This is a genomic window from Cellulomonas edaphi, from assembly GCF_030362815.1.
GTDB classification, from domain to species: domain Bacteria; phylum Actinomycetota; class Actinomycetes; order Actinomycetales; family Cellulomonadaceae; genus Cellulomonas; species Cellulomonas edaphi.
Genome location: NZ_JAUCGR010000001.1, coordinates 1,065,471 through 1,123,141, shown reverse-complemented (window position 1 = coordinate 1,123,141; position 57,671 = coordinate 1,065,471). Strand labels below are relative to the sequence as shown.

Annotated in this window: 49 protein-coding genes and 1 tRNA gene (1 of these 50 only partly in view); 21 read left to right on the top strand and 29 right to left on the bottom strand. The window is 73.0% G+C overall.

Annotated elements, in window-relative coordinates; all coding sequences use genetic code 11:
• Positions 1–80, bottom strand: partial view of a toxic anion resistance protein gene (locus QRT05_RS05255; protein WP_289445890.1) — the start only. The gene continues 1,147 nt to the left of window position 1, outside the view; 80 of the gene's 1,227 nt are visible here — the first part of the coding sequence; its start codon is at positions 78–80; the stop codon falls past the left edge of the window.
• 236 nt (positions 81–316) lie between these two features.
• On the opposite strand from QRT05_RS05255, the gene QRT05_RS05250 reads away from it, so the two are divergent.
• From QRT05_RS05250 to QRT05_RS05235, 4 genes are all read left to right on the top strand, one after another.
• Positions 317–892, top strand: a complete 576-nt coding sequence (locus tag QRT05_RS05250) for a TerD family protein (RefSeq protein ID WP_289445889.1) — start codon at positions 317–319, stop codon at positions 890–892.
• A 35-nt stretch (positions 893–927) separates the two neighbouring features.
• A complete protein-coding gene (locus QRT05_RS05245; RefSeq protein ID WP_289445888.1) occupies positions 928–1,506 on the top strand; it encodes a TerD family protein in 579 nt (192 codons plus the stop codon).
• 70 nt (positions 1,507–1,576) lie between these two features.
• Positions 1,577–2,668, top strand: a complete 1,092-nt coding sequence (locus QRT05_RS05240) for a DUF475 domain-containing protein (protein WP_289445887.1) — start codon at positions 1,577–1,579, stop codon at positions 2,666–2,668.
• A 51-nt stretch (positions 2,669–2,719) separates the two neighbouring features.
• Positions 2,720–3,298: a TerD family protein gene (locus tag QRT05_RS05235; RefSeq protein WP_289445886.1), complete on the top strand. Its 579-nt coding sequence runs from the start codon at positions 2,720–2,722 to the stop codon at positions 3,296–3,298.
• A 66-nt stretch (positions 3,299–3,364) separates the two neighbouring features.
• Here the strand turns inward: QRT05_RS05235 and QRT05_RS05230 are convergent, their stop codons facing one another.
• Positions 3,365–3,772: an FKBP-type peptidyl-prolyl cis-trans isomerase gene (locus tag QRT05_RS05230; protein ID WP_289445885.1), complete on the bottom strand. Its 408-nt coding sequence runs from the start codon at positions 3,770–3,772 to the stop codon at positions 3,365–3,367.
• 115 nt (positions 3,773–3,887) lie between these two features.
• Between QRT05_RS05230 and QRT05_RS05225 the strand changes: the two genes are divergently transcribed.
• The 3 genes from QRT05_RS05225 to QRT05_RS05215 are packed head-to-tail and all read left to right on the top strand — an operon-like array spanning position 3,888 to position 5,713.
• Positions 3,888–4,751 carry an alpha/beta fold hydrolase gene (locus QRT05_RS05225; protein ID WP_289445884.1) on the top strand — a complete coding sequence of 288 codons (864 nt, stop codon included), beginning with the start codon at positions 3,888–3,890 and terminating at the stop codon, positions 4,749–4,751.
• Positions 4,752–4,776: 25 nt separating this feature from the next.
• Positions 4,777–5,307 carry a TetR-like C-terminal domain-containing protein gene (locus QRT05_RS05220; RefSeq protein ID WP_289445883.1) on the top strand — a complete coding sequence of 177 codons (531 nt, stop codon included), beginning with the start codon at positions 4,777–4,779 and terminating at the stop codon, positions 5,305–5,307.
• Positions 5,308–5,347: 40 nt separating this feature from the next.
• Positions 5,348–5,713 (top strand): VOC family protein, encoded by a 366-nt coding sequence (locus tag QRT05_RS05215; protein WP_289445882.1) that lies wholly within the window; start codon positions 5,348–5,350, stop codon positions 5,711–5,713.
• Positions 5,714–5,737: 24 nt separating this feature from the next.
• On the opposite strand, the gene QRT05_RS05210 is transcribed toward QRT05_RS05215, so the two are convergent.
• A complete protein-coding gene (locus QRT05_RS05210) occupies positions 5,738–6,721 on the bottom strand; it encodes an acetylxylan esterase (RefSeq protein ID WP_289445881.1) in 984 nt (327 codons plus the stop codon).
• Positions 6,722–6,802: 81 nt separating this feature from the next.
• Complete coding sequence (locus QRT05_RS05205) at positions 6,803–7,639, bottom strand: Bax inhibitor-1/YccA family protein (protein ID WP_289445880.1); 837 nt, start codon at positions 7,637–7,639, stop codon at positions 6,803–6,805.
• Between the two features lie 189 nt (positions 7,640–7,828).
• Between QRT05_RS05205 and QRT05_RS05200 the strand changes: the two genes are divergently transcribed.
• Entirely contained in the window at positions 7,829–8,785 is a 957-nt protein-coding gene (locus QRT05_RS05200; RefSeq protein WP_289445879.1) for an ABC transporter ATP-binding protein, read from the top strand.
• Positions 8,782–9,639 carry an ABC transporter permease gene (locus QRT05_RS05195; RefSeq protein WP_289445878.1) on the top strand — a complete coding sequence of 286 codons (858 nt, stop codon included), beginning with the start codon at positions 8,782–8,784 and terminating at the stop codon, positions 9,637–9,639. Before QRT05_RS05200 ends, QRT05_RS05195 begins: the two co-directional genes overlap by 4 nt.
• Before the next feature lie 59 nt (positions 9,640–9,698).
• On the opposite strand, the gene QRT05_RS05190 is transcribed toward QRT05_RS05195, so the two are convergent.
• On the bottom strand, positions 9,699–10,937 hold the full coding sequence (locus QRT05_RS05190; protein ID WP_289445877.1) for an MFS transporter: 1,239 nt from the start codon (positions 10,935–10,937) through the stop codon (positions 9,699–9,701).
• Between the two features lie 44 nt (positions 10,938–10,981).
• Between QRT05_RS05190 and QRT05_RS05185 the strand changes: the two genes are divergently transcribed.
• Both QRT05_RS05185 and QRT05_RS05180 read left to right on the top strand, forming a co-directional pair.
• Positions 10,982–11,431 (top strand): MarR family winged helix-turn-helix transcriptional regulator, encoded by a 450-nt coding sequence (locus QRT05_RS05185; protein ID WP_289445876.1) that lies wholly within the window; start codon positions 10,982–10,984, stop codon positions 11,429–11,431.
• Between the two features lie 14 nt (positions 11,432–11,445).
• Positions 11,446–12,306, top strand: a complete 861-nt coding sequence (locus QRT05_RS05180; RefSeq protein ID WP_289445875.1) for a siderophore-interacting protein — start codon at positions 11,446–11,448, stop codon at positions 12,304–12,306.
• A gap of 17 nt (positions 12,307–12,323) precedes the next feature.
• Here the strand turns inward: QRT05_RS05180 and QRT05_RS05175 are convergent, their stop codons facing one another.
• From QRT05_RS05175 to eno, 8 genes are all read right to left on the bottom strand, one after another.
• Positions 12,324–13,526 carry an MFS transporter gene (locus QRT05_RS05175; RefSeq protein WP_289445874.1) on the bottom strand — a complete coding sequence of 401 codons (1,203 nt, stop codon included), beginning with the start codon at positions 13,524–13,526 and terminating at the stop codon, positions 12,324–12,326.
• Positions 13,527–13,653: 127 nt separating this feature from the next.
• Positions 13,654–13,727, bottom strand: a tRNA-Leu gene (locus QRT05_RS05170).
• A 55-nt stretch (positions 13,728–13,782) separates the two neighbouring features.
• Positions 13,783–15,399 (bottom strand): methyl-accepting chemotaxis protein, encoded by a 1,617-nt coding sequence (locus tag QRT05_RS05165; protein ID WP_289445873.1) that lies wholly within the window; start codon positions 15,397–15,399, stop codon positions 13,783–13,785.
• A 118-nt stretch (positions 15,400–15,517) separates the two neighbouring features.
• Positions 15,518–16,990, bottom strand: coding sequence for an NAD(P)/FAD-dependent oxidoreductase (locus tag QRT05_RS05160; RefSeq protein WP_289445872.1), 1,473 nt, complete (start codon positions 16,988–16,990; stop codon positions 15,518–15,520).
• Positions 16,991–17,288: 298 nt separating this feature from the next.
• A complete protein-coding gene (locus tag QRT05_RS05155) occupies positions 17,289–18,242 on the bottom strand; it encodes a Ppx/GppA phosphatase family protein (RefSeq protein WP_289445871.1) in 954 nt (317 codons plus the stop codon).
• A gap of 46 nt (positions 18,243–18,288) precedes the next feature.
• On the bottom strand, positions 18,289–18,792 hold the full coding sequence (locus QRT05_RS05150; RefSeq protein ID WP_289445870.1) for a DUF501 domain-containing protein: 504 nt from the start codon (positions 18,790–18,792) through the stop codon (positions 18,289–18,291).
• 36 nt (positions 18,793–18,828) lie between these two features.
• The gene (locus QRT05_RS05145) at positions 18,829–19,338 is read right to left on the bottom strand and encodes an FtsB family cell division protein (protein WP_289445869.1); all 510 of its coding nucleotides are present in this window, start codon (positions 19,336–19,338) and stop codon (positions 18,829–18,831) included.
• Between the two features lie 307 nt (positions 19,339–19,645).
• Positions 19,646–20,926 (bottom strand): phosphopyruvate hydratase, encoded by a 1,281-nt coding sequence (gene eno, locus QRT05_RS05140; RefSeq protein ID WP_289445868.1) that lies wholly within the window; start codon positions 20,924–20,926, stop codon positions 19,646–19,648.
• Positions 20,927–21,219: 293 nt separating this feature from the next.
• Here eno and QRT05_RS05135 point away from each other — a divergent pair, with 293 nt between their 5' ends.
• From QRT05_RS05135 to QRT05_RS05125, 3 genes are read left to right on the top strand one after another with little or no spacing between them, the layout of a single operon-like run.
• Complete coding sequence (locus tag QRT05_RS05135; RefSeq protein WP_289445867.1) at positions 21,220–21,762, top strand: RNA polymerase sigma factor; 543 nt, start codon at positions 21,220–21,222, stop codon at positions 21,760–21,762.
• Entirely contained in the window at positions 21,759–22,103 is a 345-nt protein-coding gene (locus QRT05_RS05130) for a hypothetical protein (RefSeq protein WP_289445866.1), read from the top strand. Before QRT05_RS05135 ends, QRT05_RS05130 begins: the two co-directional genes overlap by 4 nt.
• Positions 22,100–23,128, top strand: a complete 1,029-nt coding sequence (locus QRT05_RS05125; protein ID WP_289445865.1) for a hypothetical protein — start codon at positions 22,100–22,102, stop codon at positions 23,126–23,128. The genes QRT05_RS05130 and QRT05_RS05125 overlap by 4 nt, the downstream gene beginning before the upstream one ends.
• Positions 23,129–23,147: 19 nt before the next feature.
• Here QRT05_RS05125 and pntB read toward each other — a convergent pair whose 3' ends face one another.
• The 5 genes from pntB to mfd form a co-directional block, all read right to left on the bottom strand.
• Positions 23,148–24,533 carry a Re/Si-specific NAD(P)(+) transhydrogenase subunit beta gene (gene pntB / locus QRT05_RS05120; RefSeq protein WP_289445864.1) on the bottom strand — a complete coding sequence of 462 codons (1,386 nt, stop codon included), beginning with the start codon at positions 24,531–24,533 and terminating at the stop codon, positions 23,148–23,150.
• Complete coding sequence (locus QRT05_RS05115) at positions 24,530–26,068, bottom strand: Re/Si-specific NAD(P)(+) transhydrogenase subunit alpha (RefSeq protein WP_289445863.1); 1,539 nt, start codon at positions 26,066–26,068, stop codon at positions 24,530–24,532. The genes pntB and QRT05_RS05115 overlap by 4 nt, the downstream gene beginning before the upstream one ends.
• Positions 26,069–26,163: 95 nt before the next feature.
• A complete protein-coding gene (locus QRT05_RS05110) occupies positions 26,164–26,799 on the bottom strand; it encodes a MazG family protein (RefSeq protein ID WP_289445862.1) in 636 nt (211 codons plus the stop codon).
• Positions 26,800–26,837: 38 nt separating this feature from the next.
• Positions 26,838–27,356 carry a hypothetical protein gene (locus tag QRT05_RS05105; RefSeq protein ID WP_289445861.1) on the bottom strand — a complete coding sequence of 173 codons (519 nt, stop codon included), beginning with the start codon at positions 27,354–27,356 and terminating at the stop codon, positions 26,838–26,840.
• 62 nt (positions 27,357–27,418) lie between these two features.
• A complete protein-coding gene (gene mfd, locus QRT05_RS05100; RefSeq protein WP_289445860.1) occupies positions 27,419–30,991 on the bottom strand; it encodes a transcription-repair coupling factor in 3,573 nt (1,190 codons plus the stop codon).
• 205 nt (positions 30,992–31,196) lie between these two features.
• On the opposite strand from mfd, the gene QRT05_RS05095 reads away from it, so the two are divergent.
• On the top strand, positions 31,197–33,203 hold the full coding sequence (locus tag QRT05_RS05095) for an acyltransferase family protein (RefSeq protein WP_289445859.1): 2,007 nt from the start codon (positions 31,197–31,199) through the stop codon (positions 33,201–33,203).
• Between the two features lie 3 nt (positions 33,204–33,206).
• Here QRT05_RS05095 and QRT05_RS05090 read toward each other — a convergent pair whose 3' ends face one another.
• The 6 genes from QRT05_RS05090 to QRT05_RS05065 form a co-directional block, all read right to left on the bottom strand.
• Positions 33,207–33,662: an adenylyltransferase/cytidyltransferase family protein gene (locus QRT05_RS05090; RefSeq protein WP_289445858.1), complete on the bottom strand. Its 456-nt coding sequence runs from the start codon at positions 33,660–33,662 to the stop codon at positions 33,207–33,209.
• A 121-nt stretch (positions 33,663–33,783) separates the two neighbouring features.
• Positions 33,784–35,721, bottom strand: a complete 1,938-nt coding sequence (locus tag QRT05_RS05085) for a polysaccharide biosynthesis tyrosine autokinase (RefSeq protein WP_289445857.1) — start codon at positions 35,719–35,721, stop codon at positions 33,784–33,786.
• Positions 35,687–37,036, bottom strand: coding sequence for a hypothetical protein (locus QRT05_RS05080; protein ID WP_289445856.1), 1,350 nt, complete (start codon positions 37,034–37,036; stop codon positions 35,687–35,689). The genes QRT05_RS05085 and QRT05_RS05080 overlap by 35 nt, the downstream gene beginning before the upstream one ends.
• Before the next feature lie 134 nt (positions 37,037–37,170).
• Positions 37,171–41,622, bottom strand: coding sequence for a PKD domain-containing protein (locus tag QRT05_RS05075; protein ID WP_289445855.1), 4,452 nt, complete (start codon positions 41,620–41,622; stop codon positions 37,171–37,173).
• A 157-nt stretch (positions 41,623–41,779) separates the two neighbouring features.
• Positions 41,780–42,484, bottom strand: a complete 705-nt coding sequence (locus tag QRT05_RS05070; RefSeq protein WP_289445854.1) for a hypothetical protein — start codon at positions 42,482–42,484, stop codon at positions 41,780–41,782.
• Between the two features lie 124 nt (positions 42,485–42,608).
• The gene (locus QRT05_RS05065; RefSeq protein WP_289445853.1) at positions 42,609–43,610 is read right to left on the bottom strand and encodes an acyltransferase family protein; all 1,002 of its coding nucleotides are present in this window, start codon (positions 43,608–43,610) and stop codon (positions 42,609–42,611) included.
• A 341-nt stretch (positions 43,611–43,951) separates the two neighbouring features.
• Here QRT05_RS05065 and QRT05_RS05060 point away from each other — a divergent pair, with 341 nt between their 5' ends.
• The 3 genes from QRT05_RS05060 to QRT05_RS05050 are packed head-to-tail and all read left to right on the top strand — an operon-like array spanning position 43,952 to position 47,684.
• Complete coding sequence (locus QRT05_RS05060; protein WP_289445852.1) at positions 43,952–45,025, top strand: polysaccharide pyruvyl transferase family protein; 1,074 nt, start codon at positions 43,952–43,954, stop codon at positions 45,023–45,025.
• On the top strand, positions 45,022–46,230 hold the full coding sequence (locus QRT05_RS05055; RefSeq protein ID WP_289445851.1) for a Coenzyme F420 hydrogenase/dehydrogenase, beta subunit C-terminal domain: 1,209 nt from the start codon (positions 45,022–45,024) through the stop codon (positions 46,228–46,230). The genes QRT05_RS05060 and QRT05_RS05055 overlap by 4 nt, the downstream gene beginning before the upstream one ends.
• Positions 46,227–47,684 carry a lipopolysaccharide biosynthesis protein gene (locus QRT05_RS05050; RefSeq protein ID WP_289445850.1) on the top strand — a complete coding sequence of 486 codons (1,458 nt, stop codon included), beginning with the start codon at positions 46,227–46,229 and terminating at the stop codon, positions 47,682–47,684. The genes QRT05_RS05055 and QRT05_RS05050 overlap by 4 nt, the downstream gene beginning before the upstream one ends.
• Here QRT05_RS05050 and QRT05_RS05045 read toward each other — a convergent pair.
• A complete protein-coding gene (locus QRT05_RS05045; protein WP_289445849.1) occupies positions 47,664–48,638 on the bottom strand; it encodes a glycosyltransferase in 975 nt (324 codons plus the stop codon). The two genes, QRT05_RS05050 and QRT05_RS05045, sit on opposite strands and share 21 nt — an antisense overlap.
• Entirely contained in the window at positions 48,635–49,669 is a 1,035-nt protein-coding gene (locus QRT05_RS05040; RefSeq protein WP_289445848.1) for a glycosyltransferase, read from the bottom strand. The genes QRT05_RS05045 and QRT05_RS05040 overlap by 4 nt, the downstream gene beginning before the upstream one ends.
• Positions 49,670–49,810: 141 nt before the next feature.
• Here QRT05_RS05040 and QRT05_RS05035 point away from each other — a divergent pair, with 141 nt between their 5' ends.
• Positions 49,811–50,728, top strand: a complete 918-nt coding sequence (locus tag QRT05_RS05035) for a glycosyltransferase family 2 protein (protein WP_289445847.1) — start codon at positions 49,811–49,813, stop codon at positions 50,726–50,728.
• Positions 50,725–51,858 carry a glycosyltransferase family 4 protein gene (locus tag QRT05_RS05030; RefSeq protein WP_289445846.1) on the top strand — a complete coding sequence of 378 codons (1,134 nt, stop codon included), beginning with the start codon at positions 50,725–50,727 and terminating at the stop codon, positions 51,856–51,858. Before QRT05_RS05035 ends, QRT05_RS05030 begins: the two co-directional genes overlap by 4 nt.
• A gap of 75 nt (positions 51,859–51,933) precedes the next feature.
• Here the strand turns inward: QRT05_RS05030 and QRT05_RS05025 are convergent, their stop codons facing one another.
• The 3 genes from QRT05_RS05025 to QRT05_RS05015 form a co-directional block, all read right to left on the bottom strand.
• Positions 51,934–53,415, bottom strand: a complete 1,482-nt coding sequence (locus QRT05_RS05025; RefSeq protein WP_289445845.1) for a right-handed parallel beta-helix repeat-containing protein — start codon at positions 53,413–53,415, stop codon at positions 51,934–51,936.
• A 253-nt stretch (positions 53,416–53,668) separates the two neighbouring features.
• Positions 53,669–54,451: a CDP-alcohol phosphatidyltransferase family protein gene (locus QRT05_RS05020; RefSeq protein WP_289445844.1), complete on the bottom strand. Its 783-nt coding sequence runs from the start codon at positions 54,449–54,451 to the stop codon at positions 53,669–53,671.
• Positions 54,448–55,650, bottom strand: a complete 1,203-nt coding sequence (locus QRT05_RS05015; RefSeq protein WP_289445843.1) for a DUF1972 domain-containing protein — start codon at positions 55,648–55,650, stop codon at positions 54,448–54,450. The genes QRT05_RS05020 and QRT05_RS05015 overlap by 4 nt, the downstream gene beginning before the upstream one ends.
• Positions 55,651–56,012: 362 nt before the next feature.
• Between QRT05_RS05015 and QRT05_RS05010 the strand changes: the two genes are divergently transcribed.
• Positions 56,013–57,671, top strand: a 1,659-nt coding sequence (locus tag QRT05_RS05010) for a PKD domain-containing protein (protein ID WP_289445842.1), incomplete at its 3' end; no start/stop codon positions are given.

Here is a 57,671-nt window from a genome sequence, read left to right as displayed (position 1 = left end):
GTCAGCACCAGCCCGCCGGCGGGCGCGGGAGCGGCCGCGGGAGTGGCGGTCGGCGTGGCACCGAGGTCGAGCTCGGACATCTGAGGCCTCCTGGAACGGGGGTGTGACGCGGCAGCGCGTCGGGGTCCACCGTCGATGCTAGAGCCACGCGCGCTCGCCGGGGCGCGAAGCCTCCAACTCGGTGCACGCTCTGAGCGAAGTCGGCGCACGAAGTCGGCCGGGGATGAATACGGTGGGGTCAGCACCACGCGCGTGCCCGACCGGCCGCGCCCCGATGACGGGGGACGAGCCCCTGTCGCAGAGTCCAGGAGGACACATGAGCGTCAGCCTCTCCAAGGGTGGGAACGTCAGCCTCACCAAGGCGGCCCCCGGCCTGACTTCCGTCGTCGTCGGCCTCGGATGGGACCTGCGCACCACGACGGGCGCCGACTTCGACCTCGACGCCTCGGCGCTGCTGCTCGACGCGGGCGGCAAGGTGCCCACCGACCAGCACTTCGTGTTCTTCAACAACCTCAAGAGCCCCGAGGGCTCGGTCGAGCACCTGGGCGACAACCTCACGGGCGAGGGCGAGGGCGACGACGAGCAGGTCAAGGTGGATCTGACCGCGGTCCCGGCCGACGTCGACAAGGTGGTCTTCCCCGTCTCGATCTACGACGCCGACGCGCGTGGGCAGAGCTTCGGCCAGGTGCGCAACGCGTTCATCCGCGTGGTCAACGGCGACGGCAGCGGCGAGATCGCCCGCTACGACCTGTCGGAGGACGCGTCGACCGAGACCGCCATGGTGTTCGGCGAGCTGTACCGCAACGGCGGCGAGTGGAAGTTCCGTGCCGTGGGGCAGGGGTACGCGTCCGGTCTGGCGGGCATCGCCCGCGACTTCGGCGTCACCCTCTGATCCGCCGACCCACGCATCGCACGGAAGGACACATCGTGAGCATCACGCTGGCCAAGGGCGGCAACGTCTCGCTGAGCAAGGAGGCGCCCAACCTCACGGCCGTGCTGGTCGGGCTGGGCTGGGACGCCCGCACGACGAGCGGGCAGGACTTCGACCTCGACGCGAGCGCGCTGCTGCTGGGTGCGAGCGGCAAGGTGCTGTCGGACGCCCACTTCGTCTTCTACAACAACCTCGCGTCTCCCGACGGGACCGTCGAGCACACGGGCGACAACCGGACCGGTGAGGGCGAGGGCGACGACGAGTCGGTCAAGCTGAACCTGGCCGGCATGGCGGCGGACGTCGACCGGATCGTGTTCCCCGTGTCCATCCACGACGCCGACGCTCGCCACCAGAGCTTCGGCCAGGTGCGCAACGCGTTCATCCGCATCGTCAACCAGGCCGACGGCCAGGAGATCGCGCGCTACGACCTCACGGAGGACGCCTCTACCGAGACCGCCATGATCTTCGGCGAGGTGTACCGGTACGGCGCGGAGTGGAAGTTCCGCGCGGTCGGCCAGGGCTACGACACCGGCCTGCTCGGCATCGTGCGGGACTTCGGCGTCAACGTGGGCTGAGGCGGCTTCCGCCTAGAATCCGCAGGTCGCCGTCCTGGCGCCGCACCCATCCACACGGAACGAGACTCGGTTGCTTCGCATCTTCGGCTGGTCGATCGTCGTGACGATCGCCTCGCTCATCGTCGCCTTCGTCTACGGCGGCTGGGAGGCCTTCGCCCTCTGCCTGATCCTCGGCGTGCTCGAGGTCTCGCTGTCGTTCGACAACGCGGTGGTCAACGCCACCGTGCTGCAGCGGATGAGCAACTTCTGGCAGCAGATCTTCCTCACCATCGGCGTCATCATCGCCGTGTTCGGCATGCGCCTGGTGTTCCCGCTGCTGATCGTCGGCATCACGGCCGACCTCGGACCGGTCGAGGCGCTCAACCTCGCGATGGAGAAGGGCGACCCGGAGACGCCCGGCACCTACGGGTACCTGCTCAACCAGGCGCACCCGCAGATCGCGGCGTTCGGCGGGATGTTCCTGCTCATGCTGTTCCTCAACTACATCTTCGAGGAGCGGGAGATCACCTGGCTGACCTGGCTCGAGCGCCCGCTGGCCAAGATCGGCAAGCTCGACCAGCTGTCCGTGGTCATCTCCGGCGTCGCGCTCGTGCTCGCCGCCGAGCTGCTCGCCGACGACCCGGCCGTCGTCATGGTCGCCGGGGTGCTCGGCATGATCACCTACATTGCGGTCAACGGCCTGGGGACCCTGTTCGAGGGTGCGGGCGCCGACGAGCAGGACGCGAGCACCGAGGTCGGCACGGCGACGAGCGGTCCGAGCGAGGCGGCCAAGGCGACCGGCAAGGCCGCGTTCTTCCTCTTTCTCTACCTCGAGGTGCTCGACGCGTCGTTCTCGTTCGACGGCGTGGTCGGCGCGTTCGCCATCACCGCCGACCCGATCATCATCGCCCTCGGCCTGGGCTTCATCGGCGCGATGTTCGTCCGCTCGATCACGGTCTTCCTGGTGCGCAAGGGCACGCTGCAGGAGTACGTCTACCTGGAGCACGGTGCGCACTGGGCCATCGGCGCGCTCGCCGTGATCCTGCTGGTCAGCATCGGGGTGCACGTCGACGAGGTCATCACCGGCCTCGTGGGCGTCGCGTTCATCGGCGCGGCGTTCCTGTCGTCCCTCGCGCGCAACCGTCGGCACGCCGACGAGGACCACCTCATCCACGTCGGCTGACGCCGGCACCCTGCGCACCGACAGACGCGCACCGACGAAAGGGCACCACGCATGTCGATCAGCCTGAGCAAGGGTCAGTCCGTCTCGCTGCAGAAGTCCGACGGCGGCGGCCTCAGCCGCGTCCGCATGGGGCTGGGCTGGGACGCGCAGAAGGTCAAGGGCCTGTTCGGCAAGGTCAAGGAGAAGTCGGTCGACCTCGACGCCTCGGCGCTGCTGTTCGACGCGTCGGGCCAGCTCGTCGACCAGGTGTGGTTCAGCCAGCTGCGCAGCAAGGACGGCGCGCTCCAGCACCTCGGCGACAACCTCACGGGCCGCGGCGACGGCGACGACGAGTCGATCGTCGTGGACCTGGGTGCGGTGAACCCCGCCGTCACGCAGCTGGTGTTCGTCGTCAACAGCTACTCGGGCCAGTCGTTCAGCGCGATCGAGAACGCCTTCTGCCGGCTCATCGACTCGAGCAACGAGCAGGAGGTGGCGCGCTACGACCTGTCGGGCTCGGGGGCGCACACCGCGCAGATCATGGCGAAGGTCTCGCGCAGCGGCTCCGGGTGGAGCATGACGGCGCTCGGCGTGAAGACCAACGGCCGGACCATCAAGGACATGCTCCCCGCGGTCTCGCAGGTCCTGTAGTCCTCCGGACGACCAGAGGCGCGGCCCCCGTCACCGGGGACCGCGCCTCTGCTGCCTCAGGTGTCGTCAGGCGCTGGTTCCCACGATGTCCACGACGAAGACGAGCGTGTCGCCGCCACGGATGCCGGCCTGCGGCACGCCGCGGTCGCCGTAGCCCAGGTGCGAGGGGATGGACAGCAGGACGCGCGAGCCGACCTGCTGGCCCACGAGGCCCTCGTCCCAGCCGGCGATGACAGCGCCGACGCCGATGGGGAAGCTGATGGACTCGCCGCGGTCGTACGAGTTGTCGAACACCCCGCCGTTCCAGGACTGGCCCAGGTAGTGCACCTCGATGTTGTCGCCGGCCTCGACCAGGTCGCCGTCGCCGCGGGACAGCACCACGACCTCGAGCTCGCCGGACGGCGCGTCGGCGGGGAACGCCAGCGTGGGCTTCTGGCCGTAGGAACCCGAGATCTCGGGCAGGGCAGCGGACATGCGGACGTCTCCTCGGTTCGACTCGTGGCACCGGTGCGGTGCGGCACCCATCGTGCCTCACCCGACCGACAGGCGCGCTCTTGCCATCTGTGGCTAATGGCATTAGCTTTGCGCCATGACCACACCCCATCGCCTCCCGCGCCCCGAGGGCCGCGTCGCGTACACCGTCGACGGACCGGACTCGGCCCCCCTCGTCCTCCTCGTCCCCGGCATGGGCGACCTGCGCTCCACCTGGCGCGACCTGACACCCGCGCTGCTCGACGCCGGATACCGCGTCGCCGTCACCGACCTGCGCGGCCACGGCGACAGCGACACCACGTTCCGCACGCACGGCGACGAGGCGACCGCATCCGACGTCGTCGCGCTGCTCGAGCACCTCGGCGGACCGGCCGTCCTGGTCGGCCACTCGATGGGCGCGGGGGCGGTGACGCTGGTCGCCGCCGAACGCCCCGACCTCGTGGCCGGCCTGGTGCTCAGCGGGCCGTTCCTGCGTGACCCGGAGCTCAGCCGCACCAGCCGCGCCATCATCCGTGCGTCGTACCCGGTCCTGTTCGCCCGACCGTGGGGCGCGCGGGTGTGGGCCGGCTACTACCGCAAGACGCTCAACCGCGGACGCACCTCCCCCTGGCTCGACGAGCACGTCGCCGACCTGCGGGAACGCCTGGCGGACCCCGCCCACCTGCGCCAGTTCCGGATGCTGTGCCGGCAGCTCACGCACGCGCCCGTCGCGGCCCGGGTCGGCGATGTCCGCGCACCCGCCCTCGCGTTCGTCGGCACGGTCGACCCCGACTTCCACGACCCCGTCGCAGAGGGCGCCTGGATCGGCGAGGCCATCGGGGCCGAGGTCGTCATGGTGCCGGACGCCGCGCACTACCCGCACCACCAGGCCGCGGACGTCGTCGTCCCGCGCACGCTGCACTTCCTCGCAGCGACGCCGCGCGACGCGGCGGGCTCGTGGCTCCCGGGCGACCGTGCCTAGGGCGGGCCTGGACCGCGCTGCCGTCGTGCGCCTCGGTCTCGAGGTCGTCGACGCCGACGGGTGGCCCGGCCTGACGCTCGCCGCCGTCGCCGGCCGCGCGGGGGTCGCCGTGCCGAGCCTGTACAAGCACGTGGCTGGGCTGCCGGGGCTCCGTCTCGACGTCGCGCGCGCCTGCGTCGAGCAGCTCACCGCGGCCCTCGTCGCGGGGCGCGGCGAGGCGACCGGCGCGCGCGCACTGCGCGCCATGGCCGGCGCGACCCGCGGCTTCGCCCTGGCCCACCCGGGTCGGTACCTGGCCACGCAGGGCGGCTGGGCCCGCGACCCCGAGGCGGACGAGGTACGCCGCGCGGGTGCGGCGACCGTCCAGCTGCTGCTCGAGGCGGTGAGCCAGATGCGGGTCCCCGTCGACCGGCGCATCGACGCGGTCCGCTCGGTGCGCGCGGCGGTGCACGGCTTCGCCGTGCTGGAGCTCGACGGCGGGTTCGGGATGCCGGAGGACGTCGAGGCCAGCTTCGCCTACCTGGTGGACCATCTCGTGGCAGGTCTCGAGCGATAGACCCTGCCCCGGCGCCTCGCCCACTGGCAGGATCGGCGGCATGGAACGCGTGCTCGGCATCGGCGGCTACTTCGTCCGCACCCCGGACCCGACCGCGCTGGCGACCTGGTACCGCGAGTGCCTGGGCCTCGACCTCGACGAGCACGGGCTGTGGCACCAGGAGGCCGGGCCCACCGTCTTCGCGACGTTCGCGGCCGACTCCGACTACTTCGGTTCCCGCTCGCAGCAGACGATGCTCAACTTCCGGGTCCGGGACCTCGACGCGATGCTCGCGCAGCTGCGCGAGCGGGGCGCCGAGGTCGCCGACGAGGTCCAGGACATGGACGGCGTGGGCCGCTTCGGGTGGGTCACCGACCCCGCCGGCAACCGCATCGAGCTCTGGCAGGACGCCTCGTCCGACAGCTGACCGCCGCCGGACGGCGGGCTGGGGTCAACCCAGCAGGTCCCGCATCCAGCGCAGCTGGCGGTCCACCTGGAACCCCTGGCCGCCCTCGTGGCGGTTGTGCGCGTAGACCTCGATCTGCGTGGCCGGCCGCGTGGTCAGGCCCGCGTAGTGGTTGTAGGCGGCGTAGACCGTCGACGGCGGGCAGGTCTCGTCGCGCAGCGCGACCGAGAACAGCGCCGGAGCGCTGGCGCGTCGCGCGAAGTGCACGGCGTCGAGGTAGGACATCGTGCGGAAGACCACGTCCTCCTGGTCGCGGTGCACCGCGAGGTACTGCGTCAGCTCGTTGTGCGGCATGGCGTCGCTGATGGCGACCGCGCGCCGGTAGTGGCACAGGAACGGCACGTCCGGCATCACCGCGACGACGTCGTCGACGAGCCCCGCCACCGCGAGCGCGAGCCCGCCGCCCTGGCTGATGCCGGCCACCGCGACCCGCGCGCCGTCGACGCCGGGGAGTGCGCGCACGGCGTCGACCGCACGCACGGCGTCGGTGATCAGGCGGCGGTAGTAGTGGTCGGCGGGGTCGAGGACGCCGCGCGTCATGACGCCCGGCGCGGCCGGGCCCGAGCCCACGGGATCGGGCGTATGACCGCCGGTGCCCCACGTCGAACCCTGCCCGCGCGTGTCCATGAGCAGGTGCACGTACCCCGCGGCGGCCCACGCCAGGTGCTCGTGCGCGAACCCGCGCCCACCCCCGTAGCCCAGGTACTCGACGACGGCCGGCAGCGCCCCGTCGACGCCCGCGGGGCGGGTGAGCCACGCCTTGATCGGGTGCCCGCCGAAGCCCGCGAAGGTCACGTCGTACGCCTCGACGAGCGACAGGCCCGTGTCCACGGGCTCGACGGCGAGCGCCAGGTCGTGACTGCGGGCCTCGGTGAGCGTGCCGGCCCAGAAGTCGTCGAAGTCGTCGGGCTCGTCGAGCTCGGGCAGGTAGCGCTCGAGCTCGGGCAGGGGCAGGTCGAACAGGGCCATGGTCGACGAACGTACCCGTGCGGCGGGCGAAGAGCACGAAGGGCCCGCCCGGACACCCGGGCGGGCCCTTCGTGCGGAGGATCAGTTGCGGCTGAGCATCGCGAACAGGCGCAGGAACTCCAGGTAGAGCCACACGAGTGTGACGATGAGGCCGAACGCGGCCGACCACGCGAACTTGGCCGGGGCGCCCTTCTCCACGCCGCGCTTGATCGAGTCGAAGTCCATGATCAGGCAGGCCGCCGCCAGGCCCACGGCGAAGAGGCCCGCGAGCAGACCCCACACGCCGTTGCGCAGCGGACCGAAGCCGTCGCTGCTCATGAAGAACGACAGGACGAGGTTGAGCAGCGAGAACACCACATAGCCGACCAGCGAGATCAGCACCCACTTGGTGAACTTCGGCGTCACACGGACCTTGCCGGACCGGAACAGGAACAGGGCTGCCGCGAACGTCGCGATGGTCGCGACGACGGCCTGGAGCACGATCGGCTGCGCGGTGCCGTCCACGGTGCCCGGCACGGCCCAGTTCTGGAACAGGTAGCTGATGCCGCCGACGAACACGCCCTCGGCGACCGTGTACGCGATGATCAGCGCGGGGCTGGGCTCGCGCCGGAACGCGTTGACCATGCCGAGCACCAGCCCGGCGATCGCGCCCACCCAGTAGAGCCACGGCAGCTGCGGGGTCACGGCCCACGACCCGGCGGCGACGACGACGAGCAGCGCGAGCAGCCCGCCGGTCTTCATGATCACGTCGTCGTACGTCAGGCGACCGGTCTGGCGCGCGGTGGCGCTCGGCGAGCCGTACATCTTCTCGAGCGTCACCGCGTCGATCGTCGACTCGGGCGCGGCGGTGGTGCCGTTGCCCTTGCGCGCGCTCGGGTCCTGGAAGACGGGGCTGTTGTTGAACACGGGGTTGGCCACGGGACGCTCCTGGTGTCTCGGCCTGGTCGATACCTCTCACCGTAGCGAACGCTCGACCCCGCCCGTCGGTTCCCCTTCGTCCTTTCGGACGAGACCCTGAGACGAAGGTCGGGGGAATACCCGAGAGACTCCGCCCCGACCTGCCCTCTAGGGTCGGAGCGTGATGTCACCGACGCGAGGACAAGAACGATGATCGAGGCACAGGGCCTGACCAAGCGATACGGCGAGAAGGTGGCCGTGGACGGCATCTCCTTCACCGTCCAGCCGGGCAAGGTCACCGGCTTCCTCGGCCCCAACGGGGCCGGCAAGTCCACCACGATGCGCATGATCATGGGCCTGGACCGGCCCACGAAGGGCACCGTCACCGTGAACGGGGCCGCGTACGCCTCCTTCCGCTCGCCGCTCACCGAGGTGGGCGCCCTGCTGGAGGCCAAGGCGGTCCACACCGGGCGCAGCGCCCGCAACCACCTGCGCGCGCTCGCCGCGACGCACGGCATCCCGAACAAGCGGGTCGACGAGGTCATCGAGATGACCGGCCTGACCGCCGTGGCCAAGCGCCGCGTCGGCGGGTTCTCCCTGGGCATGGGGCAGCGCCTCGGCATCGCGTCCGCCCTGCTGGGCGACCCGCGCACGCTCATCCTCGACGAGCCGGTCAACGGCCTCGACCCCGAGGGCGTGCTGTGGGTGCGCAACCTGGTCAAGTTCCTGGCCAGCGAGGGACGCACCATCTTCCTGTCCTCGCACCTCATGACCGAGATGGCGCTCACGGCCGACCACCTCATCGTCATCGGGCGCGGGCACATCATCGCCGACGGACCGGTCGACCAGATCATCGCGCAGGGCACCAAGGCGACGGTCCGGGTGCGCAGCCCGCACGCGGACCAGCTCGCGGCGGCGCTCGTGGGCCCGGACGTCGTCGTGACGACCAAGGAGCCCGGCCTGCTCGAGGTGTTCGGCTCCACCGCCGAGCAGATCGGCGACGCGGCCGCCGCCGCGCGCCTCACCCTGCACGAGCTCACGCCGCTCAGCGGCTCGCTCGAGGAGGCGTACATGTCCCTGACGGCCGACGAGGTGGAGTACCGCTCCGACTCGCCGGTCCCGGGCTCGGAACCCGCGCCCGGCCTCACCGAGGAGGTTGCTCGATGAGCACCGTCACCGCACCCGCCCCGACGCAGGCCAAGCCGGTCGCCAAAGCGCACCTCTCGTTCCCGCACCTGCTGCGGTCCGAGTGGATCAAGTTCTGGACCGTGCGCTCGACGGCCTGGTCCCTGTCCATCTTCTTCGTCGTCACGGTCGCGCTCATCGTGCTCATCAGCCTGGCGCTGAAGAACGCGGGCGTGGGTGACGGTCCTCCGGGGCCGGTCGAAGACCGCGTGCTCGGGCCCTACACGGTCGCGGCACAGCTCGGCCAGATCGCCCTCGTGGTGCTCGCGGCGCTGGCGATCACGGGCGAGTACAGCACCGGCATGATCCGGTCGAGCCTCACGGCCGCTCCCCGGCGCACGCCCGTGATCTGGGCGAAGTTCCTCGTGCTGGGCGGGGTCTTCTTCGTGGTGGCGCTCGCCGCGAACCTCCTCGGCGCGGTGCTGCAGCAGGCGTTCTTCAGCGACGACCTCAAGCTGGACCTGGGCGACCCGCAGATCCAGCGGGCACTGTTCGGCACGGTGCTGTACACGACCACGATCGCGCTCCTGTCGTTCGCCCTCGGAGCGCTCGTGCGGCACTCGGCGGCGGCTATCGCGATCGTGCTCGGCGCCCTGCTCGTCCTGCCGCTGCTCTTCCAGATCCCGTGGAAGCCCCTGCAGGAGATCCAGCCGTTCCTGCCCGGGGTCGCCGGCAGCAACATCACGCAGACCGACGCGCAGGTCGAGGCCGGCTGGGACTCGTTCCCGCCCGGGGTCGCCCACCTGACGGCCTGGGAGGGCTACGCCGTGCTGCTGGCGTACCTCGCCGTGGTCCTGGTGGGGGCGCTGGTCCGCATCAAGAAGTCCGACGCCTGACCGAACGCCCGAAGGCCCGCCCCCGTGTCCGTGGGGGCGGGCCTTCGTCGTGCCGGCGGTCAGACCAGCTCGAGCGCCTCCTCGGCGCTGCCCTCTGCGGCCGCGGCGGCCTTGTCCCACCGCGACCACAGGACCCGCTCCCCCACCGTCCGGGCCATCCTGTGGCCCAGGGCGAGGAAGGTGAGGACGCCGACCGCGAGCACCGCGATGCCCACCCAGAACGGGGCGGCCGGGCCCACGTGCTCGGCCAGCAGGCCCGCGACCACCGGCGCCGGGGCGGCGAATCCCCAGCGGACGAGGTTGAACGCGCCGGTGGTCACGCGGCGGTCGGGGTCGCCCGTGGCCAGCGCCAGGTCGGTGAGGTTGGCGTTGGCGACGCCCATGCAGACGCCGGCCGCGACCAGGAACACGATGGTCTGCGGTGTGCTGTGCGAGGTGGCCAGCCCGAACAGCGTGCCGAACAGCACGACGATCGCGAAGCCGACCGTCTGCACGGCGCCGAACCGGTGCGCCAGGCGGTGACCCACGACCAGGATGCCGAAGGCGAGGCCGACGCCCCAGCCCGTGAACACCAGGCCAAGCTGCACCACGCCGAGCCCCAGGAAGACGGGGGTGTACCCCAGCACGATGAAGAAGACGAAGTTGTACGTGCCCGTGATCACGCACAGCGCGACGAACGCCGGCTTGGAGAACGTGCGGAAGATGGTGCCCAGCCGCAGCGGCGCGGGCATGACCTCCGGGTCCTTCAGGCGGGTGACGGACACGGCGAGGGCGACGACCATGAACAGGCCGCAGAGCAGGAACGGCACGCGCCAGCTGATCTTGCCCAGCAGACCGCCGATCAGGGGGCCGATCGCGAAGCCGAGGCCCACGCACGTCTCGAACAGCTCGACTGCCCATGCCCGGTCGTTGGCGAGCGAGACCAGCAGCACCATGGCGGTCGCGAAGAACATGGCGTTGCCGAGCCCCCACAGGCCGCGCAGCGCGGCGAGGCTGCCGATGCTCGTGGTGAAGGCCGCGGCGGTCGCCGCGACGGCCACCACGCTCACGCCCGTCGCGAGGATCTTCTTGTAGCCGAACTTCCCGGTCAGCATCACGGCCGGGATCATCCCGATCGCCATGACGGCGATGTAGGCCGTGAACAGTAGCTCGATCTGCCACGTGGTGGCGCCGAGGTCTGCGCCGATGGCCGGGAGGATCGGGTCGACGATCGCGATGCCGGCGATCGCGAAGAAGGCGGTGACGGCGGTCGCGTAGATCGCCGTCCTGTTCGGTTCGTTGCGAGCAGCCACGAGCATCCTTTATCTGTATCGTGCAGGTATTATCTCTGTATGCTACACCCATGACGGAGAACAGGTCGGCCGACGACGTCGAGCTCCAGGTGGCACTGCTCCTGCGGCTCGCTGACCACAACCGGCGCAGCAACCCCGGGCTCGACGGCACCCTCGAGCGTTCGGCGTACCTGGCCCTGCGGCACCTCGCGGCCACGGGCCCCTCGGGCATCAACGACATCGCCGACCATCTGCGGCTGGACGCCTCGACGGTGACGCGCCAGGTGCTCGCGATGGAGGCGGCCGGGCTGGTCACGCGCTCGCGCGACGAGCACGACGGTCGGCGCGCGATCATCACGGCGACCCCCGACGGGCACGCCGCGCTGGCGAGCACGCGCGAGGCGAGGGCCTCGGTGTACGACGAGCTGCTCGCCGACTGGTCCTCGCAGGACCGCAGCGACCTCGCTGACCTGCTCGGACGCCTCAACGACGCCCTCGACGCCCGACGGCGGGACCGCTGACCTAGGGTTCCCCCATGACCGTCGTCGCGCCCGCCCGTTCGCGCCCGTCGCCCGTGCTGGGCCATGTGCTGCGCGCCGAGCGCCTCACCCCGGGGCTCGTGCGTATCGTCGTCGGCGGACCCGGGATGGCGCTCTTCGCCCCGTCGCCGCACGCCGACTCCTACGTCAAGCTGGTCTTCCTCCCCGCCGGTGAGCGCCCTCTGCAGCCGGACGGGCGGCTGGACATCGAGGCCGTGCGCGCCGCGCTCCCCGAGGGCGCCGCGCCCCGGCAGCGCGCGTACACGGTGCGGGCGTTCGACCCGGCCGCGCACGAGCTGACGATCGACCTCGTGGTGCACGGCGACGCGGGCCTCGCCGGGCCGTGGGCCGCCTCGGTCGTGGGAGGCGAGGAGGTCGTCGTCATGGGGCCGGGCGGCGCCTGGTCGCCGTCGCCCGACATGGACCACCATCTGCTGGTCGGTGACGCGAGCGCGCTGCCGGCCGTCGCGGTCGCGCTCGAGCGCCTCCCCGCCGACGCGCGGGGCGTAGCCATCCTCGAGGTGGGGTCCGCTGACGAGGAGCTCGCCCTGCACGCCCCCGCCGGTATCGAGGTGCGGTGGGTGCACACGCGCCCGGGCGCTCCCGGCGACGCGCTCGTCGAGGCGGCGACGGCGTGGCCCTGGCCGGACGGGAGCGTCGGCGTGTTCGTGCACGGCGAGGCGGGTGCCGTCCGCGCGCTGCGCAGCTACCTGCGCGTCGAGCGCGAGGTGCCGCGCGACCACCTGTCGATCTCGGGCTACTGGCGTCGCGGGGTGGACGACGAGGGCTGGCGGGCGGGCAAGCGCGAGTGGACCGCCTCGATCGAGTCGGCCGAGCGGGCCGCCGGCCTCGACTGACCGCTGCCTGGGTGCTCTCAGTGCGAGACGGGAGCCGCGGGCGAGCTCCGGAGCGCGGCGGGCGCCCCCAGGACGACGAGCGCCGCGGCGAGGGCCGCACCGGCGCCGTAGGCCCAGGCCGGGGTGGCGGCGTCGAGCACCACGCCCATGACGACGAACGCGACGGCCTCCCCCGCGTTCACCGCCGTGCTGACCCACGTGTGCGCCTCCATGCGGACGTCCTCGTCGGTGAGGACGTCCGCGACCAGGTAGCCCGACACCATCGCGGGCGCCAGGGCGAGCCCCGCGAGCACGAGCCCCAGCGCGAGCAGGACGACGGGCGGCAGCACCGCGAGCAGCGCGCACGCCACGGCCATCGCGACGGCCAGCCCGACGAGCCGCGCGGGGGCAGGCAGCCGCCAGTCGCGCGCGCCGTAGGTCAGTCCGCCGATGCCGCTGCCGAGCGCCAGAGCCGCGAGCAGGATGCCTGCCAGCGTGGTGTCGGGCGCCACCTGCGCGGGAACCACCACGCTCACGCTCCCCACGACGACGCCGGTCGCCGCCGTCACGACCAGCACGGGGACGAATCCGCGCACGCGCAGCACCTGCGGCCGCCGGGCTGCCCGCACGGGGGCGGGGCGCCGCGTGCGGGCGCCTGGCGGCGCCGTGGACCTGCTGGTCATGAGGAAGCAGCCCACCAAGGCGAGGACCGCCGACGCGACGAGTCCGGCCGCTGGCACGGTCGCCGCCATGACGAGGCCGGCGACGACGGGACCGAGCGTGAACACGATCTCCTCGCTCACCGCGTCGAGGCTGTACGCCCGCTGGATCTGGGCGGGATCGGCGACGAGCAACCGCCAACGCATCCGCATCGCCGCCCCGACCGGGGGCGCCGACAGGCCCGTGAGCGCCGCGAGCACGACGAGCAGCACATCCGGAGCGCCCCACGCGGTGCTGGCGACGAGTGCGGCGACGCCGACCGCGTAGCCGAGGGACAGGAGCCGCAACCCGGTCCGCTGCCCGACGCGGTCCACGTACCGAGCGCGGAACGGCGCGGCGACGACGTTCGCCATGCCGAGCGCTCCGCTCGCCAGTCCGGCGACCGCGTACGAGCCGGTGGCATCGGCGACGAGGACGACGCTGCTGAGCGTCACCATGGCGAGCGAGGTGCGCCCCAGCGCCGACGGGACGAACACGCGCATCGCACCGGGTGTCGTGAGGATCGCGCGGTAGCTCGTCACGTCTGCGTGCCGAGCGTCGTGGCCACCGTGGCCGGACGGCGCCCCGCGGCCCGCGGCCGCTCCCTACCGTCCGACATGTGTCGCAGGGTACGCGGGTCACGCCCCGGCTCGGCGCGAGGCGGGCGCGTGCCCCCGCCGGGACTCGAACCCGGACTGAGCCGGGTTTAAGCCGGCCGCCTCTGCCGATTGGGCTACGGGGGCCCGACGCCACATCCTGCCAGGCGGGCGGCTCACGGGCCGCCGCCAGGGCCATGAGCTACATCGAGAAGGCAGCCACCGAGGCCTCGAGCCGCGACGCGGTCGCGCTCAGGTCGCCCGCCGCGTCGGCGGTCACGCGGGTGCCGGCACGCGTCTCCTCGGCGGTCGCCGCGACGGCGCCGACCGAGGTGGCGATGGCACCCGTGCCGGCGACCGCGCCCGAGAGCGACCGGCCGATCTCGGCGAGGGTGGCGGTCTGCTGCTCGACCGCAGCGGCGATGGTCGCCTGGTGGTCGTTGGCCTCGCTGATCACGGTCGACACCTCAGCGATGCCGGCCCCGGTCGCGTCAGCATCGGCCTGCACGGCCGCGATGCTCGCGCCGATGTCCGCCGCGGCGCGCTCCGACTGCTCGGCAAGGCCCTTGACCTCCTCGGCCACGACCGCGAACCCGCGGCCCGCCTCGCCGGCACGCGCGGCCTCGATCTGGGCGTTGAGCGCCAGGAGCTTGGTCTGGGCGGCGATCTGGCCGATCAGCTGCACGATCTCGGTGATCTGGGCGGACGAGCGGGCCAGACCGGACACCGACTCCGTCGTACCCTGCGCGATGCGGACGGCGCGGGCCACCACGTCGGCCGCGGCGTGCGCCGACGCCGCGATCTCCCGGCTCGCCTGGCTCATCTCGTCGTTGGCCGCGGCGACGGTGCCGACGTCGGTGGCCACCTGGGCGGCCGTCGCCGCGGAGCTCGCGGCGTGGTCGGCCGTGGCGTCCGCGCCCGAGCGCAGCTGCGCGCTCGTCGCGGCCAGGCCGCGGGACGCGCCGGTCAGGCTCAGGGCCGACTCCTGCACCTCGCGGAGCGTGGCGGCGAGCGCCAGCGTCGTCTCGTCGAGCGCCGTGGAGAGCTGCCCCACCTCGTCGCCGCTGTGGTCGCCCACGTGCACCGTCAGGTCGCCGGCCGCGAGGCGCCGCAGCGCATCGACGCACCGCGCCAGGGGGCGGGTCACGCTGCGCGCGACCACGAGCGCCAGGAGCCCGACGAGTGCCGTGCCGACGAGAGCCGTCACCGCGATGATCCACTGCGCGGCCTTCGCACCCGTGCGCATGTCCGCCTCGGCGGCGGAGGCACGCGCCTGCAGGCTCGCACCCAGCTCCTCCGTCTGCCCGAGCATCGCCTCCCACGTGTCGGAGGCCGAGCCCTCGAGGATCTCCCACGCCTGCGCCACCGAGGCGTCGTCACCCTTGCGGAGCAGGTCCACCATCTGGTGCGTGTACCCGGAGAAGTCCTGCACCATGGTGCCGATCCGGTCGAACTGCGCGAGCTCGGTGGCCGTGAGGGCGCTCGTGTCCATCTCGTCGACCGACTTCTCGAGCGAGTCCAGCGCCTCGAGCATGCCGGCCGTGTTCTCGGCGTCGGCCGCGGCCGCCTTCTGGGGGCCGGAGCGAAGCACCTCCATGAACACCCAGCCCTGCCACCCGGACAGGTCGTTGTCCAAGAAGCGCTGCTGCTCGACCACGTCGACCGCCTTCTGCAGCGACTCGAAGTCGTCGACGAGGCCCAGGCTGCGGTGCGCGGCCCAGAGGCCGGCGCCCCCGACGGCGAGCAGGCAGACGAGGGTCAGAGCGGTGAGCGCCGTCAGGCGCGTCCCGATGCGCAGGCGGCGGACGAGCCGGTTCATCGTGGGTACTCCAGGCAGGGCAGGCGAAGAAGGACGCCCCACCTATCGGCGCCTCGTCCTCGTACCTGAGCACCCGCCCCTTCCGGCGCGCGTCACACGACCGGGCGCAACGCCCGTACTACCTCGCGTCGGCCTTCGCGGCGGGCGAGCCCTCCTCGGCCTTGATGGCCGGGAGCGTCGGGTCGGCGACGGGCTCTGCCGAGCGCGGCTTCGGCGCGACCGACGCGGCGCGGAACTCGGCGCGCGGGTCGTGGAGCGAACCCAGGGCGACGACCTCGCGGCGCAGCAGCACCGAGCCGGTCCAACCGGCCATGATGCGCAGCTTGCGGTTCACGGTCGGCATGGCGAACACGTGGTACGTGCGGTGCAGCACCCACGCCGGGAAGCCGCGGACCTTGATCTTGCCAAACATCTGCGCGACGCCCTTGTACATGCCGAGGGACGCGACCGCGCCGATGTTCTTGTGCTTGTACTCGGTGACCTCGGCCGAGCGCAGGACGCGCGCGAGGTTGTCGCCCAGGTGGTTGCCCTCGCGCAGCGCGTGCTGGGCGTTGGGCGGGCAGAACTTGCCCGGGTTGTACAGGTCGGGGACCGCGGCGCAGTCACCGGCCGCGTAGGCGTCGGGCACGACGTTGCCGTCGGCGTCGACCACCTGGAGCGCGGCGTTGCACGTCACGCGCCCCATCTGGTCGAGCGGCAGGTCCGAGTTCTTGAGCACCGGGTTGGCCTTGACGCCCGCGGTCCACACGATCGTCTCGGCGTCGAACTCGACCTTGTTGGACAGCACGACGTGGCCGCCGACGCAGCTCGACAGGAACGTGGAGAGGTGGATCTCGATGGCCCGCTTGCGCAGCTGCTCCAGCGTGTAGCCGCCCAGCTCCTCGCTCACCTCGGGCAGGATGCGGGGCGAGCCCTCGACCAGCACGAACCGCAGCTCGTCCTGCTCGATCGCCTTGTAGTACTTGACGGCCACGCGGGCCATGTCCTCGACCTCGGCGAGCGCCTCGATGCCGGCGAACCCACCGCCGACGAAGACGAACGTCAGCATCCGCTTGCGCAGCTCCGGGTCCCACGTGGAGGACGCCACGTCGATGCGGTTCAGCACGTGGTTGCGGACCGCGATGGCCTCCTCCACGTTCTTGAAGCCGATGGCCTCCTCGGCCAGGCCGGGGATGGGCAGCGTCCGCGCCACGGAACCGAGACCGACCACCAGGTGGTCGTAGGTGATCCAGTAGGCGTCGCCCTCCTCGGGCGTGATCTCGACGGTGCGCTCGGCGTGGTTGATGTGGCTCACCTTGCCCTGCAGCACGTCGACGCCCTTGAGGGCCCGGCGGTGCGGGGCGACCACGTTGCGGGCGTCGATCGAGCCGGCCGCGGCCTCCGGCAGGAACGGCGCGTACGTCATGTACGGGCGCGGGTCGACGACGACGATGGCCGCCTCGCGCTTGCCGAGACGCTTGCGCAGCCGCCGGGCCGTGTACAGGCCGACGGTCCCTCCGCCGAGGATCACGACGCGCGGAACCTTGCGAGGCTTGGGAGCCGCAGCGGTCGGAACGGCATCACCCTGGGTCGGGACAGTCGTCGTAGGCATACCTCAACGGTAGTCCGCGAGGCTCATCCGCACCTCCTCCGGGGACGGTGATGCTGCGCACAAACCCTTCACGAGGAGTGTGAGCCGCATTACGGCCCGCGGCCGCGGCGTCGGCGGGGCCGCGTCCCCGTGGCGCCGCCCGCCCCGCCCCTTCCCGGACGAGACCGTCACTCCGCCACGAGACCGTCACGTGCAGGTGACGGTCTCGTGGCGGAGTGACGGGTTCGTGCCCCGGGAGAGCTGGTGCGCTCGCGCCGGCGGCCGGCGGGCGGCGCGTCGGCGGCCGGGCGGCGCGGGGTCAGCGGGTGGCGGCGCTCCAGGCGATGCCGTCGAGAATGTCGTGCTCCGAGGTGACGACGTTCTCCAGCGCTCCCCCGGCGGCGGCCACCTCGTCGCGCACGCGGGCGACGACCTCGCGCCACACCAGCGCGCCCGCGCCGATCACGTCGACGCGGCCCGGGTGCATGAAGCCGAGCGCGGCGCGCTCCTCGCGCGAGCGGGCGATGAGGTCGTCGCACGCGGCGATCGTGGCCTCGACGCTCTGCACCGACCCGTCGATCGCGACCGGGTCGTAGGCGTGCAGGCCCAGCACGTGGGCCGTCACCGTCGTGACGGAGCCGGCGAGGCCCACGAGCGTGATGGTCTGGCCGAAGGGGACGACGGCACCGGCCTGGTCGAGCGCCGCGCGGACGTCGCGCACCGAGGCGGCGATCTCGTCGGCCGTGGGCGGGTCGCTGCGCATGTGCCGCTCCGTGAGTCGCACGCAGCCGACGTCCATCGAGTAGGCGGCCGTCGGGGCGTCCGTGCCGAGCACCACCTCGGTCGAGCCGCCGCCCAGGTCGACGACGAGGAACGGGCCGGGGTGCGTCGCCGCGAGCACGCCCGTGGCACCGCGGAACGAGAGCTCCGCCTCCTCGGTGCCCACCACCACCTCGGGCTCCACGCCCAGCTCGGCCCGGACGCCGTCGACGAACACCTGCCGGTTCTCGGCGTCGCGCGACGCCGAGGTCGCGACGAAACGGACCGCCTCGACGCCCAGCTCGTCGCAGATCGCGGCGTAGCGCTGCACGGCACCCAGGGTGCGCTCGAGCGCCTCGGGGGCCAGTCGGCCCGTGCGATCCACCCCCTGGCCGAGGCGGACGACCTCCATGCGACGGTCCAGGTCGACGAGCGTGCCCGCCTCCTGGTCGACGTCGGCGACGAGAAGTCGGATCGAGTTGGTCCCGCAGTCGATGGCAGCCACACGCGTCACGCCCACATCCTTGCATCGCGGGACGCGGGCCGGGGGTCGAAGCCGGTCAGCAGGTGCAGCGGTCCTGCCGCCACGTCCCTGCGATCAGGGTCAGCACCTCGTCGCCGATCGGGTTGACGCCCGGACCGGCCGCCAGCGCGTGCCCCGACAGCACGTGCAGGCACTTGACGCGGTTCGGCATCCCCCCGGCGGAGATGCCCGCGATCTCCTCGACGTGGCCCAGCTCCTCGCGGTCGGCGAGGTAGGCCTCGTGCGCGCGCCGGTAGGCGGCTGCCAGCTCCTCGTCGTCGGCGAGCCGTGCCGTCAGGTCCTTCATGACGCCCGACGCCTCGAGGGTGCTCACCGCGGCGACCGCCGGCGGGCACGTGAGGTAGTACGTGGTGGGGAACGGGGTGCCGTCGTCGAGGCGGGGCGCGGTGCGCACCACGAGCGGGCGGCCGCAGACGCACCGGGCGGCGATGCCCACGACGCCCCGGGGGACCCGGCCGAGCTGCTCGGCGAGCACCTCGAGGTCGCGGTCGGTCACGGTGGTCTGCGGCGTGGGGGTCACGCCCCATTGTCGCCCGGCGCCCGGCCGCGCCCCAACTCAGCCGTCGGTGGGCTTGGGCGTCGGAGCCGTCGTGGTGGTGTCGGCGTCGACCGGCAGGCTCCCGGCCACGGCCACGGAGTCGAGCACCGAGGCGTACCAGGGCTGGGTGGACTCCGCGTCGAGCACGGACGTCGGGCCCTCGGCCTTGGCGACGGGGGTGTCCGGGACCGTCTCCGGATCGACGACCCGGTAGGGCGTCTCGCCCGGGAGCACGAAGGACAGGCGCTCGCGCGCCTGAGCCACCACGTAGGCGCGGTCGTCCCAGCGCGCGACATCCGCCTTGAGGTCCTCGTTGCGCGCGCGCGCCGCCACGACCTGGGCGTGCAGCTCGGCGAGGTCGGCCTGCTGGCGGATGTAGGAGTTGAGCGTCGGGTACACCAGCACGAACGCCATGATCAGGACGAGCCCGAACACCAGGGCCCGGATGGAGAACATCCGCGGGACGCCCGGGCGGACGCGCTCGACGCGGGGTGCGCTGCGTGCGGGGGTCGCCGCCGCGCGTGCCACCCGGGGCGTCGCACCGGTGCGCGGCGACGGTGGTCGAGAGGACGCCGGGCGGGGCGAGGCCGGGCGCGGCGCCGAGGCGCGAGCCGACGCCGAGGGCGTCGACACGGGTCGCGGCGCCGTGCCCCCTCGCGTTCCCGGCCCCGCGGCACGCGGGTCGGCGGGACGGCGCGAGGTGGGCATGGGTCGATTGTGCCCCGGACCGGCCGCAACGCCGCGCACCCCCGCAGACCTCGGGGTGTCCCGGCGGCAGCGCCCGGACGCGCCGAGGGCCGGCCACCCGCAGGTGACCGGCCCTCGGGGCAGTGCGTCAGCCCTGGTAGCGCGGGAACGCCGAACGACCGGCGTAGCGGCCGGCGTCGTCCAGCTCCTCCTCGATCCGGAGCAGCTGGTTGTACTTGTTGATGCGCTCGCCGCGGGCGGGCGCACCGGTCTTGATCTGGCCGGCGTTGGTGGCGACGGACAGGTCGGCGATCGTGGTGTCCTCGGTCTCGCCGGAGCGGTGCGAGGTCATCGTCGTGAAGCCGTTGCGCTGCGCGAGCTCGACGGCGTCGAGCGTCTCCGTGAGCGTGCCGATCTGGTTGAGCTTGACGAGCAGCGAGTTCGCGGCCTTCGTCTGGATGCCCTTGGCCAGGCGCTCAGGGTTGGTGACGAACAGGTCGTCGCCGACGATCTGCACGCGGTCGCCGACCTCGGAGACGAGCTTGGCCCAGGCGTCCCACTCGTCCTCGGACAGCGGGTCCTCGATGGAGACAAGCGGGTAGTCGCGCACGAGCTGCTCGTAGTACGCGACCATCTCGTCGGACGAGTGCGCGCGACCCTCGAACTGGTAGGCGCCGTCCTTGAAGAACTCGGTCGAGGCGACGTCGAGCGCGAGGCCCACGTCGACGCCCGGCGTGAAGCCGGCCTGCTCGATCGCGACGAGGATGAGGTCGAGCGCGGCGCGGTTGCTCTCGAGGTTGGGCGCGAACCCGCCCTCGTCGCCGAGGCCGGTGCCCAGGCCGCGCGACTTCAGCACGGACTTCAGGGAGTGGTAGACCTCCGTGCCGGTGCGGAGCGCCTCGCGGAACGTGGACGGGCCGATGGGCGCGACCATGAACTCCTGGATGTCGACGTTGGAGTCGGCGTGCGACCCACCGTTGAGGATGTTCATCATCGGGACCGGCAGGACGTGCGCGTTGGGGCCACCGAGGTAGCGGAACAGCGGCAGGTCGGAGGAGTCGGCGGCGGCCTTGGCCACGGCCAGCGAGACGCCGAGGATGGCGTTCGCGCCGAGCTTGCCCTTGTTGGGCGTGCCGTCCAGGTCGATCAGCGCCGCGTCGACCAGGCGCTGCTCGGTCGCCTCGAAGCCGATGAGCTCCGGCGCGATCTCGTCGATGACGGCCGTGACGGCCTCCTCGACGCCCTTGCCCAGGTAACGGCCCTTGTCGCCGTCGCGGCGCTCGACGGCCTCGAACGCTCCGGTCGAGGCACCCGAGGGAACCGCGGCGCGTGCAATGGTGCCGTCGTCGAGTGCGACCTCGACCTCGACAGTGGGGTTGCCGCGCGAGTCAAGAATCTCGCGGGCGCCGACGGCCTCGATGCTGGCCATGGGGGCTCCTTCGACGAGCGGGTGGGTTTACGACCTCACCCTAGTGCCGCCGCCGGGATGCCGGACAGGGACCTCCGTCCGGTGGACAGGGCCTGCCGAGATGCGTGTCCTGGTACGCGCTCGATCCGCGGCGCGCACGTGCCGATAGACCGAACGGGTGGTCGCGGAGCACCGCGGTAACGCACCGCTCCGCGGCGGGCACTGCGGGATGCACGACGTGCCGCACCACGGGCACGAGTGCCGGACGACCGGCAGCACGCCGGTCGGGGCATCGGGACGCGAGGGGAGGCGACGTGGCAGGCGACGGCCGGCGCGAGGAACGGTTCCGCGCGCTCTTCGACGCGCACTACGACCGCGTGCACGCCTACGCCACGCGTCGCGCCGGCGCGAGCCTCGCCGACGACGTCGCCGCGACGACCATGGGCATCGCGTGGCGCCGGCTCGACGCGATCGACCCCCGGCTGGAGCTGCCGTGGTTGCTCACGACGGCGCGCAACGTCGTCTCCACGACCGTGCGGGGCGAGGTGCGCCGCCGGGCGCGCGACGCGGCCGGGGCGCCCGAGCCCGGACCCGACCTGGCCAGCGGGGTCGTGGAGCGCGACGCCATCGCGCGCGCGCTCGCCACGCTGCCGGACGCCGACCGCGAGCTCCTGCTGCTCTGCACGTGGGACGACGTGTCGCCCGCCGACGCGGCGAGGGTGCTCGGCATCACCCCGGGCACCGCGCGCGTGCGGCTGCACCGTGCGCGCCGCCGGTTCCGCGACGCGTACGGCCACCACCCCGACTCCCCCGGCACCGCCCGTCCGGAAGCCCTCGCGATCGGAGAGCTGGCATGAGCACCGACCCGCTCGCCGCGCTCCGCGCCGCAGCACCCGAGGCCGTCGCAGCCACCGCGGCAGCGCGCGCATCCGCCTACGCCGCAGCGGTCGCGCTGCCGCCCCTCGACACCGCCGCACCGTCGCTCCGGCGGTGGTGGACGGGCGTGGTCGCGGCGGTCTGCGCCGCCGTCCTCGCCGTCGCGGGCACCGCGGTGCCCGCCGTCGGGCAGGCGAGCCCGGGCGACGTCCCCGCCGTCGGGCCCGTCCAGGTCTTCACGCCGCTGCGCACCCTCTCCCTGACCCGCCCCGACGGAACCGTCTACACCGTCGAGGCGCCGAGCACCCTGGAGGACTCGTGACCACCGACGTGACCGACGCCCCGGGCACCGCCGCCGAGGTCCCGCCGCGGTTCCGCCCGTCGCGCGCGCTGCGCGGACTGCTCGTCGTCATCACGTCGGCCGCGCTCCTGGTCGCCGTCGCGACGGTGGTGGACTGGGGCTGGCGATCGGGCCGCTCGACGGACGCGTGGGCGGGTCGCTTCGGCGATCCCGCCATGACGCTCGCCGACGGCACCGCCCTGCCCGCGAGCCCTCCCACCATCACGCGCTGGATGCTGGAGCCCACCACCTACGGGCTGCCCGACGACACCTCGGTGCTCGCCGCCGCGTTCGGCGGCCCGGTGGTCGCGGTCGACGCCCACACGTGGGCGACGGCGACCGGCACCGTCGAGTTCTCCGCGCTCGACAGCGTGCTGGCCGACCCGACCTCGCCCATGAACACGGGCCCGACGTTCACCGGCGCGACCTCGGAGCAGGTACCCGCTGCACCGACGTTCACTACCGAGAAGGCCCAGCTGGACGAGGTCCGCCGGCTCCTCGCGGTGGTGGGGTGGCCCGCCGACGCACCCGTCCGCGGGTTCACCTCGGGCAGCGGACGCGCCTTCTCCGTCCGGCCGCCCGTCCCGGAGGCCGCGATCACGACCAACGCGTCGGTGTTCCCGGCGCCCCGGGTCGAGTTCGCCGCGGACGGGTCGCTGTCCTCGGTGCGGCTCCAGCCCTGGGCACTGACCCGGCCCGCGGAGCAGACGGCGGTGCGGTCCGCGGAGCAGGCGCTCGACGACCTCCGCCACCACAGGTCCGCGGTCGCCTGGTGGGAGGCCCGCACGACGCCGAACCTCGTCGAGCGCGTGGTGGGGAGCCCCTTCTTCTCGTCGGCCGACGACGCCTCCCCCACCGGCCCGATCGCCAGCATCACGCTGTACGGGGACTGCACCGGCGTGCTCGGCCAGACGCACCCGTGCTGGGTGTTCCTCGACGCGGACGGCAACCACGTCGGCACGGTGCTCGCGGCCGAGGACGACGTCTACCCGCCCGGCCTGCGCTGAGCGACCGGCTCGGTACGGCTCACAGCGCCGCGACGATCTGCTCGGTCTGCTCGCGCGCGTCGCCGAACAGCATCGCGGTGTTGTCCCGGAAGAACAGCGGGTTCTGCACCCCGGCGTACCCCGTCGCCATCGACCGCTTGAAGACGACGACCTGCCCGGCCTTCCACACCTCGAGCACGGGCATGCCTGCGATGGGCGAGGAGGGATCGTCGAGCGCCGCGGGGTTGACCGTGTCGTTGGCCCCGATGACGAGCACGACGTCGGTGTCGGCGAGGTCGGCGTTGATCTCATCCATCTCGAGCACGATGTCGTACGGCACCTTGGCCTCGGCGAGCAGCACGTTCATGTGCCCCGGCAGCCGGCCCGCCACGGGGTGCACGCCGAACCGCACGTCCACGCCCGACGCGCGCAAGCGGGCCACGAGCTGCGCCACCGGGTACTGCGCCTTGGCGACGGCCATGCCGTAACCGGGCGTGATGACGACCGATCGCGCGTCGCGGAGCAGGGCCGCCACGCCGGCCGCATCCAGCTCACGGTGCTCCCCGTCCTCCTCGGAGCGGGCCACCACCAGGCCCTCGGGCGCACCGAAGCCGCCCAGGATCACGCTGCTGAACGAGCGGTTCATGGCCCGGCACATGAGGTAGGACAGGATCGCGCCGGACGCGCCGACGAGCGCGCCCGTGACGATGAGCAGGTCGTTGCCGAGCATGAACCCGGCCGCGGCCGCGGCCCAGCCCGAGTACGAGTTGAGCATCGAGACGACGACGGGCATGTCGCCACCCCCGATCGATGCGACGAGGTGCCAGCCCAGCGCGAGCGCGACCACGGTCATGAGCAGCAGCGGAGCCACCGAGTGGCTGCCCAGGAACCACGCCAGCAGGCCCGCGGAGCCGACGAGCGCGCCCAGGTTGAGCAGGTTGCGGCCGGGCAGCGACAGCGGGGCGGACGAGATCCGGCCCGACAGCTTGAGGTACGCCACGACCGAGCCGGTGAACGTGACGGCGCCGATGAGCACTCCGAGGAACACCTCCACGAGGTGCACGGCGTCGGCCGGCTCCGTGCGGAACGAGTTGTAGCCGACGAGCACCGCGGCGGCACCCACGAACGAGTGCAGCATGGCGATGAGCTCGGGCATCTGCGTCATCTCCACGCTGCGCGCGCGCAGCGTCCCGACCACGGCGCCCACCAGCAGCACCAGCGCCACCAGGACCGCGGTGACCACGGCCGAGCGCTCCGAGCGGTCGAGGGCCAGCACGATGGTGGCCGCGATGGCGAGCGCCATCCCGACCATGCCGAGCGCGTTGCCGCGGCGGGCGGTCTCCTGGCGGGACAGGCCGGCCAGCGACAGGACGAACAGCACGGCGGCGAGCAGGTAGACCGCCTGGACCAGGCTCTCGAGCGTCATGCGGCGTCCTTCCGGAACATGCGGATCATCCGGTTGGCGACGAGGAACCCGCCGAACACGTTGATGCTGGCGAGCGCGGCGGCGACGCACGCGAGGACGGTGACGAGCGCGTCGTCCGAGCCGATCTGCAGCAGGGCACCGACCAGGATGATGCCGCTGATCGCGTTGGTCTGGGCCATGAGCGGGGTGTGCAGCGCGTGGCTGACGTTGGAGATGACGTAGTAGCCCACGAACACCGCGAGGGCGAAGACCGTCGCGTGGCCCAGGAACGCGGACGGGGCGAACGAGATGGCGAGCGTGACGAGCACGGCCGCGAGCGCGTATCCCACGAGCCGGCGTCGGGCGGCCGGTCGCGGGTCGACCGGCGCGGGCGGCGCCGCCGCCGGCGTCTGCGCGGGCGCCGGCGCGGCGGCCGAGACCGCCACGGGGGGCGGCGGCCACAGGAGCGCTCCGTCGTGCGCGACGGTCATGCCGCGCTGCACGGGATCGTCGAGGTCGAGGACCACGACGCCGTCCTTGCCCGGCGTGAGCAGCTGCAGGAGATGCACCACATTGGTGGCGAACAGCTGCGACGTGTGCCGCGGGAGCCTCCCGGCCAGGTCGGTCCACCCGACGATGGTCACGCCCCCGGGCGTGACGACGCGCTCGCCGGGCACGGTCAGCTCGCAGTTGCCGCCACCCGAGGCCGCCAGGTCGACGATGACCGATCCCGGCCGCATCCCTGCGACCATCTCGGCCGTGATCGTGGTGGGCGCGGTCCCCCGCACCAGCGCGGTGGTGATGACGATGTCGGCCTCCGCCGACTCGCGCGCGTACACCGCCGCGGTGGCCGCACCCTGCTCGTCGGTCAGTGCGCTCGCGTAGCCGTCCGTGCTCACCTGCTGCTGGGCGGCCTGCGCGCGCACGAACGTGGCGCCCATCGACTCGATCTGCTCGGCCACCTCGGGCCGCACGTCGAAGGCGCGGACCTGCGCTCCCAGCGAGTCGGCGGCACCGATGGCCGCGAGGCCGGCGACGCCGGCTCCGATCACGAACACCCGGGCCGGGGCCGTCTTGCCGGCCGCCGTGACCTGGCCCCCGAACATCCCGCCGTACTGCTCCGCCGCCTCGATCACCGCCCGGTACCCGGCCACGTTCGAGAGCGTGCTCAGCACGTCGAGGCTCTGCGCGCGCGAGATGCGAGGCACGGCGTCGAGCGCGAGGGCCGTCACCCCCTGCTCGCGGAGCCGCTCGGCCAGCTCCGGGTGCGCGGCCGGGGCGAGCATCGCCACGAGGATCGCACCGCGCCCCATGGCCGCGACGCGCTCGTCGTCGGGTGCGTTGACCGCGGTGACGACGTCGGCGTCCCACGCGCTGTCGACGAGCGTCGCACCCGCGGTCGCGTAGTCCTCGTCGGCGAACGTGGCCGCCGCGCCCGCCCCGCGCTCGACCACGACGTCGTAGCCCAGCCCCACCAGCTTGGTCACGCTGCTCGGCGTGGCCGCCACCAGCCGTTCGCCGGGGCGGGTCTCGCGCGGGATGCCGATCGTGGTCACGCGTACCTCCTGGTGGGGGTTGGTGCGCCGAGGTTACCGAGCCGCCCGACGAGCACCTCGGGACGTCCGGGCCGCGGTGATCTGCGGTTCTTCTGCTATTCGGATGTTTCCCGGGACCGATGGTCCGCCCGCTCGACCGCGCGCAGCTGCTGCTCCCACGAGCGGGCCGTGCGGCGCAGCTCGCCCTCCGCATCGAGTCCCTGCGCCCGTGCCTCGAGCACGAGCGCCAGGAGCCGACCACCGAGATCGTCGCCCGGCGCGGGCGCCTCGAGGCCCGCCCGCTGCGCTCGACCCGCCACCTTCTGGGCCCGCGCGAGGGCGCCGAGCGCGAGCGGCACGCCGTCGAACACCGACTCGCGGCCCTTCTCCGTCGCCTTGATGCGGTCCCACTGCCCGTGCAGGTCCGTGGCCTCCGCGTCGGCGAAGACGTGCGGGTGCCGCCGGACCAGCTTCGCGGTCAGGTCGGCGGCGACGTCGTCGACGTCGAACGGCTCGTCGGCGTCCTCCTGCGCGAGCCGCGCGTGGAACACCACCTGCAGCAGGAGGTCGCCGAGCTCCTCGCGCAGACCCGCACGGTCGTCGTGCTCGACGGCCTCGGCGAGCTCGTACGCCTCCTCGATCGCGTACGGGGCGAGGGTCCGGTGCGTCTGCTGGGCGTCCCAGGGGCACCCGCCGGGCGAACGCAGGCGGTCCATGACCGCGACCAGCTCCCGGAGCGGGTCGCTGCTCATCGGGCCGAGCTCACTGGTCCGTGCTCACGGGGCCGTGCTCACCGGGCCGCGCTGATCCAGGGCCACGGCACCGGCGCCGAGACGCGCTCCGCCGTGCTGCCGGAGCCGAACCGCGGGTTCACCGCGACGTGCAGGCCCTTGAGCGTGTCGGTGAGCTGGGTCATGACGTCGTCGTCCTGCAAGGCCGCGATGTTGGAGTAGGCGACCGAGAACTGCGCCACGCCGCGCGACGCGTCCGAGAAGTGCGCGTCCTTCACGCCCGACTGCGACGACACCGACTCGAGCAGCTTGTCGCCGTCCTCCTCCGAGGCACCCACGCCATGGCTCGCCGCGAAGTCGATGACCGCCTGCTCCTGCACGAGCATGGTGAGGATGGCCGGCGTGCTCTTGTCCTGCAGGTAGTCGCCCACCTCGGTCTGGACCTCACGCACGGCCGTCGGCGAGATCGAGCGGCCGTCCACGACCGCGGCCGAGCCCGGGTGTGACGAGCAGGCGGCCAGGCTCGCGCCCGCTGTCAGGACCAGGACCAGAGAACTGATCCGTCGTGCCTTCGTCACCGCTGGACCTCCCGCGTCGTCGCTCGTCGATCGCCGCCATCGTAGGGCCTGCGGCTGCGATGTCAGCGCGCCGTCCCGACACCCGCTGCGGCGGAGACGTCACCCCGGATCACGGCGTCGACCAGCGTCCGGCACCAGGTCAGCAGCGCGCTGCCGTGCAGCGGCTTGCCGCCGATCCGGGCCGTCGTGGGGAACGGCACGAGCACCGAGCGCACGGCCGGCTTGAGCACCGAGCCCGGGTACAGCCGCTTGAGCCGCAGCTGCGCCGACTCCGGCAGGTCCACGGGCGCGAACCGGACGAACTTGCCCTGCGCGGTGACGTCGGTGAGGCCCGCGGTGCGGATGTGCTGACGGAACTGGGCGACCTCGAACAGGTTGGTCACGGCGTCCGGGACCGGGCCGTACCGGTCGACGAGCTCGGCGTGGACCTCGCTGAGCGCGGCGCCGTCCGTGGATGCCGCGATCTTGCGGTACGCCTCGAGGCGCAGCCGCTCGTGCGCGATGTAGTCGTGCGGGATGTGCGCGTCGACGGGCAGCTCGATGGTGACGTCGGGCAGCTCCTCGGGGGCGTCCCCGCGGAAGTTGGCGACCGCCTCGCCCACCATGCGGATGTACAGGTCGAAGCCGACCCCCTCGATGTGCCCCGACTGCTCGCCGCCCAGCAGGTTGCCCGCGCCACGGATCTCGAGGTCCTTCATGGCCACCGCCATGCCCGCGCCGAGGTCGGTGTTGGCCGCGATCGTCTGCAGCCTGTCGTGCGCCGTCTCGGTCAACGGCTTCTCGGGGGGGTACAGGAAGTAGGAGTACGCGCGCTCGCGCCCGCGGCCCACGCGACCGCGCAGCTGGTGCAGCTGCGACAGGCCGAGCATGTCCGCGCGCTCGAGGATCAAGGTGTTGGCGTTGGAGATGTCCAGGCCGGTCTCCACGATGGTGGTGCACACCAGCACGTCGAACCGCTTCTCCCAGAAGTCGACGATGACCTGCTCCAGCTGGTGCTCGCCCATCTTCCCGTGCGCGACCGCGATCCGGGCCTCCGGCACCAGCTCGTTGAGCCGTGACGCCGTGCGCTCGATCGACTCCACGCGGTTGTGCACGAAGAACACCTGCCCCTCGCGCAGCAGCTCGCGCCGGATGGCGGCGGTGATCTGCTTCTCGTCGTAGGGCCCCACGAACGTCAGCACCGGGTGCCGCTCCTCGGGCGGCGTGGCCAGCGTCGACATCTCCCGGATGCCCGTGACCGCCATCTCGAGCGTGCGCGGGATGGGCGTCGCGCTCATGGCGAGCACGTCCACGTTGGTGCGCAGCGCCTTGAGCGTCTCCTTGTGCTCGACGCCGAAGCGCTGCTCCTCGTCGATCACCACGAGGCCCAGGTCCTTGAACCGGATCTCGCCCGTGATGAGCCGGTGCGTGCCGATGACCACGTCGATCGACCCGTCGGCGAGCCCGTCGACGACCGCCTTGGACTCCTTGGCCGTCTGGAAGCGCGACAGCGCACGGACCGTGACGGGGAAGGCCGAGTAGCGCTCGGTGAACGTGTCGAGGTGCTGCTGGACCAGCAGCGTGGTGGGCACGAGCACGGCCACCTGCTTGCCGTCCTGCACGGCCTTGAACGCGGCGCGTACCGCGATCTCGGTCTTGCCGTAGCCGACGTCGCCGCACACCAGCCGGTCCATGGGGATCGACTTCTCCATGTCCGCCTTGACCTCGTCGATGGTGGCCGCCTGGTCGGGGGTCTCGACGTACGCGAACGCGTCCTCCAGCTCGCGCTGCCAGGGGGTGTCGGGCGAGAAGGCGTGGCCCGACGTGGCCATCCGCGCGCTGTAGAGGCGGATGAGCTCGCCGGCGATCTCCTTGACCGCCTTCTTCGCCCGGCCCTTCGTCTTGGCCCAGTCGCTGCCACCCATCTTGTTGAGCGACGGCGCCTCACCGCCCACGTACTTGGTGACCTGGTCGAGCTGGTCGCTGGGCACGTAGAGCCGGTCGCCGGGGTGGCCGCGCTTGCTGCTCGCGTACTCGATGACCAGGTACTCGCGCGTCGCGGCGTTGGCGCCCGTGCCGACCGTCCGCTGCACCAGCTCCACGAACCGGCCCACGCCGTGCTGCTCGTGCACCACGAAGTCGCCGGGGCGCAGCTGAAGCGGGTCGACGACGTTGCGGCGACGGCTCGGCATCTTGCGCATGTCCCGCGTGCTGCTGCCCGTGCGGCCCGTGACGTCCGACTCGGAGAAGACCGCGAGCCTGAGCTCTTCGGCCACGAAGCCGGGTCCGACCGGGGCCGGGACGACGAGCACGACGCCGCCGTCCGGGTCCTCGGTGATGCTGCCCACGAGCCGCGCCGGCACGTCCGCCGCCTTGAGCTGCTCGGTCATCCGCTGCGCGGGCCCGTGCCCCTCGGTGGCCAGGACCAGGCGCCAGCCGGCCTTCTGCAGCTCGCGCACGTCCGACACAGCGCGGTCGACCTCGCCGCGGTAGCGCTCCACGTCCCGGGCACCGACCACGAGCGTGTGCGCGTCCTCCACCATCTCCTCGGCCGCCTCGGCGTCCATGTGGAAGCCGGAGAGCGTCCACCAGCCCAGCCCGCGGACCTCCGCGAGCGCCCGGACCTCCGCGAAGCTGGCGAAGCTCGCCGCCGACAGGTCGAGCGGCGTGCGGGCGCCGGCCGCCGCGCTGGTCCACGCCGCCTCGAGGAACTCCTGGGTGGTCGCCACCAGGTCGTGCGCGCGCCGGCGCACGCGCTCGGGGTCCGCGAGCACCAGCAGCGCGTCGTCGGGCACCAGGTCCAGGACCGGCACCATGTCGCTGACCAGGGCCGGCGCCAGCGACTCCATGCCCTCGACCGCGATGCCCTGGGCGAGCTTGTCCAGCATGTCGACCGCGCCCGGCAGCTGCTCGACGAGGTCCTTGGCGCGCCGGCGCACCTCGTCGGTCAGGAGGATCTCGCGGCAGGGCGGCGCCCACACGCCGTGGTCCGCCACCTCGAGGCTGCGCTGGTCCGCCACCGAGAACCAGCGGATCTCCTCGACGTCCTCACCCCACAGGTCCACGCGCAGAGGGTGGTCCTCCGTGGGCGGGAAGATGTCGAGGATGCCGCCCCGCACGGCGAACTCCCCACGCTTCTCCACCATGTCCACGCGCTGGTAGGCGGCGTCCGCGAGCCGCTGTGTGGCCTCGTCGAGGTTCACGCGGTCGCCCACGTGGATCTCCACCGGCTCGAGCTCGCCGAGCCCCGCCACCACGGGCTGGAGCAGCGCCCGCACGGGCATCACCAGCACGCGGATCCGGCCGGTGTGGCCGTCCTCGGCCGGGTGCGCGAGCCGGCGGAAGACGCCCACGCGCTTGGCGACCGTGTCGCTGCGCGGGCTCAGGCGCTCGTGCGGCAGCGTCTCCCAGCTGGGCAGCACCGCGACGTCGTCGTAGGGCAGGTAGCACCGCAGCGCGTCGGCCAGCTCGTCGGCGTCGCGGCCCGTGGCCGTGGTCACCACCAGGGGGCGCTTGCGGGCCATCGCCGCGAGCAGCGGCGGCCGCACGCCCGCGGGGCCGACGACGTCCAGCTCGCCCCGGGCCACCACGTGGTCGAGCGCCTGCGCGGCGGCGGGGTCGGCGAGGAGGGCGGACAGGAGGCCGGACAGGTCCACGAAAGGGTCCTCACATCAGGAGCGGGGCAACACGAACACCCCGACTTCGTCACCGAGGCGGGGTGCTCGCAGTCTACGAGGCGCCCCTGACACCGGCGACGCCGGCGGACAATCACCCGCTCGGCCCGCTCCCCCGGCGGGACGTGCTGGCTACAGTTGCTCCACGCCGGACCAAAACGGGCAACTCGGGCAGGGGTGGTCTGCTGTGACGTCGTTGGCCCCCGCGGTCACCGCGCCCGAGGTCGCCCGGACCCGGCACCGCCCGGACATCCAGGGGCTGCGGGCGCTCGCCGTGCTGCTGGTCCTCGTCTACCACGCGGGCGTCCCCTGGCTGCGCGGCGGGTACGTCGGGGTCGACGTCTTCTTCGTCGTCTCCGGGTTCCTCATCACCGGGCTGATCCTGCGCGAGATCGACCGGACCGGCCGCCTGCGCCTCGGCGCCTTCTACGCACGGCGGATGCGTCGGCTCCTGCCGGCGACGGCCGTCGTCTTCGCGACGGTCGCAGCACTCACGCTGCTGGTGCTGCCGGTCACGCGCTGGAACACCACCGCCCAGGACCTGCTGGCGAGCTCGCTGTACGTCGAGAACTGGCTCCTGGCCCGCCGGTCCGTCGACTACCTCTCGCAGGGCGCGGCCGCCAGCCCCGTCCAGCACTTCTGGTCGCTGGGCGTGGAGGAGCAGTTCTACGTGGTGTGGCCGCTCACGCTCGTCGCGCTGCTGGCGGTGCTGCACGTGCTGCGGCGGCACCGTCCCGTGTCCCGCCGGGCGATCGCGGTCGGCATCCTCGTGATCATCGTGCCGTCCGTGCTGGCCTCCGTGGTGCTCACCGACAGGTCGCCGGCCCGGGCGTACTTCGTGACGCCCACCCGGCTGTGGGAGCTCGGCGTCGGCGCGCTCCTCGCGGTCGTGGCAGCCCGCCTCACCGGCCTGTCCGCGCGTGTCCGGGTCGCGCTGGCGGCCTCCGGCTTGATCGGCATCGTCCTCGCCGCTGTCGTCATGGACGAGCACACGCCCTTCCCCGGCTACGCCGCCGCCCTCCCCACGCTCGCGACCGCGGCCGTGATCGCCGCGGGGATCGGCGCCACGCGCGCGGCCGTCCCCGCGCTCGAGCTGCCCGGCGCGCAGTGGGTGGGCGGGCTCTCCTACTCCCTGTACCTGTGGCACTGGCCCCTGCTCGTGGTCGCGGCGGCGTGGTTCGGCGGCCGCCAGGGGCAGCTCGGCTGGCCGGCTGGCCTCGCCGTCGTGGCGTTCTCCTTCGTCCCGGCGTGGCTGACCTTCCGCCTCGTCGAGCAGCCGCTGCACCACTCGCCCGCGCTGGCCCGCAGCACCACGCGGTCCCTGGCGGTGGGCGCGTTGTGCGTCACGATCGGCATCGCCTCGGCGATGGCCGTCGACCGCGCGGCGCCGCGCAGCGGCACGCTCGAGGCCCAGCTCTGGACCATCGCCGACGACATCCCCGACACCTACGGCGACGGCTGCCAGCCCACGTCGTCGGATGCGCGCCCGCTGTCGTGCACCTATGGCGACGCGGACTCGTCCACGGTCGTCGCCCTGGTGGGCGACTCGCACGCCGCGCAGTGGGAGCCCGCGCTGCGCCTGCTGGCCGAGCGGGACGGGTGGCAGCTGCGCACGTACGTCAAGAGCGCGTGCCTGTACGCCGACGTCGACGTCGCCGACAACTCGACCGGCCGCCCGGACGCGGCGTGCAGCCGCTGGGTCGACGCGGTCACCCAGCGGCTCGTCGCGGACCCGCCCGACCTCGTGGTCACGAGCCAGACGGGCGCCTACCGCGTCGCGGGACGCGTGCAGGACGACCGCGACGCGAGCCTCCCGGCGCTCGCCGCAGGGCTGTCGTCGACGTGGGACACGCTCTCCACGGCGGACACCACGGTGGCCGTGCTCGTCGACAACCCGCTCTTCGAGTTCGACGTGCCCGACTGCGTGGCGCGCCACCTCGACGACCTGGCGGTCTGCTCCGTGGACACCGGCACGGCCCTGGCGAGGTCCGGGCAGCCGATCCAGGCGGCAGCGCTGGACCACTCGGCCGCCGCGGTGCCGATCGACCTCACCGACGTGCTGTGCGACGACACGTGCCCCGCGGCCACGTCGACCACCGTGCACATGCGCGACGCGGGCCATCTGGCCACGACGTACGTGCGCAGCCTCGCGCCCGAGCTCCAGGCACGGCTGGAGCCGCTCCTGGCGCCGTGAGGCTCAGAGCACGGCCTCCTCGGCCGGGCGCTCGGAGCCGTCGAGGAGTGCCAGCGCGCGGCGCAGCGCCGTGCTGGACGTGTGCATCGTGTACGGGAAGTAGACGACGCGGACGCCGACCGCGCCGAAGCGCTCCTCGAGGTCGATGCCCGCGGGGGTGCCCCGCCAGTCGTCGCCCTTGAAGAACACGTCGAATCCCAGCTGCGACCAGGTGTCGAGCTTGTCCGGCAGCACCTCGGCGTGCACCTCGTCGACGAACGCGATGTGCCGCACGATCTCCATGCGCTCCGCGAGCGGGACCACCGGACGCCGCCCACGCGCGAGCTCCAGCATCTCGTCGCTGACGACCCCGGCGATGAGGTAGTCGCAGTGCTCGCGCGCGTGCCGCAGGATGTTGAGGTGCCCCACGTGGAACAGGTCGTACGCGCCGGGCGCGTACCCCACGACCCGATCGACCATGCGGACTCCCCCAGTGCCCCGTGAGGCCGCCCGGTGGCGGCCTCGATGACGCTGCAACGCTAGAGGGAACGCGCCGGGCAAAACACCCCAGAACCGGATGAAATGCCGGGTGAGACGCGTCTCAGGCTACGGGCGTCGGTACGGAGGGCGTCTCCGGGCCCGAGGCGTCGGGGCGCTCGACGTGCGCGTCGCTGCTCGCTCGGCCGTCGCTCGCCGGCGGCGCGCCGACGGCATCGGTCGCCGCGACGGGCTCCGGCAGGTTCGGGTCCTCGAGGACGGGAGCGCCGTGGTCGTCGTCCTGCAACGGGCGCGCGTCGTCGTGCAGCTGCGCGTCACCCTGCGACTGCGCCTCCTCGCGCGGCTGCGCGTCGTGCTCCGGCTGCTCCTGCTGCTGCGCGTCACCCGGGACCGCCGGGTCGGCAGCGGCGTCCGCCCCTGGCTCCGGGGACGCCTCGTCGGCCGCGGAGAGGGTCCCCGCGTCCGCCGCCTCGGTCCGGTTGGCCGTGACGTCGACGGCCGGGGGCACAGGCTGCTTGGCGCCCGCGGGAACGGCCGAGGCAGCCACCACGGCGGCGCCGACCGCGTCCGCGCCGCGCGCCGACGAAGCCGCGGGATCGGAGATCGGCCTCGTCGTCGCGACCGGCTCCGGCGGGACCGGCCGGTTCACGTGCTGGGCCTTCGTGCCGCGTCCGCGCTTGCGCCGCGAGCTGCCGCCCGTCGTCCGCACGTAGGCGTAGCTCTCGGCCGCCGCCACCTTCGCGCGGTTGAGCACCGAGCCGGCGATCCGGCCGCCGCCCAGCCGCACGGAGCTCACGGCCTTGCGGATCTGCGCCCGGCGCACCTTGGAGGCGTCGATGACCAGCAGCAGGCCCGTGCTCAGGCGGGAGATGACCACCGCGTCGGCGACGGGGAGCAGGGGCGGCGCGTCGACGATGATGACGTCGAACTCTCCGGCGGCGGATGCGAGCAGGTCCTCGAACTCGCGGGAGGCGAGCAGCTCGCTCGGGTTCGGGGGGATGACGCCGGAGGCGAGAACCCGCAGGCCGGCCGAGCCGACGTCCTGGACGACGTCGTCGAACGTGGCGCGCCCCACCAGCACGTCGGTCAGGCCCGCCGCCCCCTCGAGGCCCAGCTGGTCGGCGACGGTCGGGCGACGCAGGTCGGCGTCGATCAGCAGCACACGGTCGCCGGCCGCGGCGAACGAGGCCGCGACCCGGATCGAGGTGTACGACTTGCCCTCGCCGGCCACGGCGGAGGAGAAGACGAAGGACTTGGGCGTCCCGACGCGCCCGATCATCTGCAGGTTGGTGCGGATGCGGCGGAACTCCTCGGCCTGCGGGCCACCGGCCAGCACGGCCGCGAGCGGGCCCACCTGCGCCTCGCCGCGGCGCACGGTGCGCAGCGTCCCGACGACCGGCACGTCGATCGCCTTCTCGACGTCCTCGGGACGTCGGACGCGCGTGTCCAGCACCTCGCGCAGGTAGCCGGCGATCAGGCCCAGGAGCAGGCCGGCGAAGAGGGCGGCCAGGACGTTGCGGCGCGTGTTGGGCGCGAAGGGCTGCTGCGGCGCCTCGGCCTTGTCGACGATGGTCGCCTCGACGGTGCTGCGGCCGCTGGCCGACGAGGGCGCGAGGTCCTCGATGGCGTCCGCGGCGCTGCGCGCGACGGCGTTGGCGAGCGCCGCCGTCGCCTCGGGATCCGTGCCGGTCGCCGAGATGGTCAGGATCGAGGTGTTCTGCGGGGTGGCCGCGGCGATCCGGTGTCCGAGCCGCCGCGCGGTGGTCTCCAGCCCGAGCTCCTCGATGACCGGGTCGAGCACCACGGGCAGTGTCGCGAGCCGCGCGAAGGACAGCATCTGCCCCTGGGTGTAGTTCGCGCCCTGGTTGAGGTCCTGCGCGGTGTCTCCGGCGCTGAGCGCCACGTAGACGCTCGCCGACGCCCGGTACGTGGGCGTGGAGCTCCACGAGAGGTAACCCACCAGGGTCGCCAGGGCGAGAGTGGGCACGAGCACCCAGACCCAGTGCTTACGGGCTGTCCTCAAGAACTCGACCAGCGACACGTGACCTCCCCTCCTCCCTCGGCGATCCGACGATTGAACCATTGCGCGGTGCCCCGCCGTCGCCCGCGACCGCCGCGACGGCGGGTGGAAGTGGTGCAGATTCGTCGAGGGGCTTCCGCGACGACGGCACCTGGACGGTCTGCGCGACGGCGAGCCCGACGACGAACCAGAAGAACGCGGTGAACTGGGTGATGAACGCGACGCTCGTCAGCCCGGGAATGAGCGCGACGACGCTCACGAGCGCCGCGCTGCGATAGCGGCGCACGAGCGCCACGACGGCCACCACGGCGCTGGTGAGCAGCACGAGCAGCGGGAGTATCCCGTAGTTCAGGCCCACCAGGATCATCGCGCTGTCGATGGACTCGAACGCGCCGTAGCTGGTGGTCCCGCCCGCGTCCCGGGTCGAGATCGCCGACTGCCCGATCCAGTCCATCGCCGGCACCAGCGACGTCAGATTGCTGCGGTACTCCGCGCTCCCCTCGGCCTCCTGGCCCGCGCTCGAGAACACGTCGCCGGCGAACACCGCCGCGACCGCGACCGCGACGATCGCCACCACCGTGGTCCAGCCGCGGAAGGTACGGGACACCGACCCGCGCAGCACCGTGAGGCACAGCAGGACCGCGAACGCCGTGCAGCCCATGCCGATCCGGCTGAACGTGAGCACGGAGGCCGTGCCGATCGCCGCGAGGATGAGGGCCTTGAGCGGGGCGGGCAGGCGGCTGGTCCATGCGAACGGCACGGCCATCGCCAGGGAGGCCCCGAGCGCGATCGAGTTGCCGAACGCACCCTCCACGCGCGGCACCCCGCCGCGGATGCGGATGCCGCTCCAGCGGGCGTACGCGGGGTTGGACGAGTGCAGCCCGACGAACACGTTGTGGCTCGTGACGAACTCGATGATCGCGAGCACCGCGACCACGCCGAACAGCACGGCGATGGTGCCGGCGACGAAGGGCGCGTCGACCCGCGCACCGGCCACGCGCCCCGCCAGGTACGGGACGCCCCACCCCACCACCGCGCCGAAGGTCTGGATGAGGTCGACGTAGCCGCCGATGAAGCACGCGACGATGACGCCCAGGGTCATGGCGAACACGCCGTCGTAGACCCGCAGCGGGATGAGGTCACCCCGCCACAGCGCGACCACCATGACCGCGGCGATCAGGGTCAGCGGCGCCACGAACACGTAGAGGTTGATGCCGAGCCACGGCGGGACGAAGCACAGCACGACGACGAAGGCCACGAGCCCCCACCGCGGCCGGGCTCGCACCAGGACCGCCAGCGTCAGCCCGAGCGCGGCGAGCACGAGGGAGAACGTCATCGCGTCCACACCACCCGCGGCTGACACCACCTGACGCACCCCCCACCGCGGACCGGACCCAGGACCGCGTCAGTGTGACGGACGGCCCGACGGCTGTCGAGCACCGCCGGGCCGTCCCTCACCTCCTCAGACCACTACGGCAGGGCAGTCACCGCGAAGTCGTCCCAGCTGAACGTCAGCGGGCCGTTGGTGGTCGAGGCCGGCGAGTAGGCACCGATCCCGACACCGCCCGCCACCTGCAGGTCAGCGGTCGAGTCCGTGGCGGTCAGCTGCCAGGCCGTCGGCTCCGCCTGGCTGGCCAGCCAGGCCTTGGCCCGCAGCGTCGTGCTGTTGGCACCCTGGGCCTGCAGCCGGATGTTGAGCTTCTGCCCGGCGACGTAGGTGACCCCGGGCAGCGAGACCGCCGTCAGGTTGGTGTCGACACCGGCGATCCGGCGCACGAACTGGAGCGAGAGACCACCGTTCGCCGCGACCTTCACGGAGATGTAGTAGTCGTTCGTCGTGCCCACCGTGCGGGCCGCCAGGTAGGCCCGGGCGACCCCGGCGTCGGAGAGCTTGTTGAGGCTCACGCTCGTCGAGATGTCGACGTCCCTCGCGTTGATCGCCAGGCGAGCCCTCGGCGTCGCGCCGGCGGCCACCGAGACGAGCCCGCTGCCACCCTGGACCGTGAACAGCGACGCCGCGCCGCTCAGGCCCCAGGTGCCCCCGAGGTCGGCCGCCCCCCAGCCGCTCGAGCTGGTCCGCCCGAAGGCGTCCGTCGCGAGCGGGACCGGACCGGTCGGCGCGAGCGCCGTCACGGTCTTGCTCGTCGAGTCGGTGCCACCCCGGTTGTCCGTCACCGTGAGGGTGACGGTGTAGGTGCCGTCGGCCGGGAAGGTGTACGACGAGGTCACGCCGGTCCCGGACCCGCTCGGTCCGAACGACCAGGCGTAGCTGGAGATCGTGCCGTCCGGGTCGTTCGAGGCGGCCGCGTTGACGCTGACCGTCCGCCCGTCGGGGCCCATGGTCGCCGTGAAGGACGCCGTCGGGGCGACGTTCGGCGGGTCGGTGACCGTGACGTCGTGCGAAACCGTCGCCGTCGCGCCGTCGTCGTCCGTCACCACCAGCTTCACGGTGTACGTGTCGGCGCTCGCGTAGGTGTGCGACGCCGTCTTGCCGGTGGCGGTCGACCCGTCACCGAACGTCCAGGCGTAGCTGGCGATCGTGCCGTCGCTGTCGTCGGAGGCCGACGCGTCCACGGAGACCTTGAGGTCGGCGACCGAGGAAGAGAACGCCGCCGTCGGTGCCTGGTTGGGCGCGACCGTCGTCACCGTGTGCTGCACGGTGCCCGTGTCTCCGTCGTCGTCCGTCACCACGAGGGTCACCGTGTGGTCGCCCGCCGTCGTGAACGTGTGCGACGCCGTCTTGCCCGTCGCGGTGCCGCCGTCGTCGAACGACCAGGCGTAGCTGGCGATCGTCCCGTCCTGGTCGGTCGAGGCGGAGGCGTCGACGTCGACCTTGAGGTCCGTCACGTCCGTGCTGAACGCGGCGGTCGGCGCGACGTTCGGCACCGTGTTGGTCCCCAGCTGGAAGTGCTGGAGCACCTGGGCCTGCGTGAGCGCGTCGGAGTAGACCGCGACCTCGTCGATGGACCCCGCGAACCAGGGCTGCGGGCCCCAGGTCGTGTCGCCGCCCACCCGCCAGTACCCGGTGTAGCCCTGGGCCTGCGTCTGCGGGTTGGTGCCGCGCAGGACGCCGTCCACGTAGAGCTTCATGCCGGCCGACGACTGCGTCGCGACCAGGTGGTGCCAGGCACCGTTGTTGTAGGCCGCCGGGGTGGTGATCGTGTTGGTCTGCCCGGTCCAGACGCCGAACGTCAGCCGGCCGTCGTTCTCCATGTACACGTGCCGGTCGTAGCTGCCGGACGTGCCGCTCGGCTGGTCACCGAACCCGATCAGCTTGCCGCCGTTGGTGGTCGTGGTCTTGAACCACAGCTCCTCGCTGTAGACGGTCGGGTTGGTGTACGTGGACTTGCTCGCCACGAGGTTGTTGCTCGACCCCGAGAACGAGACCGCCGTGTTGCTGACCCCCGTCAGTGCGCCGGTCACGCCCCGGGTCACCGTGCCCACGTAGGTGGCGTCGGCCTTGGCCGGGCCGGAGTCGGCCGCGGTGGTCCCCGACGCCTCACCGAGGCGCCAGTACACGTCCGGGCTGAGCCCGAAGACCGCCGCGCCGTAGGCGTCGGCCGGTGCCGCCGGGATCGTGCTCGTCCGACCGGACTTCACCCAGTGGTCGTCGACCTGCGCGGCCGTGAGCGCTCCGGGGTAGATGGCGGTCTCGTCGATCGACCCGTTGAAGAACGCCGCGGCGGTCCAGGGGGTGTCCCCACCGATCCGCCAGTAGCCCGAGTAGGACTGCGCCGACGTCGTGTCCGCGCGCTGGGCCACCCGGGTGCCGTCGACGTAGAGCTTCATCCCCGCGCTGCTCAGCGTCGCGACGACCTGGTGCCACTGACCGTCGTTGTAGGCCTTCGAGGACTGGATCGTGCGCGAGTCACCCGGGTAGACCCCGAACAGCAGGCGCCCCGCGTTGTCCATGTAGACGTGCCGGTCGTAGTTGGAGCTCTGGCCGGTGTTGGCGTTGCCGAAGCCGACGATCTTGCCGCCCGCGGTCGTGGTCGTCTTGATCCACGTCTCGATGCTGAACGTCTGCGGGCCCTCGATCGGGTTCTGCGTCGCGGCGAACCCGGTGTTGGTGCCGTTGAACGTCGCGGCCTGGTCGGTGTCACCACCGATGGCACCCGGGGCACCGCGGCCCACGCCGGAGCCGGGGACCGACGGTGCGCCGCCCGCCCAGTCCTCGAAGTTGCCTGAGGCGTCGCCGAGGCGCCAGTAGGAGCCGGCACCGTCGTCGAGCACCGCGTTCGCGTACGGGCTCAGCTCGTCCGTCGCGTTGACCGTGACCGTCACCCAGCTGGACCGGGCGACGTTCCCGAACGCGTCGGTCGCGGTCACGCGGTACTGCTGCGTGGTCCCCGGCGGCGCCGTCTTGTCGGTGAACAGCGTGGTCTGCGGCTTCCAGAACGGCGTCGTGATGGTCGACGTCTGGAGCGGCGTCGTGTTCTCGGAACCGCGGTACAGCTTGTAGGTCAGCGTCTCGTTGTCGCGGTCCCAGTTGCTGGAGTAGGAGATCCGCACCTGGCCCTTGACGTGGGAGGCCACCGACGGGAGCCAGTTGTTGCCCGTCAGCATCGGGCCCTGCTTGTTGGGTGCCTTGCTGGAGATCGCGAAGCGCACGAGGCCGTACTGCGCCCCGCCGTTCACGCCGGGGAACTCCCCGCCGTACACGATGTAGTCGCTGTTGCCCGTGACGCTCCAGGCGGCCTGGCCCTGCCCCGTGTAGGAGCCGGTGTAGAAGTTCGGGTAGAAGTTGAGCAGCGTCGGCGACGGCTGGCCGGCGTGGTCCGGGTACCCGTAGATGTCGGGCTTGTTGACGCCCGTGGCCGCGAGGCTGAACGCGTTCGCGTGGTAGGTGGTCCACGGCTCGGTCTGGGGGAAGCCGTCCATGTTGCCGCAGTAGTGGTGGTGGCTCGCGACGTAGACGACGTTGCCCACCGGGAAGGCCGAGTAGGTGTCGCCGTGGCAGTCCGCGACCCAGAGCAGCTCACCCGTGGTGGCGCTGATCCGGAAGGAGCCCTCGTCGTTGCCGCCCGTGCCGAAGTGGTAGCCGGTGCCGTAGATGCCGCTCGCGTCCGCGTAGAGGCTCGTGATGCCCGACTGCGCTCCGGCGTTGCGGATCTGGGCGTTCGCGGGGAAGGACACGGGCGCACCCGTGGTCGGGTCGACCGAGCCGAGGCCGTAGAAGTTGCTCCCGCTGAGGCTGGTGAACCGGCCGCCGACGACGACGCGCTGCAGGTCGGGCGTCACGGCGAGCGCGCTCACGGCGTCGTTCGCGTCGGCCACGAAGTTGGTCAGCGCGCCCGTCGACGCGTTGAACGCCGCGACGTACTTGCGCGGAACGAGCGTCCCGCCGGTGGTGCTGGCGGCCGACGTGAAGTTACCGCCCGCGTAGACCGTGGTGTTCGAGGCGGCGATCGCGAGGCCGGACGAGGCGAGGGTCGGCTTGAACCCGGCGACGATCGTGTTGTTCGAGGTGTTGAACGCCGCGATCCGCACGTGGAACACGCCGTCGACCTTGTTGAAGTCACCGGTGATGTAGATGCGCGACCCGTCGGGCGACCGCGTGATCGCGCGGACCTGGCCGTCGGTCACCGGCGCCCACGGCAGCAGCTGCCCGGTGCTGATGCTGAACGCCAGCAGGTTGGACCGCGGCACCGTGTTGGTGCCTGCCGGCGAGCCGGCCGGACGTGCGGTGGTGAACTTGCCCGCGACGTACACGGTGTCGCCGACGATCGCCTGCGACCACACGACGCCGTCGATCTGCGGGGCGCCGAGCGCGTCAGCCGCGACCGTCGGCGGGCTCGCCGGGCTCGTCGGGTCCAGCGGGGCGGTGTCGGCCGACGCGGTGGTCGCGAGCCCCATCAGGAGCAGGCCGGCGGCGGCCACGGATGCGACGAGTCGCCGGGGGAAATGCGTTCGCTCGGACATGTGTCCCTCACCCTTCGACCGCGCTGTCGCGGCACGTCCTAGTCGGCCAAAGCGGACATTAGCCGCTTTTCACCGCTGGACGATCGTCCCCTCGAGGACTTCACCCGTGGCCGGCGAGGGATTCACCCACATGCCCCAGCGCGCGGGTTCCCGGGGCTCAGGAGAGCGTGACGCCCTGGAAGACGACGGGCGCGGTCTTCGTCGAGAGGGCGACGACGACGGCGTACCGGTTCTCCTTGCCGCCCGCGGCGAAGCGGTACGTGCCGCGGGACGTCTTGCCCGCGGCGGCGTCGCCCGCGGGCGCGTTGGCGGGGTCGCTCGTCACCGTCGACAGCGGGATGCCGTCGGCTCCCTGGTACACCGCCACCGACATCTCCGAGAGGTCGAGCGTCGTGTCGCGGTCGTTCTGCACCTCCACCACGGCCTCCACGCCGGGGCCGGCGATCTCGCCCACCCCGGTGCCCGCGGTGGTCACCGCGCGCAGCGCGACGAGCCGGACGTGCACCCCGCCGACCGACGCGCTCTGGCTGGGTGCCGGCGTGATCGGCTTCTTGTCGCCGAGCGGCGGGACGGGGACCGCCGATGCCGGCGGGCCGCTGGTGGCGCTCGGGCTCGGGGTCGGCGCGTCGCTCGTCGGCCCCTCGTCGGAGGGCGTCGGGGAGGCGGTGGGCGAGGGGGTGGAGGTCGGTGTCGCCGAGGCCGAGGAGCTCGGCGTGAGCGAGCCGGTGGGCGTCGCCTCCGCCTGGTCGTCACCGCGCCAGGGACCGGCGATCGCCAGCGCGGCGAGCAGGGCGACGACGATGGCCGCGCCGCCGATGATGTACGGCAGCGGCCGGCGTCCGCTCGGCATGTCGTCGGTCATCTGCCAGCCCCTCGGTCACGGTGCGCGCCGCTGCGCGCCCACGTCGGCGTCCGGCCAGCGGGCCGGCGTCGGTCACACGCAGTATGGGTCACGGTCGGCGCCGCGCGGCGGGCGGCGGCGGGATTCACCCGGCGACGCCGTCAGCGGCCGGGCGGGTGGCCGCAGGGGCCGCCGGTGGGGTGGTCGGTGCGGCGGCCGGTCGGCCGGCGGGTCGCGGCCCGCGCGAGAGGAACGGCGCCTCGAAGAGCCATCGCACCGGCCGGCGCTCCCGGACCGCGGTGAGGGCGGTCCCGACCGCGATGCCGACCGCGTAGAGCACCGGGACCGTCACCCACCAGGGCGCCCCGACCTCGAGCAGCAGCATCAGCACGCCGAGCATGGCCGGGAAGTGCGACGTGTAGTACACGATCGAGTTGCGCCCGACGTGCCGCAGCGCGGCGCTGCGGCGCGAGCTCATGCGGGCGGCGAGCGCGATGGCCACCGCGATGCCGGCGAACGAGAACAGGACGAAGACCTGCTGGTAGTTGACGTCGCGCGTCGCCGAGACCCAGGCGAACGCGATGGCAGGGACCGCGAGCGCGACCACCAGCCACGGGTTGCGCAGGCGGGCCGTGATGACGCGGCCCGCCGCCCATGCGCCGGTGAAGAAGAAGATCGCGAAGAACAGCATCCGGTGCGGGATCTTGTCGTCGACCACGAACGCCGCCGCGAAGCACGCCACGGGCGTCACCCAGAGCGGCAGACGGCGCACCAGCGGTGCCACGAGGTAGAACACCGCGATGTAGTAGAGGTACCAGAGGTAGCCCTTGGCCACGTACAGGCGCGGGTCCCAGTAGGCACGGTCCGCCCCGACGCACAGGCAGTAGATGATCACCCACACCACGTAGGGGTAGGCGATCAGGGCGATCTTGCCGCGGTAGTACTCGCCCAGCGGCTTGCTCAGCGACCGGGGCAGCAGCAGACCGGACAGGAACATCAGGCACGGCATGCGGTACGGCAGCAGCGCGTCGTTGACCGCCAGCAGCGGACCCGGGACGTACGCCTGGTAGAGCACGGGCAGCGAGGTGGCGTGCCAGAACAGCATGAGCAGGATCGCCCCGCCGCGCAGCGTGTCCATCCACTCCATGCGGGGGCGGGTCCTCGCCGCGGGCGCTGGCGCAGCCCGCGTCGCGCCCCCGTCCGAGCGTGGGTCCGATGCCTCGGCGCGGACGTCGACACCCGCAGTGCTGCCGGGCTCGGCTGCCACGCACCTCACCCCGTCTCGGTCACGAACGCCCGCCGCCACCCCGGCACGGCGGAGCGACGTCGACCCGACGCTAACTCAGACCGGGACGCACCGGACAGAATTCGCGCGGGTGATCTCCTGCCCAGACCCGTCCGAACCGGTACCCGCTGCGCCTACACTCACGCCGAGCCGAGGCGTTGCGCTGACGAGTCCCGGCAGCCCCGACACCGGCAGGAGGCCACGTGCACGTCCTGGTGCTCTACGCAGACGACCAGTCGTCGAACCTCGGCGTCCGAGCGCTCGCGCGCGGGGCCGCGGCGCTCGCCGACCGGGCGTTCCCGGGGTGCGACGTCTCCTACGCGAGCTACGGCACGCGCGGCATCCCGGTCCCGGTGGGGAGCAACCGACGCCTGGTGCGCGCGCGCGTCGCGCCCGGCGACCCGCTGCGGTCATGGCTGGGCACGTTCGACCTGGTCCTGGACATGCGCGCGGGGGACTCGTTCGCCGACATCTACGGCGCCCGCCGCCTGGTCAACCAGAGCATGCTCGCCTCGCTCGCGCGCAGCGCGGGGACGCCCGTCGTCATGGGCCCGCAGACGATCGGCCCGTTCACCACGCGGCGAGGTCGGGCCGTCGCGCGGTGGTCGCTCCGCAAGGCGCGCGTCGTGATGGCCCGCGACCGCGTCAGCGCCGACTACGCCGCCTCCCTCGGCCGCCCGGTCGACGTGCGCAGCACCGACGTGGTGTTCGCGCTGCCGCGACCGGCCCGCACCAGCACGCGCGACGTGGTGCTCAACGTCTCGGGCCTGCTGTGGCAGCCCAACCCCCACGTCGAGGCCGCCTCCTACCGCCGCACGGTCCGGGCCGTGTGCGACGGGCTCCGCGACGCCGGCCGCACGGTCTCCCTCATGGCCCATGTCATCGAGTCCCCGGTGGCGGACAACGACGTGCCGGCCGTGCGCGAGCTTGCCGCGCTGGTGGGAGGCGACGTGGAGGTGGTGCTGCCGCAGGACCTCGACGAGGTGCGCGAGGTGACCGCCTCGGCGGCCGTCGTCGTCGGCTCCCGGATGCACGCGTGCCTCAACGCGCTCTCCACCGGCACGCCCGCGGTCCCCATGGCGTACTCGCGCAAGTTCGACCCGCTGCTGCGCGACCTGGGCTGGGAGCACACCGTGGACCTGCGCGCGGCGTCCACGCCGGTCGAGGACGTCCTCGCACTCGTCAAGACCGACCTGACGTCCGACGTCGCCGCGCTGCTCGACACCGCGGAGGGGCTGCTCGCCCCCGCGGTCGCGGCGCTGCGGTCGGTGCGGTGAGCGGCCCCGGCCTCGACGACCGCGTCCGCGCCGTCGTCGACTCCGGACGGTGCAGCGGCTGCGGCGCGTGCACGCTCCTGGACGACGGCCTCTCGATGCGCCTCACGCCCGAGGGCTACCTGCGGCCCGAGCGCGTCGGCGCGAGCACCGCGACGAACGATGCGCCGGCCGCGTTCGACCGCGCGTGCCCCGGGCGGGTCGTCCGGGCCCAGCGGCCGGACGGCTCACGCCGCCACCCCATCCTCGGTCCCGTCGCGGGCTGCTGGGAGGCGGCCGCCACCGACCCGGAGCTGCGCCTGCGGGGCAGCAGCGGCGGCGTGCTGACCGCGCTGAGCTCCTGGCTCGTCGCGAACGGCGAGGCGGTGGCGACGCTCGGAGCAGCCGCGGACCGCGACGAGCCCCGGCGCACCGTGCCCGTCGTCATCCGCTCGCGCCGCGAGGCGCTCGACGCCGCCGGGTCGCGGTACGCCCCCGTGGCGGTCGCCTCGCACCCCGCGGCGCTCGACCCCGCGGCCGCCACCGTGGGCAAGCCGTGCGAGATCGCCGCCCTGCGCGCGCTGGCGTCCTCGGAGCCCGCGCCCCTGCTCCTCTCCTTCTTCTGCGCGGGCACGCCGTCTGCGCGGTCCACCGACGCGATGCTCGACCAGCTGGGTGTCGACGAGCCGCTCGACGACCTCTGGTACCGGGGCAGGGGCTGGCCCGGCCGGTTCACGGCGCGCGGCCGCTCCGGCCGCGAGTGGTCCGCGTCGTACGACGAGTCGTGGGGCGGGACGCTGGGTCCCACGGTGCAGTGGCGCTGCAAGATCTGCCCCGACGGCGTCGGGGAGAGCAGCGACATCACGGCGGGCGACTTCTGGCGCAGCGACGAGCGCGGCTATCCCGTGTTCACCGAGACCGACGGCTTCAGCGCGCTCGTCGCCCGCACGCCCCGTGGGCTCGACGTGGTGCAGCGCGCCGTCGAGGCGGGCGTCCTCACCGTGCGCCCCATCGACCCCGACGAGGTGGCCGGCGTCCAGCCGCTGCAGCGCAACCGGCGCACGACGCTCGCGGGCCGCCTGACGGGCGCTCGCCTCGCGGGCGCGCGCCTGCCCCGGTACCGCGGCTTCGGCCTGGTGCGCCTCAGCCTCAGCACCGCACGCACCAGCGTGCGCACGGCACGCGGCACCTTCCGACGCGTCCGCGCGGGGGCGGCCGACGGGTCATGACCACCGACCTCGCGGCGCGGGCGGCGCGCGGCGCACTGTCCACCGGGCTGGGCCTCGTCGCCCGGCTGGTGATCCAGCTCAGCTCCGTCGTCGTCCTGGCAAGGCTGCTCGACCCGCGCGACTACGGCATCGTGGCGATGGTGCTCGCGATCGCCGGCATTGGCGACACGCTGCGGGACTTCGGGCTCAGCTCGGCCGCCATCCAGGCGCGAGACCTCACGCGCGCCCAGCGGTCCAACCTGTTCTGGACCAACACCGCGATCGGGCTGGTGCTGGCCCTCGCGATGTTCGCCATGGCGGAGCCGATCGCCGCGTTCTACGACGAGCCGACGCTCGTGCCGATCGCCCGGGCGATCGCCCTGACGTTCCTGCTCAACGGCATGATGACGCAGTTCCGCGCGGACCTGGTGCGGAGCATGAGGTTCCGCTCGGTCGCGCAGATCGACGTCATCGCGCCCGCCACCGCGCTCCTCGGCGCCGTCGGTCTCGCGCTGGCCGGCGCGGGGCACTGGGCCCTCGTCGCGCAGCAGCTGGTGCAGGCGGTGGTGGCCCTGGTCGGGTTCGCGCTCGCAGCGCACTGGGTGCCGCGGTGGTTCGACCGGCGAGCGCCGATGCGCCACCTCTACACGTTCGGCGGCGGCCTGCTGGGCTCCCAGCTGATCGGCTACCTCGCCAACAACGTCGACTCCCTCGTGATCGGCCACCGGTTCGGCGCCGTTCCCCTGGGCATCTACAACCGCGCGTTCCAGCTGCTCATGAACCCCCTCAACCAGGTGCGGGCGCCCAGCACCACGGTGGCGCTGCCGGTGCTCACGCGAGCGCGCAAGCCCGAGCAGTTCGACTCGATCGTCCGCAACGGGCAGCTGGTGCTCGCCTACCCCATCACCATCGGGCTCGCGCTCCTGGCGGGCGTCGCCGAGCCCACCGTGGCGATCGTGCTCGGGCCCAAGTGGGCCGAGGTCCCGCCGGTGCTGCGGCTGCTGGCCGTGGCCGGGATCTTCCAGACGCTCGCCTACGTCGGGTACTGGGTGTACCTCGCGCGGGGGCTGACCCGCCAGCTGCTGCAGTACACGCTCATGTCGGCGGCCATCCGGATCGTGTGCGTCGTGGGCGGCAGCGCGTGGGGCATCGTCGGCGTGGCCGCGGGGTACGCCCTGGCGCCCATGCTCGCGTGGCCGCTGTCGCTGTGGTGGCTGAACCGCTCGACCACGCTGCACGTCGCGTCGCTCTACCAGGGCGCGGCACGCGTGCTCGTGGCGGGCGCGGTCGCCGGGGGCGCGGCCGCGGCAGGCGCCTGGGCGCTGCCCGACCACGGCGCCTGGGCCCAGCTGGCGGCCGGGCTCCTCGCCGGGCTCGTCGCCGTCGCGGTGGTCATGCTCGCCACTCCCCTGCGACGCGACCTGGCGGTGCTGCGGCGGTCGGCGCGAGCCGCGCTACGCCGACCGCGACGGTGACGGCGGTGCTGACGGCGGTGCTGACGGCGGCGCTGACGAAACAGGCCTGCGGTACTCGTACACGACGTGCCCGAACGCGCCCGACAGCATGCCGAGCCCCCGGCGCACGTTGCGGCGGCCCACCAGCGCGGTGACCGGCCTGCGGCGCAGCGACGCCCCGGCAACGCGCGCCGACCCACCGACCACGCGCACGGTGCCGCGCACGAGGTAGCGGGCTCGCACCCCCGCGCGTCGCGCGGGGGTCTCGGCCAGCTCGAGCTCTGCCCGGCTCGCAGAGTTCCCGCTGCGCCGCGCCCGCGCGAGCACCCACTCGGGCGTCATCCGCGCGGCCGGGACGCGGTCGAGCACCACGGCCTCGTCGCACCAGACCATGTCGAGGCCGGAGCGCACCAGCGTGCGGCTGAAGAGGGTGTCGCTGCCTCCGCTCAGCCCGAAGGCCTCGTCGAACCGCGCACCCGTGGGCCGCACGCGCGCCATGTCGAGGAGCAGGTTGTTGGTGGCGGCCACGTCCACCCGTGTCCCGGTGGGCAGCCGACGTCGGTCGAAGAACCGCCCCGCCACCACCCATTCGGGCGGCGGCTGCTCGAACTCCGAGACGACGGCACCCACCACCACCGCCGCGCCCGTGCTGCGCCGGCACTCCAGCAAGGCCTCGAGCCAACCGTCCACCGGGTGCTCGTCGTCGTCGACGAAGACGAGCAGCGCGTCGCCCACCTCGTCCAGCGCGCGGTTGCGGCCGGCCGCGATGCCGGGCCGGGGCTCGTGCACGTAGCGGACGTCCGGGTCGTCGAGGCCGACGACGTAGTCGCGGGCTCCCGCGTCCGGGTCGTTGTCGACGACGAGCAGCGAGCCGCCGTGCTGACGGGCCTGGGCCAGGAACGCGGGCACGGCCACCTGCAGGTCGGCGGGCCGGCGGTACGTGAGCATCGCGACGACGACGGGGGCGCAGCTCATGCGGCCCCACCGACCGGCGCGGTGGCCACCGGCGAGCGGCCGAGCGCCTGCGCGTACAGGGCGGCATGGGCAGCACCGAGCGCCGGCCAGGCACGTCCCGTCAGGTCCGGCTGCCCGGTCGCGGGCTGCGCTCGGCACGCCGCCAGGGCGCCGGCGAGCACCTCCGCGGTGAGCGGCCCGTCGTACCGGTGCACCCACCGCTCGCCTACCTCGGCGGCGAGGTCGTCGTTGACGTCGTTGCGGGGCACCAGCACCGGGCGCCCGAGCGACAGGGCCAGCAGCACGGCCCCCGAGTTGTGCATCGAGCGGTAGGGCAGCACGACGAGCTCGGCCGACGTGACCCACCCGACCAGCTCCGCGTCGTCGATGTGCGCGAGGTCCAGGTGCACCCGCGGGTCCCGCGCGGCGGACGCCGTGACGGCCGCGCGCAGCTCCTCGGTCGTCGGTCGGCCGGCGACCACCAGCCCCGCGTCGGGGTCGTCGAGCGCGGCGAAGGCGGCCAGCAGCTCCTCGGCACCCTTGTACGGCTTGATCAGCCCGACGTGCACGAGCCTGCCCGGCACGGGCTCGCGCCGGGGGTACGGCGCGAACCACGCCGTGTAGTCACCGTGCGCGATGGTCCGCGCGAGGGCGCCGGGCGGCGTCGGCGTGCGCTCGTTGAGACGTATCCACGCCGCCGTACGCCGGTCGCACCAGGCGCTCACGAGGCGGGTCGCGCGGTCCACCTCGTCGTGCGGCGCCTGGTTGTGGGCCGTGCGGACGATGACCCGTCCGCGGCGGGACGCCTGCACCACCGCGAGCGCGAACAGAGCGCTCGCGCCCCAGTGCCGGAGCGGGTTGCGGCGCTCCACCACGACCTCGGGCCAGTGCACGTGCAGCACGTCGTAGCGCCCGCGCAGCGCGCGCGGCCAGGAGAACGTCTGCACGCGCGCGAACGGCTCGAGCGACTCGCGCAGCTGCACGAGGTAGGGGTTGGTGGTGCGCCGGGGCTCGCGGAAGGACTGCAGCACGCGCAGCTCGTCGTCTGCCACCCCGCCCCCTTCCCGCACGGCCATGGACCGTCTTCACCCGGTTCGTCCCGGTCCGGACAGTATCGGCTGGGCTAGCATCCGTGCAGTCCCTGACCTGCCCGTCCGCGGCATTTCATCCCCTTCTCACCCGGAGGTGTGCACTTGCCAGGCCCGGTCGCGCTCGTCGTGGTGAACCACGGCTCGGCCGCCCTGCTCGACGAGCACCTGCGAGCCACCGCGCACGGGCTGGACGCCCTCGTCGTGGTGGTGGACAACTCCCCCACGCCGCGGGCCACCGAGCAGGCGCGCGCCGTCGCCCGGGCGCACGGCTGGCACCTGGTGACGACGCCCAACGACGGGTTCGGCGCGGGCGTGAACTCCGGGATCGCGGCGGCCCACGCGCGCGGCGCCCGTGCCGTCCTCGTGCTGAACCCGGACCTCGCGCTCGACCCGGCGTCGGCCCGCCTGCTGCTCGACGCCGCCCTCGCGGCGCCGCGCACCATGCTGGCCCCGGTGATCCGCCGGCCCGACGGGTCCGTCTGGTCCCAGGGCGGCACGCTCGACCTGGTCCACGGGAGCACGTCGAGCCGACCGCACGGCGACGGCCGGGTGGACTGGATCAGCGGGGCGTGCCTGTGCGCCTCGACCGAGGCGTGGCTGCGGGTGGGCGGCTTCGACGACCGCTACTTCCTCTACTGGGAGGACGTGGACCTGTCCTGGCGCGCCCGATCGCTCGGGGTCGAGCTGGTGGTCCGCAGCGACGTCGAGGCCGTGCACGACGTCGGAGGCACGCAGGAGCACGCCGGCTCGCGGCGCAAGTCCGACCTCTACTACGCGCAGAACTGCCGCGGGCGGCTGGTGTTCGCCGCGCACCACCTGGCGGGCAGGCAGCGCGCGCGCTGGGTGCTCGGTGCGCCCGCGTACGCGTGGCGCACCGTGAAGCGCGGGGGTCGGCGCCAGCTGCTGAGCGGACCCGGTCCGCTGCTCGCGGCCGCGCGGGGCACGGTGTCGGGCGCCTGGTACGCCACCCGGCGCCGGGATCCTTGGGCCGGGCCGGTCGCCGCGGTGGCCGCCTCGTGAGGCGCCTCGTCGTGGCGCACCCGTCGGCCGAGCTGTACGGGTCCGACCTCCAGCTGCTGGAGTCCGTGCGCGCGGCGGTCGCGGGCGACTGGCAGGTCGTCGTCGTGCTCCCCACGGGTGGACCGCTGGCCGCGCGGCTCGCCGCGACCGGTGCCGACGTGCGGATCGCCCCATTCCCCGTGCTGCGCAAGGCCCTGCTCACGCCGCGCGGCCTCGTGGGCCTCGCGGCCTCCGCCACGACGGCCACCTGGCGGGCCGCCCGGTGGCTGCGGCGCGCCCGCGCCGACGCCGTCTACGTGAACACCCTGACCATCCCCACGTGGCTGGCCGCGGCCCGCCTCGCGCGGGTCCCGGCGCTGTGCCACGTGCACGAGGCGGAGGAGGACCAGTCCCGGTTGGTGACGCTCGGGCTCACGGCTCCGCTGCTGCTCGCGCGGCGCGTGATCGCCAACAGCACCGCCTCCAGCCTCGCCACGGCGTCGGTGCTGCGCGGGTTGTTGCGCCGCACCGTCGTCGTCCACAACGGCGTCCCCGGCCCCCCGGCCGCACCTGCGCCCCTGCGGGACCCTGCCGACGACCCGGTGCGGCTCGTGCTCGTCGGGCGTCTGTCGCCGCGCAAGGGCACCGACGTCGCGGTCGAGGCCGTGGCCGCCCTGGTCGCGGCAGGACGCGACGTCACCCTGCGGCTCGCGGGTGACACGTTCGACGGCTACGAGTGGTTCGAGGCCCAGATCCGGGACCAGGTGGCCGCGGCCGGCCTGGCCGACCGGGTCGAGCTGCTCGGGTTCGTCCACCCGACCTGGCCCGAGCTCGAGGCGGCCGACGTGGTGCTGGTCCCGTCGCGCGTGGAGCCGTTCGGCAACACCGCGGTGGAGGCCCTGCTCGCGGGCCGGCCCGTGGTCGCCACCGCCACGCAGGGCCTCGCGGAGATCGTGCGTGACGGGGTCACCGGCCTGCTCGTGCCGCCCGGCGACGCCCCGGCGCTCGCGGCGGCGGTCGCCCGCCTGGCCGACGACCCCGACCTCGCGCGCCGTCTGGCTCGCGACGGGCAGGTCGACGCCGAGGCGCGGTTCAGCCCGTCACGCTACGGCACGGCGGTGCTGGCCGAGCTGGACGCCCTGGCGCGCTGAGGTCCTGGCGTCCTGGGGGTCCTGGCGCCCCAGGTACTGACGCCCTGGGGCCCCCGCGGTCCCGGCGCCCTCGCGTCAGGAGCCGACGCGGGCCGTCACCGTGACCGCCTTGCCCGATGCCCAGAGGTTGTTCCTCAGGGCCAGCAGCGGGAGGGTGGCCGGGTCGGACACGACCGCGCAGCCGTAGAACTTCTGCGTCGGCTGGAACGCGTTGTCCTGGATCACGACGCCCTTGATCGCCCCGAGGCCCACCTCGGCGAAGTTGAGCGAGCACGCTCCACCACCGATCGAGTTGCCGGTGATCTTGAGGTTGGACACCTGGCCACCGCTCTGCGCCACCTGGATGGCCGCGTTGTGCGTCCCCTCGAAGGTGTTGTTGGTGAACGTCAGGTTCGAGCCGCGCGCGATCTGGGCGTTGTCGTCGTGCGTGGGCTTGCCGCCGAAGTTGGGGTCCTCGAGGAAGTACAGGTTGTCGTGCAGCCACGAGTCCCGGACCACCACGTTGCTGCCCGTGATCATCATCTGGTCGGTGACGTGGTGGATGTTGACGCGGGTGAGCGTGAAGTTGGAGCCGATGACGCCGCGGATCCACGGCGAGTGGTCCTTGGCGTAGAGCTCGGAGTCCTCGACAGTCACCGAGCCGCCGGGCGCCACGTAGACGAGGCTCAGGCTCGTGGTGAGCGGCCGGCCCGTGATGCGCGTCCGCTTGATGACGACGTTCGTCGCCTCGACGCGCACCAGGCCGCGGATCTCCTTCGCGTCGACGACGGTCCCGTCCTTCGTGATGGTGAGGTCGCCCTCGTGCACCGTCAGCGCGGTGCCGGCGGGGACGCCCGTGTTCCCGGGTCCGGGCCGCCCGGTCGTCGCGGGCGGCGCGGGGGCTGCAGTCGGCGCCGCGGTGGGCTTCGGGGTCGCGGTCGCCGTGGGCTTGGGGGTCGCGGTCGCGGTCGGCTTGGGGGTCGCGGTCGCGGTCGGCTTGGGCGTCGCGGTCGCGGTCGGCTTGGGAGCCGACGTCGCGGTGGCGGTCGGTTTCGGGGTCGCGGTCGCCGTGGCCGTCGGCTTCGCCGTGGGCGCCGCCGTGGTGGGCGATGCGGTCGTGGGAGCCGGGGTCGCGCCGCCGCGCTGGTAGCTCGCGAGCCGGATGGTCACGCTCGCGCTCGCCGCGCTCGAGTAGACGGTGAGGTTCCGGTCCCCGGGCTTCACGGGCAGCGTCACCGTGGCGAACTTGGCGGTCTGCACCGGCGTGACCATCACCGGCGACGCCTTGCACGCGGCGGTGACCGCGGAGCCGGAGCACACGGAGATCTTGGTCGGGCGCCAGGCCAGCTGGGCCGCCACCACGAGCCGGACGCTGGTGGCGTCGGTCGGCACGGGCAGCGGGACGACGAACGAGCCGCCCGACTTGACGACCTTGTGGTTGGCGATCACGACGTTGGGGGCCACGGTCTCTGCGGACGAGGCGAGGGGGTCGACGACCCCGGCGAGTCCGGCGCCCAGGAAGGCGGCGACAAGACCGGTGGCGACGACAAGCGATCGGCGGGGACGTACGCGCGCCATGTCTGCTCCTCGGGTCGGTGGTGCCTCGGCTTTCCGGGCTTGCGGACCGACGGACGATCCCGCGGACACTGACGGGGAGCCTAGGGCGAAGGCCACCGCCGGGTGAACCTCCCTCGGCAGCGGCTCGGCGCGCGCGCAGATTCGGACCGACCGGCATGAACGGCGCAAGGACGCCGCGAGCAGCACGTTTGCGACGCCGCGGACGGCGACCGTTATCCGAATGTGATCTCGCTCACACTCGAACGGGTGAGTCTCAAATGTCGCGTTCGCCCAAGTCAGCGACGGGAGCATTGAGCTCGCGGAACCACTTGACGCACGCCGCGGCCACGAAGAGGACGGTAAAGATCACGATTGCCGTGTACGCGACGAAGAACCAGGCGGGTACCACGAGGAGCAGAAAGCTCAGGCACAGCACGCCGTAGTCGGTGGGCACCGCCAGCAGCGACCGCAGCCACGGGAGCCGGCCGCCGGTGTCCGCGACGCTCGCCGTTCCCCGCGCCCGACGCATCTGCTCGGTCAGGATCATGGCGAAGAACAGCACGCTGCCCGCGACGGCGTGCACCAGCGGGACGACGAGCCACGCCGTCTCGACGGTGCCGGCCCGGTACAGACCCACCAGGAGCGCGAGCGGCAGGCAGGCGATCTTCGTGGCGTCGACCACGTGGTCCAGCCACTCCCCCGCCGCGCTGCCCCTGCCCGTCAGCCTGGCCACCTGCCCGTCGGCCGAGTCGAGCGCGTAGCCCAGCACCAGGCACAGCGTGACCAGCACGCCGAGCAGCGGACCGGGCGCGAGCACGGCGAGCAGGGCGATGCCCGTGAACGTCGCCAGCGCGCTCAGGCCCGTCACGGCGTTGGGCGTCAGCCCGGCGCGGTAGGCCCAGGCCGCGAGGTACCGACCGAGCCTGCGGTTGACGAACCTCGAGTACGCGGGGGCGCTGCGCGCCGCGGGCTTCTGCGCGGAGCCCAGACGACGCACGACCTCCCGATAGGTCTCGGTGGCGCGCGCGTCGCTGCTGACCGTGGGCTGGGCGTTCATCGCGCGACGCTCGCCGGGATCGGGTCGGCCACGTCCCCCGCGGGACGCCGGCGGGCGCGCTGGCGTCCCGGGACATTGCGGGCGACGAGGTCGCGGGCCAGCTGCTCGTACCCGTCCGTCACCGAGTCCCAGTCGTAGTCGCGCGCCCTCTCGCGCGAGGCGAGGCCGACGGCCTGCGTCGCCGCCACGTCGCCCTCGGCAGCCTCGACGGCCCGAGCCACGCCGGCCTCGTCGGCGAAGTAGGTGCCGAGCTCTCCCAGCACGTCGTGGTTGAACGCCACGTCGAAGGCGGCCGTCGCCGCCCCCGCCCCGATCGCGCGGAGCAGCGAGGGGTTGGTGCCACCGACGCTGTGGCCGTGCAGGTAGGTGAGCGCGTGCGCGTAGAGCTGGTCGAGCTGCACGGAGTCCCAGACGCTGCCGAGGAAGCGCACCCGCGGGTCGTCCGCCGCCGCGGCGCGGACGCGGTCGGTGTACTCCTCCGCGTAGGGAGCGCCGCCCACCACGACGAGCGGCAGCCGGGCACCGGACGCGACGTAGCCCGCGACGATCTCCCGCACGTGGTTCTCCGGCTCGAAGCGGGCCACCACCAGGTGGTAGGCCCCGGGGCGCAGCCCGAGCGGGTCGAGCCGGTCGGTCTCGATCTGCTCGATGATCGGCGCGCCGTAGGCGATCTGGCGCGTGGCCGCCCCGAACTCCTGCTCGTAGTACGCGGCGATGCCGGGCGCGTCGGCGATGAGCGCGTCGGACCATCGCACGGCGGCCGCCTCGGCTCCGCGGTAGTACCGCCGGCCGGCGCCGCCCCACTTGGCGCGCTTCCACTCGAGCCCGTCCACGTGCGTCGCGACCGGGATACGGGCCGCGCGCAGCAACGGGAGGAACGGCGCGTTGGCCGCGTTGAACACGAACGCCGCGTCGACGCGGTGCGCGAGGAGGTGCCCGACGGACAGGCCCGTGTGGCTCAGCGTCTCGAGGGAGCGCCGGCGCAGGGCGGGGAGCGTCACCCGCCGCATGCCGAGGTACCTGTCTTCGACGGGGTCCTCGGTGGCCCGACAGTAGACGACGACGTCGTGCCCGCGGTCCACCAGGCGGCGCCCGATCTCCTCGACCGCGGTCTCGAACCCGCCGTACCGCGCAGGAACTCCACGCGTCCCCGCCAGAGCGATGCGAAGAACGCCGTCTTTGGCCGATAGGTGTGGCATGCGACCCCCGTCCGCCACCCGCGGCACCCGTGCACCGCCGACATGCGCTCGATGGAACCGCGCGACGCCCCACGTCGCCGGTGCCCGAATTGTCACTACTTCCCCCGGAATGTTAACGGCCCGGGGCGTCGGCCAGACCCGGTGAGACGCAATTCACCCTTCTGCGCGCCCGGAACGCCGACAGCTCGCCGACCAGCACCTCGACCCCCGGCCGACCCGCTCCGGGAGCCCAGCCAGGACCCGTCAGGACGTTTGTCCGGGTTTCTGGCTCTTCTCCCTTGCGACCATGTTTCCAGAGGCAAGTGACCGCGCATCGGTCTGGCCCTATCCCACTCACAACCATCCTGGAGCTCTGTTTCGTCATGCCCCAAACCGGTGGCTTCCGCGTGCCCGCAGCCGTCACGACCGCCGTCGTGGCCGCCCTGACCTGCACGACTGTCCTCGTCGCCCCGTCCGGCGCGTTCGCCGCGACCAGCGAGGGCGCGGACATCGTCTACCGCGACGAGTGGCCGCAGATCGCGGCCGACACCTTCGCCCGCTCCATGAGCGACGGCTGGGGCACCGCCCAGGCCGGCGGCGCGTGGTCGCACGCCGGCTCGACCGCCAACTACGGCGTCGCGGGCTCGGCGGGGACGATCACCCTGCCCAAGACGGGTTCCACGCTCTCGTCGTACCTGCGCGACGTGTCCACGACGGACGTCGACCTGACCACGACGATCTCGTGGGACAAGCTGCCGACCGTCTCGGGCTCCTACCTCACGGTCGTGGGCCGCCGGGTCGGCACCCTCGACTACGGCGCCAAGCTGCGCCTCAACGCCAACGGCAGCGCCACGGTCGCGGTGCTCGACGGCACCGCGAGCATCGGCACCGTCACGATCCCCGGCACCTTCGGCGCCGACGACAAGCTCAACGTCCGCACCCAGGTCACGGGCACGAGCCCGACCACGGTGCGGGTCAAGGCCTGGAAGGCCGGCACCGCCGAGCCCGCCGACTGGAGCGTCCAGTCGGCGAGCTCGACCGCGGGCCTGCAGACCGCCGGGTTCGTCGGCGTCTCGGCGTACCTGTCCGGCTCGGTGAGCAACGTCCCCGTCACCTACGCGTTCGACGACTTCGCCGTCACCAGCACGCGGCCCGTGCAGGTCGGCAACTACGTGCCGACCTCCTCCATCACCACTGCGGTCAAGGACCTGGGCGCGACGTTCGACGGCAGCGGCTCGAGCGACCGCGACGGATCCGTCGTCGCGTGGGACTGGAAGTTCGGCGACGGCGCGACCGCCAAGGGCGCGAAGACCAGCCACACCTACGCGGCCGCGGGCACCTACACCGCGACGCTCACCGTCACGGACGACCTGGGCGCGACGCGCTCCAGCTCGGCCGACGTGACCGTCAAGGAGCCCAACAAGCCGCCGACCGCGGTCGCGGTGGGCACCAGCGCGGACCTCACGGCCACGCTCGACGGCTCGAAGTCCACCGACCCCGACGGCTCGATCGCGTCGTGGAGCTGGACGTTCGGCGACGGGTCGACCGGCACCGGCGTGCGCCCCACCCACGTGTACACGAAGGCGGGCACCTACCCCGTGGTCCTCACGGTCAAGGACAACGACGGCGCCACCGGCACGGCGACCACCAACGTGACGGTCAAGGAGCCGAACAAGGCCCCCACCGCCCGGGTGACGAGCAGCACCGACAACCTCAGCGTCACGGTCGACGGCTCCACCTCGGTGGACCCCGACGGCACGATCGCCTCCTACGCCTGGACCTTCGGCGACGGCTCCACCGCCACCGGCGCGACGGCCAAGCACACCTATGCGAGCGCCGGCACCTACCCGATCACGCTCACCGTCACGGACGACGAGGGCGCCAAGCACACCACCAGTGCGCAGGCGACCGTCCGGGTGCCCAACGTGGCCCCCGTCGCGGCGATGACCTCCAAGGTCACCGACCTGGCCGTCGCGTTCGACGCCACCGGCTCGCGCGACTCCGACGGCACGATCGCCTCCTACGCCTGGACCTTCGGCGAC

Bases quoted from the DNA above. Each gene is read 5' to 3' on its own strand.
- QRT05_RS05250 (WP_289445889.1), top strand. From the start codon at position 317: ATGAGCGTCAGCCTCTCCAAGGGTGGGAACGTCAGCCTCACCAAGGCG.
- QRT05_RS05235 (WP_289445886.1), top strand. From the start codon at position 2,720: ATGTCGATCAGCCTGAGCAAGGGTCAGTCCGTCTCGCTGCAGAAGTCC.
- QRT05_RS05230 (WP_289445885.1), bottom strand. From the start codon at position 3,772: ATGTCCGCTGCCCTGCCCGAGATCTCGGGTTCCTACGGCCAGAAGCCC.
- QRT05_RS05225 (WP_289445884.1), top strand. From the start codon at position 3,888: ATGACCACACCCCATCGCCTCCCGCGCCCCGAGGGCCGCGTCGCGTAC.
- QRT05_RS05215 (WP_289445882.1), top strand. From the start codon at position 5,348: ATGGAACGCGTGCTCGGCATCGGCGGCTACTTCGTCCGCACCCCGGAC.
- QRT05_RS05210 (WP_289445881.1), bottom strand. From the start codon at position 6,721: ATGGCCCTGTTCGACCTGCCCCTGCCCGAGCTCGAGCGCTACCTGCCC.
- QRT05_RS05200 (WP_289445879.1), top strand. From the start codon at position 7,829: ATGATCGAGGCACAGGGCCTGACCAAGCGATACGGCGAGAAGGTGGCC.
- QRT05_RS05195 (WP_289445878.1), top strand. From the start codon at position 8,782: ATGAGCACCGTCACCGCACCCGCCCCGACGCAGGCCAAGCCGGTCGCC.
- QRT05_RS05190 (WP_289445877.1), bottom strand. From the start codon at position 10,937: ATGCTCGTGGCTGCTCGCAACGAACCGAACAGGACGGCGATCTACGCG.
- QRT05_RS05185 (WP_289445876.1), top strand. From the start codon at position 10,982: ATGACGGAGAACAGGTCGGCCGACGACGTCGAGCTCCAGGTGGCACTG.
- QRT05_RS05180 (WP_289445875.1), top strand. From the start codon at position 11,446: ATGACCGTCGTCGCGCCCGCCCGTTCGCGCCCGTCGCCCGTGCTGGGC.
- QRT05_RS05165 (WP_289445873.1), bottom strand. From the start codon at position 15,399: ATGAACCGGCTCGTCCGCCGCCTGCGCATCGGGACGCGCCTGACGGCG.
- QRT05_RS05160 (WP_289445872.1), bottom strand. From the start codon at position 16,990: ATGCCTACGACGACTGTCCCGACCCAGGGTGATGCCGTTCCGACCGCT.
- eno (WP_289445868.1), bottom strand. From the start codon at position 20,926: ATGGCCAGCATCGAGGCCGTCGGCGCCCGCGAGATTCTTGACTCGCGC.
- QRT05_RS05130 (WP_289445866.1), top strand. From the start codon at position 21,759: ATGAGCACCGACCCGCTCGCCGCGCTCCGCGCCGCAGCACCCGAGGCC.
- pntB (WP_289445864.1), bottom strand. From the start codon at position 24,533: ATGACGCTCGAGAGCCTGGTCCAGGCGGTCTACCTGCTCGCCGCCGTG.
- QRT05_RS05110 (WP_289445862.1), bottom strand. From the start codon at position 26,799: ATGAGCAGCGACCCGCTCCGGGAGCTGGTCGCGGTCATGGACCGCCTG.
- QRT05_RS05090 (WP_289445858.1), bottom strand. From the start codon at position 33,662: ATGGTCGATCGGGTCGTGGGGTACGCGCCCGGCGCGTACGACCTGTTC.
- QRT05_RS05080 (WP_289445856.1), bottom strand. From the start codon at position 37,036: ATGACGTTCTCCCTCGTGCTCGCCGCGCTCGGGCTGACGCTGGCGGTC.
- QRT05_RS05075 (WP_289445855.1), bottom strand. From the start codon at position 41,622: ATGTCCGAGCGAACGCATTTCCCCCGGCGACTCGTCGCATCCGTGGCC.
- QRT05_RS05070 (WP_289445854.1), bottom strand. From the start codon at position 42,484: ATGACCGACGACATGCCGAGCGGACGCCGGCCGCTGCCGTACATCATC.
- QRT05_RS05065 (WP_289445853.1), bottom strand. From the start codon at position 43,610: ATGGAGTGGATGGACACGCTGCGCGGCGGGGCGATCCTGCTCATGCTG.
- QRT05_RS05050 (WP_289445850.1), top strand. From the start codon at position 46,227: ATGACCACCGACCTCGCGGCGCGGGCGGCGCGCGGCGCACTGTCCACC.
- QRT05_RS05045 (WP_289445849.1), bottom strand. From the start codon at position 48,638: ATGAGCTGCGCCCCCGTCGTCGTCGCGATGCTCACGTACCGCCGGCCC.
- QRT05_RS05025 (WP_289445845.1), bottom strand. From the start codon at position 53,415: ATGGCGCGCGTACGTCCCCGCCGATCGCTTGTCGTCGCCACCGGTCTT.
- QRT05_RS05020 (WP_289445844.1), bottom strand. From the start codon at position 54,451: ATGAACGCCCAGCCCACGGTCAGCAGCGACGCGCGCGCCACCGAGACC.
- QRT05_RS05015 (WP_289445843.1), bottom strand. From the start codon at position 55,650: ATGCCACACCTATCGGCCAAAGACGGCGTTCTTCGCATCGCTCTGGCG.